The sequence below is a fragment of the Ideonella sp. A 288 genome (genome assembly GCF_002198735.1).
In the GTDB taxonomy this organism is placed as follows: domain Bacteria; phylum Pseudomonadota; class Gammaproteobacteria; order Burkholderiales; family Burkholderiaceae_C; genus Pseudaquabacterium.
Genome location: NZ_MWLO01000063.1, coordinates 1 through 50,597, shown reverse-complemented (window position 1 = coordinate 50,597; position 50,597 = coordinate 1). Strand labels below are relative to the sequence as shown.

At 71.2% G+C, this 50,597-nt stretch carries 53 protein-coding genes; 14 read left to right on the top strand and 39 right to left on the bottom strand.

Translation table 11 applies throughout. The annotated features are described in order from the left end of the window. Positions 1-57 precede the first annotated feature (57 nt). Positions 58-1,272, top strand: a complete 1,215-nt coding sequence (locus EOINJALH_RS03820; RefSeq protein ID WP_088278985.1) for an ABC transporter permease — start codon at positions 58-60, stop codon at positions 1,270-1,272. After that, positions 1,265-1,882 (top strand): hypothetical protein, encoded by a 618-nt coding sequence (locus EOINJALH_RS03815; protein ID WP_144289846.1) that lies wholly within the window; start codon positions 1,265-1,267, stop codon positions 1,880-1,882. The genes EOINJALH_RS03820 and EOINJALH_RS03815 overlap by 8 nt, the downstream gene beginning before the upstream one ends. A 76-nt stretch (positions 1,883-1,958) precedes the next feature. Here EOINJALH_RS03815 and EOINJALH_RS03810 read toward each other — a convergent pair whose 3' ends face one another. From EOINJALH_RS03810 to EOINJALH_RS03800, 4 genes are all read right to left on the bottom strand, one after another. Next, positions 1,959-2,273: a BON domain-containing protein gene (locus EOINJALH_RS03810; RefSeq protein ID WP_088278983.1), complete on the bottom strand. Its 315-nt coding sequence runs from the start codon at positions 2,271-2,273 to the stop codon at positions 1,959-1,961. A 198-nt stretch (positions 2,274-2,471) separates the two neighbouring features. Then, positions 2,472-2,618, bottom strand: a complete 147-nt coding sequence (locus tag EOINJALH_RS31580) for a hypothetical protein (protein WP_158219639.1) — start codon at positions 2,616-2,618, stop codon at positions 2,472-2,474. Further along, positions 2,615-2,953, bottom strand: a complete 339-nt coding sequence (locus EOINJALH_RS03805) for a hypothetical protein (RefSeq protein ID WP_088278982.1) — start codon at positions 2,951-2,953, stop codon at positions 2,615-2,617. The genes EOINJALH_RS31580 and EOINJALH_RS03805 overlap by 4 nt, the downstream gene beginning before the upstream one ends. 348 nt (positions 2,954-3,301) lie before the next feature. Beyond that, entirely contained in the window at positions 3,302-5,029 is a 1,728-nt protein-coding gene (locus EOINJALH_RS03800; protein WP_088278981.1) for an AMP-binding protein, read from the bottom strand. 282 nt (positions 5,030-5,311) lie between these two features. Between EOINJALH_RS03800 and EOINJALH_RS03795 the strand changes: the two genes are divergently transcribed. From EOINJALH_RS03795 to EOINJALH_RS03775, 5 genes are all read left to right on the top strand, one after another. Further along, positions 5,312-5,596, top strand: a complete 285-nt coding sequence (locus EOINJALH_RS03795; protein WP_088278980.1) for a hypothetical protein — start codon at positions 5,312-5,314, stop codon at positions 5,594-5,596. Between the two features lie 127 nt (positions 5,597-5,723). Further along, entirely contained in the window at positions 5,724-8,087 is a 2,364-nt protein-coding gene (locus EOINJALH_RS03790; RefSeq protein ID WP_088278979.1) for a phosphoketolase, read from the top strand. Between the two features lie 146 nt (positions 8,088-8,233). Next, positions 8,234-8,530 (top strand): collagen-like protein, encoded by a 297-nt coding sequence (locus tag EOINJALH_RS33275; RefSeq protein ID WP_144289845.1) that lies wholly within the window; start codon positions 8,234-8,236, stop codon positions 8,528-8,530. Between the two features lie 30 nt (positions 8,531-8,560). Then, positions 8,561-8,719 carry a DUF3309 family protein gene (locus tag EOINJALH_RS03780; RefSeq protein ID WP_088278977.1) on the top strand — a complete coding sequence of 53 codons (159 nt, stop codon included), beginning with the start codon at positions 8,561-8,563 and terminating at the stop codon, positions 8,717-8,719. 86 nt (positions 8,720-8,805) lie between these two features. Then, positions 8,806-9,174: a hypothetical protein gene (locus tag EOINJALH_RS03775; protein WP_088278976.1), complete on the top strand. Its 369-nt coding sequence runs from the start codon at positions 8,806-8,808 to the stop codon at positions 9,172-9,174. Here EOINJALH_RS03775 and EOINJALH_RS03770 read toward each other — a convergent pair. From EOINJALH_RS03770 to EOINJALH_RS03760, 3 genes are all read right to left on the bottom strand, one after another. Beyond that, positions 9,115-9,507 carry a hypothetical protein gene (locus EOINJALH_RS03770; protein WP_088278975.1) on the bottom strand — a complete coding sequence of 131 codons (393 nt, stop codon included), beginning with the start codon at positions 9,505-9,507 and terminating at the stop codon, positions 9,115-9,117. The two genes, EOINJALH_RS03775 and EOINJALH_RS03770, sit on opposite strands and share 60 nt — an antisense overlap. Before the next feature lie 136 nt (positions 9,508-9,643). Beyond that, a complete protein-coding gene (locus EOINJALH_RS03765) occupies positions 9,644-10,468 on the bottom strand; it encodes a sensor histidine kinase (protein WP_088278974.1) in 825 nt (274 codons plus the stop codon). Between the two features lie 49 nt (positions 10,469-10,517). After that, positions 10,518-10,916, bottom strand: coding sequence for a response regulator transcription factor (locus EOINJALH_RS03760; protein ID WP_088278973.1), 399 nt, complete (start codon positions 10,914-10,916; stop codon positions 10,518-10,520). Between the two features lie 316 nt (positions 10,917-11,232). On the opposite strand from EOINJALH_RS03760, the gene EOINJALH_RS33270 reads away from it, so the two are divergent. Further along, positions 11,233-12,036, top strand: coding sequence for a beta/gamma crystallin-related protein (locus tag EOINJALH_RS33270; RefSeq protein ID WP_088278972.1), 804 nt, complete (start codon positions 11,233-11,235; stop codon positions 12,034-12,036). 58 nt (positions 12,037-12,094) lie between these two features. After that, positions 12,095-12,424, top strand: a complete 330-nt coding sequence (locus tag EOINJALH_RS03750; protein WP_088278971.1) for a DUF1840 family protein — start codon at positions 12,095-12,097, stop codon at positions 12,422-12,424. Between the two features lies 1 nt (position 12,425). Here the strand turns inward: EOINJALH_RS03750 and EOINJALH_RS03745 are convergent, their stop codons facing one another. Beyond that, complete coding sequence (locus EOINJALH_RS03745; RefSeq protein ID WP_088278970.1) at positions 12,426-13,031, bottom strand: DUF1003 domain-containing protein; 606 nt, start codon at positions 13,029-13,031, stop codon at positions 12,426-12,428. A gap of 114 nt (positions 13,032-13,145) precedes the next feature. On the opposite strand from EOINJALH_RS03745, the gene EOINJALH_RS03740 reads away from it, so the two are divergent. Beyond that, complete coding sequence (locus tag EOINJALH_RS03740; protein WP_234413647.1) at positions 13,146-13,667, top strand: hypothetical protein; 522 nt, start codon at positions 13,146-13,148, stop codon at positions 13,665-13,667. 25 nt (positions 13,668-13,692) lie between these two features. Here the strand turns inward: EOINJALH_RS03740 and EOINJALH_RS03735 are convergent, their stop codons facing one another. The 24 genes from EOINJALH_RS03735 to EOINJALH_RS03620 form a co-directional block, all read right to left on the bottom strand. Further along, positions 13,693-14,907: an ABC transporter substrate-binding protein gene (locus tag EOINJALH_RS03735; RefSeq protein WP_088278969.1), complete on the bottom strand. Its 1,215-nt coding sequence runs from the start codon at positions 14,905-14,907 to the stop codon at positions 13,693-13,695. A gap of 152 nt (positions 14,908-15,059) precedes the next feature. Then, positions 15,060-16,448 carry a sensor histidine kinase gene (locus EOINJALH_RS03730; RefSeq protein WP_088278968.1) on the bottom strand — a complete coding sequence of 463 codons (1,389 nt, stop codon included), beginning with the start codon at positions 16,446-16,448 and terminating at the stop codon, positions 15,060-15,062. A 25-nt stretch (positions 16,449-16,473) separates the two neighbouring features. After that, positions 16,474-17,949 carry a nickel-dependent hydrogenase large subunit gene (locus EOINJALH_RS03725; RefSeq protein ID WP_088278967.1) on the bottom strand — a complete coding sequence of 492 codons (1,476 nt, stop codon included), beginning with the start codon at positions 17,947-17,949 and terminating at the stop codon, positions 16,474-16,476. Next, complete coding sequence (locus EOINJALH_RS03720) at positions 17,946-18,944, bottom strand: HupU protein (protein WP_088278966.1); 999 nt, start codon at positions 18,942-18,944, stop codon at positions 17,946-17,948. Before EOINJALH_RS03720 ends, EOINJALH_RS03725 begins: the two co-directional genes overlap by 4 nt. Then, a complete protein-coding gene (locus EOINJALH_RS03715) occupies positions 18,944-20,461 on the bottom strand; it encodes a sigma-54 dependent transcriptional regulator (RefSeq protein WP_088278965.1) in 1,518 nt (505 codons plus the stop codon). The genes EOINJALH_RS03720 and EOINJALH_RS03715 overlap by 1 nt, the downstream gene beginning before the upstream one ends. A gap of 28 nt (positions 20,462-20,489) precedes the next feature. Further along, positions 20,490-22,229 carry an enoyl-CoA hydratase-related protein gene (locus EOINJALH_RS03710; RefSeq protein WP_088278964.1) on the bottom strand — a complete coding sequence of 580 codons (1,740 nt, stop codon included), beginning with the start codon at positions 22,227-22,229 and terminating at the stop codon, positions 20,490-20,492. Between the two features lie 15 nt (positions 22,230-22,244). Continuing rightward, entirely contained in the window at positions 22,245-22,838 is a 594-nt protein-coding gene (locus EOINJALH_RS03705) for a hypothetical protein (protein WP_088278963.1), read from the bottom strand. Between the two features lie 18 nt (positions 22,839-22,856). Beyond that, positions 22,857-23,915, bottom strand: a complete 1,059-nt coding sequence (gene hypE, locus EOINJALH_RS03700; protein WP_088278962.1) for a hydrogenase expression/formation protein HypE — start codon at positions 23,913-23,915, stop codon at positions 22,857-22,859. A gap of 70 nt (positions 23,916-23,985) precedes the next feature. Further along, positions 23,986-25,161: a hydrogenase formation protein HypD gene (hypD, locus tag EOINJALH_RS03695; protein ID WP_088278961.1), complete on the bottom strand. Its 1,176-nt coding sequence runs from the start codon at positions 25,159-25,161 to the stop codon at positions 23,986-23,988. Then, complete coding sequence (locus tag EOINJALH_RS03690) at positions 25,158-25,394, bottom strand: HypC/HybG/HupF family hydrogenase formation chaperone (RefSeq protein WP_088278960.1); 237 nt, start codon at positions 25,392-25,394, stop codon at positions 25,158-25,160. Before EOINJALH_RS03690 ends, hypD begins: the two co-directional genes overlap by 4 nt. Before the next feature lie 3 nt (positions 25,395-25,397). Further along, positions 25,398-26,591, bottom strand: coding sequence for a carbamoyltransferase HypF (locus tag EOINJALH_RS03685; protein WP_158219638.1), 1,194 nt, complete (start codon positions 26,589-26,591; stop codon positions 25,398-25,400). Between the two features lie 11 nt (positions 26,592-26,602). Beyond that, positions 26,603-27,721 (bottom strand): hydrogenase nickel incorporation protein HypB, encoded by a 1,119-nt coding sequence (gene hypB, locus EOINJALH_RS03680; RefSeq protein WP_234413646.1) that lies wholly within the window; start codon positions 27,719-27,721, stop codon positions 26,603-26,605. Between the two features lie 13 nt (positions 27,722-27,734). Next, a complete protein-coding gene (hypA, locus tag EOINJALH_RS03675; protein ID WP_088278959.1) occupies positions 27,735-28,082 on the bottom strand; it encodes a hydrogenase maturation nickel metallochaperone HypA in 348 nt (115 codons plus the stop codon). Beyond that, the gene (locus EOINJALH_RS03670) at positions 28,070-29,206 is read right to left on the bottom strand and encodes a hydrogenase formation protein (protein ID WP_088278958.1); all 1,137 of its coding nucleotides are present in this window, start codon (positions 29,204-29,206) and stop codon (positions 28,070-28,072) included. Before EOINJALH_RS03670 ends, hypA begins: the two co-directional genes overlap by 13 nt. Next, positions 29,203-29,718 carry a [NiFe]-hydrogenase assembly chaperone HybE gene (hybE, locus tag EOINJALH_RS03665; RefSeq protein ID WP_088278957.1) on the bottom strand — a complete coding sequence of 172 codons (516 nt, stop codon included), beginning with the start codon at positions 29,716-29,718 and terminating at the stop codon, positions 29,203-29,205. Before hybE ends, EOINJALH_RS03670 begins: the two co-directional genes overlap by 4 nt. A gap of 13 nt (positions 29,719-29,731) precedes the next feature. Next, complete coding sequence (locus EOINJALH_RS03660) at positions 29,732-29,944, bottom strand: rubredoxin (RefSeq protein WP_088278956.1); 213 nt, start codon at positions 29,942-29,944, stop codon at positions 29,732-29,734. 14 nt (positions 29,945-29,958) lie between these two features. Continuing rightward, entirely contained in the window at positions 29,959-30,864 is a 906-nt protein-coding gene (locus EOINJALH_RS03655) for a hydrogenase expression/formation protein (protein WP_088278955.1), read from the bottom strand. 12 nt (positions 30,865-30,876) lie between these two features. Next, a complete protein-coding gene (locus tag EOINJALH_RS03650) occupies positions 30,877-31,335 on the bottom strand; it encodes a hydrogenase (RefSeq protein WP_088278954.1) in 459 nt (152 codons plus the stop codon). Further along, positions 31,332-31,676: a HypC/HybG/HupF family hydrogenase formation chaperone gene (locus tag EOINJALH_RS03645; protein ID WP_088278953.1), complete on the bottom strand. Its 345-nt coding sequence runs from the start codon at positions 31,674-31,676 to the stop codon at positions 31,332-31,334. The genes EOINJALH_RS03650 and EOINJALH_RS03645 overlap by 4 nt, the downstream gene beginning before the upstream one ends. Then, positions 31,655-32,419, bottom strand: a complete 765-nt coding sequence (locus EOINJALH_RS03640) for a HyaD/HybD family hydrogenase maturation endopeptidase (protein WP_088278952.1) — start codon at positions 32,417-32,419, stop codon at positions 31,655-31,657. Before EOINJALH_RS03640 ends, EOINJALH_RS03645 begins: the two co-directional genes overlap by 22 nt. 1 nt (position 32,420) lies before the next feature. After that, positions 32,421-33,146, bottom strand: coding sequence for a Ni/Fe-hydrogenase, b-type cytochrome subunit (gene cybH / locus EOINJALH_RS03635; RefSeq protein ID WP_088278951.1), 726 nt, complete (start codon positions 33,144-33,146; stop codon positions 32,421-32,423). A gap of 47 nt (positions 33,147-33,193) precedes the next feature. Continuing rightward, positions 33,194-33,763 carry a HupE/UreJ family protein gene (locus EOINJALH_RS03630; RefSeq protein WP_088278950.1) on the bottom strand — a complete coding sequence of 190 codons (570 nt, stop codon included), beginning with the start codon at positions 33,761-33,763 and terminating at the stop codon, positions 33,194-33,196. 27 nt (positions 33,764-33,790) lie between these two features. Further along, positions 33,791-35,647: a nickel-dependent hydrogenase large subunit gene (locus tag EOINJALH_RS03625; RefSeq protein ID WP_088278949.1), complete on the bottom strand. Its 1,857-nt coding sequence runs from the start codon at positions 35,645-35,647 to the stop codon at positions 33,791-33,793. Between the two features lie 32 nt (positions 35,648-35,679). Beyond that, positions 35,680-36,759 (bottom strand): hydrogenase small subunit, encoded by a 1,080-nt coding sequence (locus EOINJALH_RS03620; protein ID WP_088278948.1) that lies wholly within the window; start codon positions 36,757-36,759, stop codon positions 35,680-35,682. Between the two features lie 383 nt (positions 36,760-37,142). Between EOINJALH_RS03620 and EOINJALH_RS03615 the strand changes: the two genes are divergently transcribed. Both EOINJALH_RS03615 and EOINJALH_RS03610 read left to right on the top strand, forming a co-directional pair. Beyond that, positions 37,143-38,204 carry an ABC transporter substrate-binding protein gene (locus EOINJALH_RS03615; protein WP_199873140.1) on the top strand — a complete coding sequence of 354 codons (1,062 nt, stop codon included), beginning with the start codon at positions 37,143-37,145 and terminating at the stop codon, positions 38,202-38,204. Next, positions 38,201-40,687, top strand: a complete 2,487-nt coding sequence (locus EOINJALH_RS03610) for an EAL domain-containing protein (protein ID WP_088278947.1) — start codon at positions 38,201-38,203, stop codon at positions 40,685-40,687. The genes EOINJALH_RS03615 and EOINJALH_RS03610 overlap by 4 nt, the downstream gene beginning before the upstream one ends. A 7-nt stretch (positions 40,688-40,694) precedes the next feature. Here EOINJALH_RS03610 and EOINJALH_RS03605 read toward each other — a convergent pair whose 3' ends face one another. From EOINJALH_RS03605 to EOINJALH_RS03585, 5 genes are read right to left on the bottom strand one after another with little or no spacing between them, the layout of a single operon-like run. Next, a complete protein-coding gene (locus EOINJALH_RS03605) occupies positions 40,695-41,324 on the bottom strand; it encodes a DUF938 domain-containing protein (protein WP_234413645.1) in 630 nt (209 codons plus the stop codon). Continuing rightward, complete coding sequence (locus EOINJALH_RS03600) at positions 41,321-41,677, bottom strand: hypothetical protein (RefSeq protein ID WP_088278945.1); 357 nt, start codon at positions 41,675-41,677, stop codon at positions 41,321-41,323. The genes EOINJALH_RS03605 and EOINJALH_RS03600 overlap by 4 nt, the downstream gene beginning before the upstream one ends. A gap of 8 nt (positions 41,678-41,685) precedes the next feature. Beyond that, positions 41,686-42,585, bottom strand: a complete 900-nt coding sequence (locus EOINJALH_RS03595; protein WP_088278987.1) for an LD-carboxypeptidase — start codon at positions 42,583-42,585, stop codon at positions 41,686-41,688. Positions 42,586-42,590: 5 nt separating this feature from the next. Beyond that, complete coding sequence (tadA, locus tag EOINJALH_RS03590; RefSeq protein ID WP_088278944.1) at positions 42,591-43,193, bottom strand: tRNA adenosine(34) deaminase TadA; 603 nt, start codon at positions 43,191-43,193, stop codon at positions 42,591-42,593. Next, positions 43,190-43,624, bottom strand: a complete 435-nt coding sequence (locus EOINJALH_RS03585; RefSeq protein WP_088278943.1) for a DUF2087 domain-containing protein — start codon at positions 43,622-43,624, stop codon at positions 43,190-43,192. The genes tadA and EOINJALH_RS03585 overlap by 4 nt, the downstream gene beginning before the upstream one ends. Before the next feature lie 354 nt (positions 43,625-43,978). On the opposite strand from EOINJALH_RS03585, the gene EOINJALH_RS03580 reads away from it, so the two are divergent. Both EOINJALH_RS03580 and EOINJALH_RS03575 read left to right on the top strand, forming a co-directional pair. Then, entirely contained in the window at positions 43,979-44,674 is a 696-nt protein-coding gene (locus EOINJALH_RS03580) for an RNA polymerase sigma factor (protein ID WP_158219637.1), read from the top strand. A gap of 138 nt (positions 44,675-44,812) precedes the next feature. Beyond that, positions 44,813-46,174, top strand: a complete 1,362-nt coding sequence (locus EOINJALH_RS03575; RefSeq protein WP_088278941.1) for a TrpB-like pyridoxal phosphate-dependent enzyme — start codon at positions 44,813-44,815, stop codon at positions 46,172-46,174. 70 nt (positions 46,175-46,244) lie between these two features. On the opposite strand, the gene EOINJALH_RS03570 is transcribed toward EOINJALH_RS03575, so the two are convergent. Then, positions 46,245-46,505, bottom strand: a complete 261-nt coding sequence (locus EOINJALH_RS03570) for a GlsB/YeaQ/YmgE family stress response membrane protein (protein WP_088278940.1) — start codon at positions 46,503-46,505, stop codon at positions 46,245-46,247. 128 nt (positions 46,506-46,633) lie between these two features. Continuing rightward, positions 46,634-50,590: an ATP-dependent RNA helicase HrpA gene (gene hrpA / locus EOINJALH_RS03565; RefSeq protein WP_088278986.1), complete on the bottom strand. Its 3,957-nt coding sequence runs from the start codon at positions 50,588-50,590 to the stop codon at positions 46,634-46,636. Between the last annotated feature and the right edge of the window lie 7 nt (positions 50,591-50,597).

Below are 50,597 nucleotides of genomic sequence, written 5' to 3'. Positions count from 1 at the left end.
GGCCGTGGCCGCCGCCGCGCCGGCCACGGCCCCGGCCGCCACCCCAGGGGGTGCGTGATGCTGTTCAGCGTCTTCATGCTCGCGCTGCGGTCGATCCGCCGCAACCTGCTGCGCTCGTTCCTCACCATCCTGGGCATCGTCATCGGCGTCAGCGCGGTGATCACGATGGTCACGCTGGGCAATGGCGCCACGCAGGCCATCAAGTCGCAGATCACCAGCCTGGGCACCAACCTGCTGATGGTGAGGCCGGGCCAGCGCCAGGGCTTCGGCGGCGGTGGCGGCGGCGTGGCGCAGTTCACCCAGGCCGATGCCGAGGCCATCGCCGCACAGATCGGCGGTGTGGCCGCCGTGGCCCCGGAAAGCCGGGCCAGCGTCACCGTGGTGGCCAATGGCCGCAACTGGGCCACCAGCGTCACCGGCAGCACCAACGAGTGGTTCGAGACCGGCAACTGGAAGCTCGCCAGCGGCCGCGCCTTCGAGCCCGACGAGCAGCGCGCCGGCGCCGCCGTGTGCCTGATCGGCGAGACCGTGCGGCGCGAGATCTACGGCGGCACGGCGGGGCAGACCGGGCTGGGCGAGCAATTGCGCGTCAAGCAGTTCTCGTGCAACGTGATCGGCATCCTGGCCGCCAAGGGCCAGGGCGGCATGGGCGACCAGGACGACAGCGTGCTGGTGCCCTTGCGCACGCTGCAGCGCCGGGTCACCGGCAATCAGAAGGTGAGCACGCTGTCGGTGTCGATGGAAGAAGGCAGCGACAGCGCGCCGCTGAAGGCCAGCCTGCGCCAACTGCTGCGCGAGCGCCGCAAGCTGGCCGAGGGCGACGACGACAACTTCAACATCTTCGACACGCAGCAGCTGGCCGAGACGCTGTCCAGCACGACGCAGGTGCTGACCACCCTGCTCGGCGCAGTGGCCGCGGTGAGCCTGCTGGTGGGCGGCATCGGCATCATGAACATCATGCTGGTGAGCGTGACCGAGCGCACCCGCGAGATCGGCCTGCGCCTGGCCGTGGGCGCGCTGGAGAGCGAGGTGCTGCTGCAGTTCCTGATCGAGGCGGTGGTGCTGTCGGCCCTGGGCGGCGTGGTGGGCATCGTCATCGCCACCGCGGCCTCGTGGGGGCTGGCGCTGGCCATGGGCGTGCCCTATGCCTTCGACCCCTCGATCAACCTGCTGTCGCTCGCCTTCTCGGCCGCGATCGGCGTGCTGTTCGGCTACTTCCCGGCGCGGCGTGCCGCGCAGATGGACCCCATCGAGGCCTTGCGCCATGAATGACACATCCACCCTCCAGGCGACGCGTCGACCGCGGTCGCCGACGGCGCTGGCGACGGCCGCGTTGCTGGTCTGCGCACAGCTCAGTGGCTGCGGCAGCCTGCTGCCGCGCAGCAGCGTCGAGGCCCGATCGCCCTTCGACAGCTACGAGGCCGCCCAACGGGCGCTGGAGCGGATCGAGCCGTACAAGACGCCCGCCAGCGACCTGGTGGCGCTGGGCTTCGACCTGGCCGATGCGCGCAACGTGCGCATCATTCCCTACCCCGACCTGGTGGCCCGTCTGGCCCCGCATGCGGGCGTGGCCCTGGCCGACATCGACCCCGGCCTGCGCGACTGCATCCTGGCGCGCCTGGGCTGCCAGGCCTTCGAGTTCAAGCTGACGCGCGAGACGCGCACGCGCGAGGGCAACTTCCTGCTCGACTTCCTGAACTTCCAGCGGCACACCGCCGTGAGCGGCTGGCGCTTCGAGGCCCTGGTGGTGGTGCGCGACGGAATCGTGCTGTTCCGCAGTGCTGGCGGCGAGCCGCGCATCGACCAGCTCGAGCAGGTGCGCAACCCGCTGGGGCCGCTGCAGTCGATCGGCGAGTCGGCGGCCGCGCGCATCAAGCGCTGAACGGACGAGAGGCCGTCCCCTGCCAAGGCATGGGACGGCCTCTCGGGCGCTGAGCCGCCAAGGGCGGCCCGGCGCATCACGGACGGATGGCGATCTCGTTGCGCACCGACTTCACGCCATTGACGCCACGCGCGATGGTCTCGGCGGTGGCGCGCTCGGCGCTGTTCTTGGCAAAGCCGGACAGCATCACCGTGCCATTGAGCGTCTCGACGCTGATGGCCGCGGCGTCGACCTGCTTGTTGTCGATGAAGCGGCCCTTGATCTGCGTCGTGATCGTGCTGTCGTCGATGTAGGCGCCCACGGTTTCCTGACCGCGCGTGACGGCACATCCCGACACGGTGAGCAGGGACAACGCGATGGCGGCGGCGACGAGGGGGGTGCGGTAGTTCATGGAGCTTCTCCGGAGGTTGGGGGACACCGGATGGACGTTAGGCCCAAGTGCCCGCCGCATCTGTGCGCCACCGAACATGGGGCGCCGTGCGCGCTCGGCCGTGGCGTGGGCCCGACAGTCCGACGGGGGGCCACGACGACATCCGGTCGCCGCGGCAGGGGAACGTCCGTGCTCCGGGGGCGCGGACCCGGCACGCCGTCAGTTGGCGCGCAGGATGAGCGGAATGGCCAGCGCAATGAAGGCCAACAGCACCATCGTGACAACGGTCAAGGCAACCTTCCAGCCATACCTGGAGTTGCGCCTCGCCAGGCGCCTTCGCTTCGACTGATAGTAGGTATCGTTCACGCGGCGATCCTGAGGCCGTCCGGGACGGGTGTCATCACCTCACGGTGGGACAGTGGTGCCGGCGCGACGTCCTGTCGACCGCCCGGCCCGCGCGACGCCTCGGTGAACCGTGCCACGCAGGCCGCAGCGGCCGCCGCCTCGCGGCCAGCGAAGCTGCCTGTGGTGTCGACATGGCCGAGCACTTCGACAGGCGTGACATGCCCGTCGCGGAACAGCGATCCACGCACGTGCATCGACTCGCGGCCCTGGGTGTCGGTGACCACCTGACAGGTGACGCGGTACGTGCCCTCGACGGCATCGCCGAAGGCACCGATCGACCCATCGATCTTCAGCACTGGGGCCAATCGTGGGGACGGGGAGGAGTCGTGTCGTTTCAAGGTGTTTTCATCGTTGACGAGGCCTGGAACGGCGCCCCTGGGCACAGGCTAGGCGTTGACAAGGCCGGCGTCGGTGCGGCAGTGCACATGGCACGAACTTCGCGTGCAGCGCGCCACGAGGCATCCGGTCGTCGGGCGCGGGCCACAGCGTCCCACCATCCCGACACCGCACATTGCGGATGATCAATGCGACTCCACGGCGCCGCGGAAGTTCCACCGCGGGTCCGACATCCACCCATCGATCGATCTGGTGCGCCTGCTTCATGCATTCCTGACCATATCAAATGTTATGCCAGAGACCGCGTGTCAGGCGGCCCGCAGCCCGGCCGCCGGCGCCGGCAGGGTGGCCACGCCAGGCCGGGCGGCCTGGGCGTCGCGCAACTGGCGGCGCAGCACCTTGCCGAGGTTCGTGCGGGGCAAGGGCTCGGTGCGGAACTCGATGTCGCGCGGCCGCTTGTAACCGGTCAGGTGCTGCCGGCAGTGGTCGCGCAGGTCCTGCTCGGTCAGCCCCGGGTCGCGGCGCACGACGACGATCTTGACGGCCTCGCCGGACCGCACGTCGGCCACCCCGAAGGCGCCCACCTCGGCCACCCCCGGGTGCAAGGCCACCATGTCCTCCACTTGCGACGGGAACACCTTGAAGCCGGACACCACGATCATGTCCTTCTTGCGGTCGGTGATCGTGAAGGCCCCCTGCCCGTCCATGAAGCCCATGTCGCCGGTGCGCAGGAACCCGGTCGCGGTGAAGGCCCGCGCGGTCTCCTCGGGCCGCCGCCAGTAGCCGGCCATGACCTGCGGGCCCCGCACGCACAGTTCGCCGACCTCGCCCGCCGGTACCTCGGTGTCCAGCGCGTCCAGCACCACCACCTCGGTCGACGGCAGCGGCTGGCCGATGCTGCCGTTCCATTGGGCGATGCCCAGCGGGTTGGAGCAGACGCCGGGCGAGGCCTCGGTGAGGCCGTAGGACTCCACCAGCGGCCTGCCGGTGGCGCGCTTCCACCGTTCCGCCACCGAGCGTTGCACGGCCATGCCGCCGGCATGGGCCAGCTTCAGCGCGCCCCAGTCCACCTCGGCGAAGCCGGGCGCGTCGAGCAGCGACCGGTACAGCGTGTTGACACCGATCAAGGCGGTGACCCGGTGCGCCTTGAGCACCTCGACCAGGTCGGGCAGGTCCCGCGGGTTGGCCACCAGCACCGTGTGGGCGCCGATCGCCAGGAAGACCAGGCTCGAACTGAGCGCGTAGACGTGGTACAGCGGCAGCGGGCAGACGAACACTTCCTGCCCGTCGCACAGGTCGCGGCCGATCCAGGCCGACAGCTGCAGCAGGTTGGCCACCATGTTGCCGTGGGTCAGCACGGCGCCCTTGGCCACGCCGGTGGTGCCGCCGGTGTACTGCAGGAATGCGATGTCGGCGTGGCCGAGCGGCACCTCCTCGAGCGTCAACGCATGCCCGGCCCGCAGCGCGGCATTGAAGCCGGTGGCGCCGGGCAGCGTCCAGTCGGGCACCAGGCGCTTGACGTAGCGCACGGCCAGGTTGGTGATCCAGCCGCGGACCGACGAGAACAGGTCTCCCACCTCCGTGGTGACGACGGCCAGCGTCGCGCCCGGGCGGCTGGCCAGTGCGGCCTGCACCGTGTGGGCAAAGTTCTCCAGCACGACGATGGCCACGGCGCCCGAGTCCTCGAGCGCCTGCGACACCTCGGTGGCGGTGTAGAGCGGGTTGACGTTGACCACCACCCCGCCTGCGCGCAGCACGCCGAAGGTGGCCACCGGCATCTGCAGCAGGTTGGGCATCATCAGCGCCACACGGTCGCCGCGGCGCAGGCCCAGCGTGGCCTGCAGCCACGCCGCAAACGCCCGGCTCTGGCGGTCGAGTTCGTCGAAGCTCATCGACGTGCCCATGTGGCTGTACGCGGTGTGGCTGCCGAAGCGTCGGCAACTGCGGTCCAGCACCTCGGGCAGCGAATCGACCGTGTCGGTGTCGATCTGTGCCGGCACGCCGGGCGGGTAGTGCTGCAACCAGAGACCTGCCATGCCATCCCTCGCGTGGCCGGTGCATCCCGGCGTGGGTGTCGATCGGCGCCAATGCCGCTGGGCGCTCCGCGCCGATGGGCTGGAACGTGCTCGACCGTAGGCCGCGACGGCCCGCCGGTCTGTGCGCTGCCACGCAGACCTGGGTGGGCTGAAAGCGCCCATGCGGTGCCGCGCAGCGCGTACGGCACCGCACAGACCTGGCCCGGCACACAGGGCCAGAGTGGTGTCGATGCGGACCGCAACGGTCCGTCCCCTCCCACCCCCAAACTCAAAGGATCCGTCATGTCGAAACGCGACGAATATGTCAGCAAGATGAAGCTCCAGCTCGACGAGCTGAACACCAAGATGGACGAGCTCTCGGCCAAGGCGCGCGACGCCCGTGCCGAGGCCCGCGAGTCCTACAAGGCCGAGATGGACAAGCTGCGCGACCAGTCGAAGCTCGCGGTTGCCAAGCTCGACGAGATGCGCACGGCCGGCGAGGACACCTGGGAAAACATGGTCACCGAGATGGAAAAGGTGCGCGACGCCTTCAAGCATTCGTTCAGCTACTTCAAGTCGCAGCTTTGACGCCGAGCCGCGCCGGCCCGGGCGTCGCGCACGCCCGGCCGGCGCGGCGACACGCACCGGCATCGGCCGCGGCGTCGCCGCAGTGGCCTGTTATGCCCGGCCCCTGCGGCGACCCCCCGGAAATTCGATGCCCGATCCCCTGTCACCCGAGTTGCTCGACCGCATGCACGCCTGGTGGCGTGCCGCGAACTACCTGTCGGTGGGCCAGATCTACCTGCAGGACAACCCACTGCTCGAGGTGCCGCTGGAGTTGGCCCACGTCAAGCCGCGGCTGCTGGGCCACTGGGGCACCACACCGGGCCTGAACCTGCTGGTCGTCCACCTCAACCGGGTGATCCGCGAGCAGGACCTCGACATGCTGCTGGTCGTCGGCCCCGGCCACGGCGGCCCGGGCATCGTGGCCTGCAGCTGGCTCGAAGGCACCTACACCGAGCGCTACCCGGCCATCGAACGCAACCGCAGCGGCATGCGGCGCTTGTTTCGCCAGTTCTCGTGGCCCGGCGGCGTGCCCAGCCACGTGGCGCCCGAAACCCCGGGCTCGATCCACGAAGGCGGCGAGCTGGGCTATTCGCTGGCGCATGCCTATGGCGCCGCCTTCGACAACCCGGGCCTGGTGGTGGCCTGCATCGTCGGCGACGGCGAGGCCGAGACCGGCCCGCTGGCCGCGAGCTGGCATTCCAACAAGTTTCTCAACCCGGCCCACGATGGTGCGGTGCTGCCGATCCTGCACCTCAACGGCTACAAGATCGCCAACCCGACGGTGCTGGCGCGCATCGACCGCGCAGAGCTCACCGAACTGCTGCACGGCTACGGCCACGAGCCGCACTTCGTCGACGGCGACGACCCGCCGCTGGTGCACCAGGCGCTGGCCGCCGCACTGGACACGGTGCTGGCCCGCATCCGGCAGATCCAGCACGAGGCGCGCGCCGCCGCACCCGGCAGCGCGCCGCCGCGCCCGCGCTGGCCAATGATCGTGCTGTGCACACCCAAGGGCTGGACCGGCCCGAAGGAGGTGAACGGCCTGCCGGTCGAAGGCACGTGGCGCTCGCACCAGGTGCCGATCGCCCACCCCGAGGCGCCCGGCGCGCTGGCGCAGCTGGAAGCCTGGCTGCGCAGCTACCGTGCGCACGAGCTGTTCGACCCCGACGGTGCCCTGCGCGCCGACCTGGCCGCGCTGGCCCCCACCGGGCAGCGGCGCCTGGGTGCCAATCCGCACGCGAACGGCGGCACGCTGCTGCGCCCGCTGGCGCTGCCGTCGACCGCCGACCATGCCGTGGCCGTGCCGTCGCCCGGCGCGGTGCAGGCCGAGGCCACCCGGGTGCTCGGCGGGTGGCTGCGCGAACTGATGCGGCTCGACCTCGACCATCGCTGCTTCCGCCTCTTCGGGCCCGACGAGACGGCGTCGAACCGGCTCGACGCCGTCTACGCCGTCAGCGGCAAGGCCTGGATGGCCGAGCGCCTGGACGGCGACACCGACCTGTCTGCCGACGGCCGGGTGATGGAGGTGCTGAGCGAGCACCTGTGCCAGGGCTGGCTCGAAGGCTACCTGCTCACCGGCCGGCATGGTCTGTTTTCGTGCTACGAGGCCTTCATCCAGATCATCGACTCGATGCTCAACCAGCACGCCAAGTGGCTGGCCACGAGCCGCCGCATCCCGTGGCGGGCACCGATCGCGTCGCTCAACATCCTGCTCACCTCGCACGTCTGGCGGCAGGACCACAACGGCCTGTCGCACCAGGACCCGGCCTTCATCGACCACGTCGCCAACAAGCCCGCCGAGGTGGCGCGCATCTACCTGCCGCCCGACGCCAACTGCCTGCTGTGGGTGGCCGATCATTGCCTGCGCAGCCGTCACCGCGTCAACGTCATCGTTGCCGGCAAGCAGCCGCAGTGGCAGTGGCTGGACGCCTCCGCGGCCGCGCTGCATTGCCAGGCCGGGGCCGGCCGCTGGCACTGGGCCGGCACCGACGTCGCCGACCCCGACGTGGTGATGGCCTGCGCGGGTGACGTGCCCACGCTGGAGACACTGGCCGCGGTGATGCTGCTGCGAGCCGAGGTGCCCGACATCCGGGTGCGCGTGGTCAACGTCGTCGACCTGATGTGCCTGTGCCCCGCGACGGCGCACCCCCACGGCCTGGACCCGCACACGTACGAGGCGCTGTTCACGGCCGATCGGCCGGTGGTCTTCGCCTTCCATGGCCACCCGGCGCTCATCCACCAGCTCACCCATGGCCGCCACGACCACGATCGCCTGCACGTGCACGGCTTCCAGGAACGTGGCACCACCACCACCCCGTTCGACATGGTCGTGATGAACGGCCTGGACCGCTGGCGCCTGGCGCTGGACGCGGTGCGCTGCATCCCGCGCCTGGCCGACCAGGTGCAGGCGGCCACCGCGCGCTACTGGACGTCGATCGAGCGCCACCAGCGCCACATCGCCGAGCACGGCGACGACCTGCCGGAAATCCGGCAGTGGCGCTGGGAGAGCTGATCGGCCGTCGTCGGCGCCTGGCCCTGGGTGTTCGGCAGCGCACTGAAAACGCAGCGCCACAGGCCTACGCTGCAAAGGTGCCCAGGGCCGGTCCATCGTGGACCGGCCCAGAGGTCCCAACCACTACCACCACCTGAGGTATCCCCATGGACCGTTCGATGACGATGGCCGCCCTGTGCGCCGCCCTGCTGGGCCTGGCCGCCTGCGAGAAATCCACCGTGGTGACGCCGGCACCCGCACCGGTGATGGTCCCGGTGCCCGGCCCCGCCGGACCGACCGGGGCCACCGGCAGCACCGGCAGCACGGGCAGCACCGGAGCCACGGGCGCCGAAGGCGGCCAGGGCAGCACCGGCCGCACCGGAGCCACCGGCAGCACGGGCGATTCCGGCAGCGGGACGACCGTGATCGTCGTCCCACCCGCCGCCTCGGCGCCAACGAACTGACCTCTCCAACCCTGACCTGGGAGTACCGTCATGAGCATCGGAACCATCCTTCTGATCGTCCTGATCCTGCTGCTGGTGGGGGCGATGCCCACCTGGCCGCACAGCCGCTCCTGGGGCTACGGCCCGAGCGGCGGACTGGGCCTCGTGGTCATCGTGCTGCTGGTGCTGGTGTTGATGGGCAAGCTGTGAGCCTTTACGGCACTGCAGCTCACCGCGGGCAGGGCGCCGCGGTGGGCCGCATTCACCGCCTCGCCATGCCCCCGGAGCCCGCCGCCATGTCGCGCCAGTCGCCCCCGTTGCCCACCGGATTTCGGGCGGACATCCCCGCCGAAGACTGGGAACTGCTGTTCGGCGCGGTGCTGGTTCGCCTGCAACTCACGGTCGACGACGATCCGGGCCGCCTGCTCTCCGGCAGCCACCCGGCGCCCCATTGCCGCATTCAGTCGACGGTGGTGGAGTGCATCGCCGCCCTCGAGCAACTGCACTCGGCGCTGTCGCGCGAGGCGCGGCGCCGGGCGCAACTGGAGCAGTCGCTGCAAGAGGTCACCGACGCGCTGGCGCGGGCCCTTTCGAGCCCGCTGGGCTCAGCGCCGATCGCGGGACCGGGTGACCCAGCCCATCAGCACCATCAGCGCCGCCCCTGAGGCAGCCGCGATCAGCATCGCCTTCACCGGCTCGTCCCGGATGTAGCGCGCGGTGCTGTCGGACGCGTGGCGCGCCTGGTCTTGCAGCCGATGCGTCCCGTCCTTCACGGCATTCAGCCCGCGCTGGGCCAACGCGCTGGCGTTGTCGACCGCATGCGTCAGCACCGGAGCGGCGTCGCGGCGCACCTGCTGCACACCGTCGCCGAAGCCTTCCAGCGCATCGTGCGCCGCGCGCTGCGTGGCGTGCAGCGCCTGCTCTGCCGACTGCACCGCCTGGTCGATCGACGAGGTGGCGTGCTGGTTCGTGTGGTCAGAGGAGTTCCTGGAGAACATGTCGTGTCCTTGGTGGGTGGATGGATCGACCCAGTGTGGGCGCGCAGCCGGGCGCCGGACATCGGCCAGTCGGCCGGAGCCGCGTCGGGCAGACCCGGGCAGGCTCGTAGGACGGCGCCGACAGCGGCCGTCGGCTTCAGGCCGGTGGGGCCACCATCCAGGACACCGGCAAGCTCGCCACCACCCGGGTGCCGCCCGGACCGGACTCGACGGCCAGCGCGCCACCTTCGGCCTCGACCCGGAAGCGCATGCCCTCCAGGCCGAACGACCGCCCCGGAAGGTGCTGTGGGTCGAAGCCGATGCCATCGTCGCGCACGCTCACCTCCACCCGGCCGTCGCGCTGCGACAGGCCCAGCCACACCTGGTGCGCCCGGGCGTGCTTGGCCAGGTTGTTCACCGCCTCCTGCACCACGCGGTAGACCACCAGTTCGGCGGCCGGCGACAGCGCCACCGGTTCCAGCGCGCAGTGCACGTCCAGGCCCGAGCGCTCGCCGAACTCGCCGGCCAGGATCTCCAGTGTGGCCACCAGGCCCAGGTGCCCCAGCGCCGAGGGGCGCAGGTCTTCGGTGATGCGGCGCTTGATGCCGATGACGCTGTCCAGCGTGGCGACCAGGTGCGTCAGCCGTTCCAGCGCCTCGGGCGCGGTGCCGGCCAAGCGCGAGCGGATGCGCGCGGCGTCGAGCTTGGCCGAGGTGAGGAAGGCGCCGAGCTCGTCATGCAGGTCGCGGGCCAGCCGGCTGCGCTCTTCCTCGCGGGCATCCTGCAGGTGCCGCGCCAGGTCGGTCAGGCGGGCCGTGCGCTGGGCCACCTCACGCTCGAGCCGCTCATCTTCCGCCTGCAGCCATTGCCGCTGGCGCCGCTGCTGGGCCCGCAACTCCCGCGCCTGCCACAGCAGCAGGCCGACAGCCACTGCACCGACGAGCACCAGCGCCGCCACGCCACCGGGGCCGAGCGTCACCATCGCAACGCCCCTCCGGCCACGGGCCGCGGGGCGCGGTGACGCAGTCCGGTCAAGCGGGCGCCGACACCGAAGCGCCGCGGGACAGCTCGGTGCAGCATTCGATCAGGGCGTCGATCTCGTTCGACTTGTCGAACACGCGGAAGGCCCCCAGCGCCAGGCACTTCATGCGCATGTCGCGGGTGGCGAAGTTGGTCAGCACCAGGCGAGTGCTGTTGGGCAACAGGCGCGCCGCCTCGCGCAGAACGCCCAGGCCGGAGCCGCCCTTCAGGAAGATGTCGACGATGAGCATGTCGACCTGCCGGCCGGGCTGCGACATCCAGGCCACGGCCGTGGCCTCGTCCTCGGCCATGCCGACGACCTCGACCGGCGCCAGCTCTTCGAGCGTGCCGATCAGGTTCTCCCGGATGACCGGGCTGTCTTCGACGAGGTAGATCGTGAGCCGGGACATGGGACTGCGGTGCTTCCTTGGCGGATGGCGGAGTATCGGCGGAGCCCGCGGTGGCGTCGACTGGTGCCCGCGACGCCGCAGGGTGCACCGGAACGGCCGCCACCGCCATCGGCCGGTGTTGCGGCCCCGTGTAGGACAGCGCTGACACGGCGCCGTCCTCCGGCCTTGCCCCGCCGCACCTTGTAGGACACCACCTGCACCCACGGGCGGCGCTGTCCGCTGTCGGCCCGCGACCCCGCAGCCCAGACTGAAGCCAGTCCCGGACCGCCGTGCCCCAACGCCGCGGAATGGGCCCCAACACACACCGGAGCACCTCATGAACACACTGATGCGAAGCGCCGTGGCCGCCGCCACGCTGGCCCTGGCCGCCCAAGCCGGCGCTCAGGTCACCTTCTACGAGAACGACGACTTCTCGGGCCGATCGTTCACCACCCAGCGGCAGGTGGCCAACTTCAACAACTTCGGCTTCAACGACCGGGCGTCGTCGGTCGACGTGACGCGCAACCGCTGGGAAGTCTGCGACGACGTCCGCTTCAGCGGTCGCTGCGTCGTGCTGCGGCCGGGCCGCTACCCGTCGCTGTCGGCGATGGGGCTGAACGACCGCGTGTCGTCGGTGCGCATCCTGGCGGCGAGTGCGGTGGTGGACGACGACCGCTACGCCCCGGTGGCGGCGCCCGACTTCGGCCGCCGCGGCAACGAGCGGCTGTTCGAGGCCCCGGTGACCTCGGTGCGTGCCGTGCTGGGCACGCCGGAGCGCCGCTGCTGGGTCGAGCGCGAGCAGGTCAGCCAGGGCCGCGAATCGAACAATGTTCCGGGCGCCATCGCCGGCGCCCTGCTCGGCGGCATCCTCGGCCACCAGGTCGGGGGCGGCACCGGGCGGGACGTGGCGACCGTGGGCGGCGTGGTCGCCGGCGCGGCCGTGGGCTCGAGAGCCGGGCGCGACGGCGGCGGCGGCACGGTGACGCAGAACGTGCAGCGCTGCGAGAACGTGAGCAGCAACGATCGGCCCGACTACTGGGACGTCTCGTACACCTTCCGGGGCCAGCCGCACCGGGTTCAGATGAGCCGCCCGCCGGGCAGCACGGTGACGGTGAACCGCCAGGGCGAGCCGCGCGGATGAGCCTGGGCCCGCGCCCCTTCGTCCACCCGCCGTGCAACGCAGTACCCCGGAGAAGTCCATGAAATACCGCTTCAAGTCCAGCGCCAGCGGCGACGTGATCATGATGTCGGCGCGTGGCGACGAGGTGCTGCAGGCCCTGGGCCGCGAACCGGCGGACGAGGGCATCATCGAGGTGGCCGCCCTGCCGACCGCGATGGCCGCACTCGACGCGGCCATCGCGCGCGACGAATTGATCCCCCGGATGGCCCAGGCCGGCGACGACACCGCCGACGACGACGGCCAACCGGCGCACACCGATATCGTCTCGCTGCGCCAGCGCGCCTGGCCGCTGATGGAGATGTTGCGGCATTCGCTGGCCGAAGGCGTGCCGATCGTCTGGAGCCTGTGATTCATGCGGTGGCGCCCGGCGGCGCCACCGGTGCGTCACCCGGTGCATCACCCGGCGCTGGGCGGGTACCGGCGGCCAAGGCGGCCAGCAGTTCGAGCTGGCGCGTCTGCAGCGCCATCAACTCCGTCCACTGCGTGTGCCGCAGCGCGTCGATCTTGTCGTGCAGCAGCATGATCTCGAGCTCGGCCTTCAGGTTGACTTCGTAGTCGTGTGCTGCGCTGAGCCGATCCTTCTTGGACTGGCGGTTCTGCGACATCAGGATCACCGGCGCCTGGATCGCCGCCAGCATCGACAGGAACAGGTTCAGCAGGATGTACGGGTACGGGTCGAAGGTGCTGCCGCGCAGCGACAGCAGCGCTCCGTTGGCCACCACCCAGACCAGCATGACGCTGGCGAACAGCGCGACAAAGGGCCACGAGCCGCCGAACGACGCCACCGCGTCGGCGGCCCGCTCGCCACGGCTGGGCGGTGAATCGCCCTCCAGCGCCAGGTTGCGCGCGATGTGGCGCCGCGCGGCAATGTGCCGCGCCACCTTGCGCGCCGACGCGTCCATCTGGTCGAAGGGCACGCCCAGGAGCCGGGCGGCAGCATCATCGGAGCGGGGCATGGGCAACGTCCTGTTCGCCCTGGACGGGCGGCCCATCGTGCGCCGTCGAGGCCGGCGGGGTCTGTCCGGCATCGCACCGACCGGTGCCGATCCGGCCGGTGGTAAATTGGTTCGATGAACCTCTCCAAGTCACTCACCATGTGGTGTTGCGCGGCACTGTTGTCGGCCTGCGCCAGCAGCCCCGACAAGCCCGGCAACGGCAGCGTTGCCGGCGCGGTGACGGCCCCGCTGGGCGACCTCAACCTGGTGAAAGCCGACATCCCGGCCCCGCTGCAGGCCGCGCTGAAGGCCCCCTATGCCCCGCCGGCGGCCACGGGCTGCGCGGCGCTGGCGGCCGAGGTGCAGGCACTGGACGCGGTGCTCGGCGCCGACCTCGACACCCCGCCCGCGGCCGACGACCCGGGCCTCGTCGACCGCACCGGCGGCCAGGTGGGCAACGCCGCGGTTGGCGCGCTGCGCGGCGCGGCCGAGGGCGTGGTGCCCTTCCGCGGCTGGGTGCGCAAGCTCTCGGGCGCCGAACGCTACTCGCGCGAGGTGGCCGCCTCCATCGCCGCGGGCGCGGTGCGCCGCGCTTACCTGAAGGGCCTGGGCCAGTCGCAATCCTGCGCGGCCCCGGCCGCGCCGCGCCGCGGGTAGGCCCGGGGCCGGAGGCGGTGGTGCCTCAGGGCTCGTTCTTGCGCCGCATCACCGACGACAGCCGGGCGTCGCTGGCGTGGTGGTATTCGATGCTGCCGTTGCGCCACTCGCCCAGCCAGATCATGCGGTCGGAGAAGGCCTCGTGGTCGTCGCGCGTGAAGGGCTTGTCGAAAGTGGTCACCACGCCGCGATAGGGCTCGCGCAAGTCTTCGAGCGCGGTCTTCAGGGCCGGGCCCGAGGTGTCGCCCTTGCTCTGGAACAGCGCGCGCAACATCAGGTGCACCGCATCGTAGGTCTGCGCGGCGGACATCAGCGAGCCGATCGGCCGGTCGTTGCTGTGCTTGAAGTAGCGCGCCAGGAACGACGCCCGGCGCTCGTTGGCGTTGTCCTGGATGATGGTCTGCGCCATCAGCGCGCCTTCGATCGCCGCGGGCCCGGCGTTCTGCAGCACGCTGCGGAACGACAGCGGCCAGGCCGCCAGGTAGGGCACGCGCCAGCCCATCGCCGCGCGGGCCTTCAGCGCCACCGCATGCTCGGGCCCGACGGTGTAGTTCACCACCACGTCGGCCCCGGCCGCACGGGCGGCCTGCAACTCGTCGCGCAGCGACTGCACCCCCAGGTCGAAACGCAGCACCACCAGGGGTTGCAGGCCGCGCCTGGCCAGTTCGGCCCCCAGGTCGCGCACGCCGCCATCGCCATAGCCGGTGCGGTCGGCCAGGATCGCCACCTTGCCCAACTTGCGGCGGTCGACGATCTCGCGGGCCAGGAAGCGCGCGGTCATGTCGTCGGGCGGTGCCACACGGAAGACATGGCTCTGCGCCGCCGGGGTCTTGTGGGTCACCGCCGTGCCGGTGGAGCACGGCACCATCAGCAGGTGCTTGTGGCTCTCGAACACGTCCAGCGCGGCCAGTGCGACGCCGGTGTTGCAGAAGCCGACGGTGTAGTCCACCCGCTCCTTGGCGACCAGGTCGACCGCCGCCGCCCGGCCGACGTCGGGCGTGCCCTTGTCGTCGCGCACCACCAACTGCAGCGGACGACCGAGGAAGCCACCCACCGCGTTGATCTCGGCCACCGCCATCTCGGCGCCGTGTCGCGCGCTGGTGCCGAAATCGGACGATCCGCCCGACAGCGGCAGGATCAGGCCGATGCGCACCGGCGGCGCGGGGGCAGGCTGGGCCTGTGCCAGCGGCAGCCAGGCCGCCACCCACAGGCCGGCGAGGATCGAGCGGGTCGACATCATGGCGGCAGTCTCCGGTGGGCGCCGAACGGCGTTCCGCACGGCCTGCGCATTCTGGCCCGGCACCCCCGGCCGGCACAACCGGGCGGCACGGCCGGCAGCGCCCGCGCCCGCGCATTGCGGCACACGGCGCGGTGTGCGGCGCTCGGCCAGCTTCAAGCGGCGCGCGGCAACTGAAGGTGGAACTGCGCGCCACCCGATGGGGCGTTTTCCACCGTGAGCTGGCCGCCGTGCTGCTCGACGATGCCGTAGCTGATCGACAGGCCCAGGCCGGTGCCGGTGCCCACCGGCTTGGTGGTGAAGAAGGGGTCGAAGATGCGCGAGAGGTGCTCTGGCGCGATGCCGGGACCGTTGTCGCGCAGGTGCAGGGTGACCTGGTGCTCGCCGGCAGTGAGGTCGATCCACAGCGCCGGCCGCTCGGCCTTCACAGCCGACCGATCGCCCGCCTTGTCGCCCACCGCCGCGTCGTAGGCGTTCTGGATCAGGTTCATCAACACCTGCAGCAACTGCCCTGCACTGCCGAGCACCGTGCACGGCGGGCCGGCCTGCCAGTGCACGTCGAAGCGTGGCGCCGTGCCCTTGCTCACCCAGTGGATGGCGCGCTCGACGACGGCGTTCAGGTCGACCCGTTCGCGCTCCTCGCGGTCGATGGCCGAGAAGCGCTTCAGGCCCTGCACGATGTCGGCGGTGCGCTGCGCGCCTTCCAGCGTGCCTTCCATCAACGACGGCAGGTCGGCCAGCAGGTGGTCGATGCGCAGCTTCGCGCGCAGCCGCGCCTGCTCGGGCGCCGGCAGCGCGGCGTGCACGCCGTCGAGGTAGCTGCGCAGGCGCTCGGTGTAGCGCTGCAGCGCATGCACGTTGCCCAGCACGAAGCTGATCGGGTTGTTCAGCTCGTGGGCCACGCCGGCCACCAGCCGGCCCAGCGAGGCCATCTTCTCGGAATGCAGCAGCTGCTGCTGGGTGCGCTTGAGCGCCTCGTGGGCCTCGCGCAACTGGTGGTAGGCGCGCTTGATCTCGCCCATCGGCCGGCCGACGAAGACATGGCCCACCCGCTGGCCGCCGCTGTTCAGCCGCGGCGTGCAGTTGAAATCCACCGGCACCGGCTGCCCCTGGGCGTCGCGCAGGTCGGCCTCGATGACGGCACCGCGCCGGGCGGCCACGGTCTCCATCACGCTCTTCAGCCGCTCCACGCCGATGTCGTCGGCCATCAGCGACGCCACCGGCATGCCGCGCAGCTGGGCGTCGCTGCGGCCCACCAGCTCGCACAGCGCGGCGTTGGTCTCCTCGATCAGGCCCTGCTCGTTGCAGGCCACCAGCACGTCGCTCATCGCGGTGAGCAGGCTGAAGATGAACTGCTGCTGCTGCTCGAGCTCGGCGTTCTTTTCCTCCAGCGCCACCTCGTCGGCGACGAGCTGCGAGTACACCTCGTCCATCTTGTGAATCACGTCGAGCCAGGTGGATTCGTCCACCCCCTCCAGCCGGGCCGCACCAGCCGCGGCCTCGCCGAGTCCGGACGCTGACGATGGGCGTTGGGCAGAGGTCATCGCGGCAGGCGGCGGCGCAGGGGCCTCAGTGCACCGTGCACACCATGCACGGGTCGAACGAGCGCACGATGTGCTGCACCGCCACCGGCGCGCTGCCGTCGGGCGCCAGCGGCAGGCCTGCCAGCGCGGCCTCCAGCGCGCCGGGCGTGCCGTCGGCGTCGCGGGGGGAGAAGTTCCAGCCTGTCGGCGCGACGATCTGGTGGTTGGCGATGCGGCCGTCGCGCACGGTGAGCCAGTGGCCCAGGGCGCCGCGCGCAGCCTCGGCGAGGCCCATGCCATGGCCGTCGGCGGGCAGCGTCACGGGGGTGTGGAAGGCCTCGCCGGGGCGGATGGCCCCGAGCCAGTGCTCCATCCAGGGCAGCACCCGGGCCAGCTCGATCAGCCGGCCCAGCACCCGCGTGTGCACGCTGGTGCCCTGCGCCGCCACCAGTTCGGCCAGCAGCGGCTGGCCGTCCACCAGCTGCCGCGCCAGCGCGCCGGTCTCGACCACCTGTCCGCCCAGGCGCGGCGCCTTGTTCCAGGTGTAGCCGCCGGGCTTGTCGGCCTGCGGCTCGGTGACCCCCTGGCGCGGGTGGCGCGGGCCGCCGCCATCATCCAGCCAGGCGTGGGTGGCGTCCTCGGTGATGCGGTCGGTGTCGACAGCTTCCAGCCGCGCGCCCTGCGCATGCCACACACCCGGCGCCATCGCGTGCGCGCCATCGGCATCGCGGTAGGCGCCGTAGCTGAGGCAGCGGCCGGGGCCGGGGCCGAGCGACGGCAGGCCCAGGTCGGCGCTGATGGCCAGGAACAGCCGCAGGTCGCCGCGCCCCGGCTCGCGGTCGCACCAGGCCGCGAGCGCGGCGGCCGTGTCGAGCGCGGCCACTTGCTCGAGCGGGGCGCCGAACAGCGTGTCCTCGAGAAAGGCGCGGAACTCGCGCAGCTTGGCCAGCAGGCGGATGCGTTCGGACGCATCGATGGCGCGCGAGCTGCCGCCCGGCTGCACGCTCTGCGTGTGCGGCCATTTGCCGCCCAGCGTGCCCAGCAGGGTGAACCAGCGCTGCCGCGCCGCCACCGCCGCGCGCGCGTGCACGCCGGCCAGCGGTGCGAAGCGCCGCACCGCCTCGGCATGCCAGGGCCGCCCAGCGTACTCGGCGCGGGTGAAGTCGGGCATGAAGAAGAGGTAGAAGTGCGTCAGGTGATCGGCCAGGTTCTCGCAGGCCAGCATCAGGTTGATCGTCAGCGCGCCGTTGGGCGGTGGCCCCGCGCCGGCCAGATCGGCCAGCGCGCGCGCGGCGGCCACCGACTGTGACACCGAGCAGATGCCGCACAAGCGCGGCACGATCACCAGCAGGTCGAGCGGGGCGCGGCCCACCAGCATCTGCTCGAAGCCGCGGTACATCGGCGCGTTGACATGGGCCTGCGCCACGTGCCCGTCGGACACCGTGAGCCGCACTTCCAGGTCGCCCTCGACGCGGTTGAAGGGGCCGACGACCAGGCGCCCGCCCGACGCCGGCGCGGTCATTTCAGCCTCGTGCGGCGGATGGCCGGCGTGACGACCAGGTGGTCGGCGGTGGCGTTCTGCTTCACCCGGCGCGGCGTGGCGCTCTTGGACAGCGAGGCCAGGGCCACGAACCAGGCCTTGGGCATGTCGGTGGGCAGGCCGATCGGGATGCCAGCCAGTTTGGGTGTCAGGTGGAAGGGGTGGCCGGGGTCCTGGAAGCCGGGCTCGGTGCAGCTGATGCAGGCGTAGCCGCCGCGGGTGCACGAGCCTTCGCCGTTCCACAGCCGCGTGTTGCAGTCGGCGTGGGCCTGCGTGCCCTTGCAGCCCATGTGCTCCATCATGCAGCCCAGGTCGGACGGCTTCTCGGCGCTGGCCTTGAACTCGTAGAACTCGTTGCGCGCGCAGCCGTGGTGCACCAGCTGGTCGGCGTAGAAGCGCGGGCGCTGCAGCGCGTCGAGCGCGGTGGCGTCGAAGCCGCCGGAGGCCAGCGCCATCAGCGTGTCGGTGACCCAGCCCGGGTGCGTGGGGCAACCCGCCACGTTGACCACCGGCAGCCCGCCGCGGGCCACGAAGCCGGCGCCGAGCAGGCCGCCGGGGCGGTCGCCCTCGAACTGCAGTCCGCAGGCGTCGGTGGGGTTGGGACCGGTGGCGGTGATGCCGCCCCAGGCGGCGCAGCTGCCCACCGCCACCACGTGCGTGGCCACCGCGGCCAGGCGGCGCACCCAGTCGACCATCGGCGTGTCGGTGCCGGCCAGCACGTGGAAGCGGCCGGTGCCGTGCGGGCCGCGCAGCAGCGCGCCTTCGATGCACAGCGCATCCACCTGCCGGCGGCCCTGCAGCACGTCGCCCAGCAAGGCCAGCAGTTCGGCGCCGCTTTCGAGCGACAACGATGGGTGCCACAGCAGCTCGATGCCGGCGTGGCGCCACATCGCCGCAAAGTCGGCGGTGTCGGCGCACAGCAGCGACATGCTGCAGCCGCCACAGCCGCCCGATTGCAGCCACAGCACCTTGAACATCAGCCCCGGCCCTCCGCCTTGCCAGGCGCTTTGTCTTCCAGCCCGAAGCGCAGCAGCTTGGCGCGCAGGCCCACGCGCGACAGGCCCAGCTCTTGCGCGGCGCGAGTCTTGTTCCAGCGCTGGCGCAGCATCACCTCGCGCAGCAGCATGGCCTCGATGGCGTCGAGCCGCTCCTGCAGCGTGCCACTGGCCGGCAACGCGGCCGCGCCCGCGGCCACCGGCGCCAGCCCGGTGCGGCCCTGCAGCAGGCGCGACGAGAAACCCGTGGCCCCCACCACGCCGCCGTCGCCCAGCGCCACCGCGCGGGCGATCTCGTTGCGCAACTCGCGCACGTTGCCCGGCCACGGGTAGCCCAGCAGCACCGCGCGGGCGTCGTCGTCGAAGCGCGCCGGCAGCACGCCCAGTTCGCGGCAGACGTCGGCCAGCACATGCTCGGCGATCGGCAGCACGTCGCCTGGGCGCTCGCGCAGCGGCGGCATCACCAGGGACACGCCGGCCAGGCGGTAGTACAGGTCTTCGCGGAAGCGGCCGGCGCGCACGTCCGCTTCCAGGTCGCGGTGCGTGGCCGACAGCACGCGCACATCCACCGGCACCGGGCGCGCCGCGCCCACCGGCCGCAGTTCGCCCTCCTGCAGCACGCGCAGCAGCTTGACCTGGAACGACGGCGAGGTCTCGCCGATCTCGTCGAGGAACACCGTGCCGCCGTCGGCGCGCTGGAACAGCCCGATGTGGTCTTCCACCGCGCCGGTGAAGGCGCCGCGCTTGTGGCCGAAGAGCTCGCTCTCGAGCAGCGTGTCGGGGATGGCGGCGCAGTTCTCGACGACGAAGGGCCCGGCCAGCCGCGGCGACGCGTAGTGGATGGCGCGGGCCATCAGTTCCTTGCCGGTGCCCGATTCGCCGAGGATCAGCACCGACAGGTCGTGCCGCGCCACGCGCTCGGCCACCGCGCACACCTCGTCGAGCGGGCTGCCGGCCGAGCGCACGATGCGCTCGAAGCCGAACACGCTGCGCACCACGCGCAGCTTCTCGGACTTGCGCGCGCGCAGCGCCGAGGTGCCGGCGCGCAGGTCGATCTCCAGGCGGTGCAGGCCCTGCTGCAGCATGCTGGCCTCCACCGCGCTGCGCACGGTGCCCAGCAGGTGGTCGGGCACCCAGGGCTTGAGCACGTACTGGTAGATGCCGGCCTCGTTGACGCCGGCGATGATGTCCTCGCTGTCGGCGTAGCCGGAGATGACGATGCGCACCACCTCGGGCCAGCGCTCACGCACGTCCTTGAGGAAGTCGACGCCGCTCTGGCCCGGCATGCGCTGGTCGCACAGGATCACGGCCACCGGGTGGCGCTCGAGCAGCGCGCGGGCCGAGGCGCTGTCGCTGGCGGTGAGGATGCGGAAGTCCTCGTCCAGCGTGCGGCGCATGGCCTCTTGCGAGCGCACCTCGTCGTCGACCACCAGCACGATCGGCAGGTCGTCGGAGGATGGCAGATCGCCGGGGCCGGGCAGCGCGTCGGGGGCGTTCATCGGGACGGCCTGCAAACTTGCGGGGTGCTCATCGATGCAAGGCGAGGTGGCGTGGCGTCCACGCGTGGGGCTTGCGGTGCACGAAGTGGTGCCTCGCCACATGGTAGCTGGGATCGAAGCCGTAGAAGTTTCGGCGCATCTGCGCCAGTTCCTCCGCACGGTACGCGGCCAGCGGCTTGGCCGCCTCGTCGTCGGCGCGGCGAGCCGCCTTGGCGGCGACGGCGTCGGCCCAGCCCGCGTCGGCAGCCAGCGCCAGCGCGCGTTGCAAGGCCTGTGGCTCGAAGGCCGCCACTCCGTCGGCAAAGGTGGCGTCGATCAGGCCGGTGGCCGCGGCCTCGCGCGCGCCCTGCGGCAGGCGCTGGCGCATGATGGCCTTCGCCCCCTCTGCGCCGACGCGGCGCGGCAGCAGGTAGGTCCAGTACTCGCTGCCGTACAGGTTGCCCATGTTCTTGTAGTGCGGGTTCAGCAGCACGCCGTCGTGGGCCCACACCTGGTCGGCGGCCAGCGCCAGGAAGCAGCCGCCCGCGCCGGCATTGCCGCGCATCGCGGCCACGGTGAGCCGGTCGGTGGTCTGCAGGATCTCCAGCGCCACGTCGTCGATGGCGTTGATGTGCCGCCACGAGGCGTCGGCGGCGCTGTCGCCGGCCACGAACGAGGCCGCCTCAATGGCATGCAGGTGGATGCCGTTGCTGAAGAAGTCGCGCCCGCCGGCCAGCACCAGCACCCGGGTGTCGCGGGCCCGTGCCTGGCGCAAGGCGTCGACCAGGCGGGCGGCCTGCCGCTCGCTGAGCGCGCCGTTGTGGAAATCGAACTCCAACCAGCCCACGCGCGCGCCCACCGGGCCGTGCTCGCGGTAGCGCAACTCGTCCCACTCGGCTTCGTCGCGTTGCAGCGGCACGGCCAGTTCCGGCAGCGCCGCCGCCTGGGCGGCAAAGGCCTGCGTGGCGGCCAGCTTCAGCGCCAGCGGCTGGCCCTGGGCGGCGGCGCGCCGCACATGGCCGATCCACACTGCGCCGTCGACCGTGCGCAGCAGCAGCGCCGGGCCCCGCGTGGCCACGGCCGTGCCGGGCGGGCCCGTCGGCGCCCGTGCCAGGGTGTCGGCCGTGGCGGCATGGGCATCGTGCAGCCGGCAGGTCTCGCCGTACAGCGGCGCCTGCACGCCGGGCGAGCCGTCGGCGCTGCGCACGCGGCGCAGCACCTCGTCGCTGGGGCAGGTGGTCCAGTCGACCGCGCGCTGCGCCGCGGTGACCAGCGGCTGCCAGGTCCCCGGCGTCGCCGGCAACGCGGGCACGCTGCGGGGCACCGACGAGCCCGGCACCACGCGGTCCAGCGCGTCGAGCACCGCCTCGGCCGCCGCCTGGCTCACCTCGTGGCGATAGAGGCTGGCCTTGCTGGCCCCGGGCCGCACGGCGAAGGCGCGCCAGGCCCACACCGGGCCGGCGTCGAACTCGGCCGCGGCCTGCAGCACGGTGACGCCCCAGTCGCGCTCGCCGCGCCACACCGTCCAGTCCAGCGCCGACGGCCCACGGTCACCCGGCGGCCCCGGGTGCACCACCAGGCACAGGCAACGCGACCACACCGATTCGGGGATGCGCCGCTTGAGGAACGGCGCCAGCACCAGGTCGGGCGCGAAGCGCGCCACGGCCTCCTCGGTGACGGTGTCCGAGATGTCGAGTTCCACCGACACCGTATGGCCACGCGAACGCAGGTCGACGAACAGGCGTTGCGCCAGGCCGTTGAAGGCCTGCGTCAGCAGCAGGATGCGCATGCGCCTGCGGGCCGATCAACCGAGTTCGATGCGCCGCACCAGCTCGGCCGCCGACTTGCGGCCGCGGTAGATGGCCAGGGTGTCGCGCAGTTCATCGAGCGCCTGCCGCAGGTCGGCCGCACTGCCTGCGCGATGGATGGGCGCCATGCGCTCGGCGGTGCCCGGGCCGAACAAGGGCTCCAGCAGCTGCCAGCCACGTCGGACGATGTCCGGCAATGCCTCGGGCACGCCGCCAGCCGTCATCGGGGTGGCGACCGCCGCAGGTGTCGCAGTCGCCGACTTCGGCGCCACCCTCTGCCGCAACGGTGCGGTCATGCGCAGCAGCGTGGCGATCGGCGCCGCCGTCAGCGCTGGCCGCGGTGGTGGTGCAGCGATCGACGGCCGCACCGCCGGCTTCGCAGCCGTGGGTGCAGGCTCCAGAAGGCCGCGCGCGACCAGGTCCTGCAGCAGCCCGGTCACCGGGCCGCGCAGCTGATCTTCCAATGCGGCCTCGTCCAGTTGGCCGTTGCACAGGATCAGCAGCGAGCGCGAGCGGCTGTCCAGCCCGGCCCGCCGTTCGCGCACCTCGGTGCGTCCGGCGTCGGTCTTGCGATACAGCGGAGCAGTCACTGCCGGGCGCCATCGCGATCAACAGATGCGTGGCAGCGGCTCGCCGGAGAGCCAGTCCACCACGCGCCGGCCGCCGAAGCGGGTGGCCATCTGCACGAAGCGGTGCGGGTCGTCGGTGACGCTGCCGATCCGCGCGGCGCCGGCGCCCAAGGGGTGCGCGCGCAGCGCAGCCAGGGCCGCATCGGCCGATTCGGGTGCGATGATGGCCACCAGCTTGCCCTCGTTGGCGATGTACAGGGGGTCGAGCCCCAGCAACTCGCAGGCCGCCTCGACCTGCGGCCGGATCGGGATCGACGCCTCGTCCAGCAGCATGCCGGCCGATGACTGCCGGGCGATCTCGTTCAGCGTGGTGGCCAGCCCGCCCCGGGTGGGGTCGCGCAGCGTGTGCACCGCGCCCTCGGGCAGCGCGGCCAGCAACTGCGCGACCAGGCCGTGCAGTGCCGCGGTGTCGCTGACGATGGCGGTCTCGAACTCGAGCGACTCGCGCAGCGACATCACCGCCACGCCGTGGTCGCCGATCGGGCCCGACACCAGGATCGCGTCGCCCGGTCGCGCCAGGGCGCCGCCGATGCGCCGGCCGAAGGGCACCACGCCGAGGCCGGTGGTGGCGATGAACACGCCGTCGCCCTTGCCCTGCTCCACCACCTTGGTGTCGCCGGTGACCACCGGCACACCGGCCTCACGCGAGGCCGCGGCCATCGAATCGACGATGCGCTTCAGGTCGGCCAGCGGAAAGCCTTCCTCCAGGATGAAGCTGGCGGCCAGGTACAGCGGCTTCGCACCCAGCATCGCCACGTCGTTGACGGTGCCGTGCACCGCCAGGCAGCCGATGTCGCCACCGGGAAAGAACAACGGCGAAATGACGTGGCCATCGGTGGCCATCACCAGCCGGTGCTCTGGCGGGATGTCCAGCAGCGCGCCGTCGTCGCCCTGGCGCAGGAACTCATTGTCGAAGGCGCGGGCGAAGACCTCGTCGATCAACTGCAGGCCGGCGCGGCCGCCGGCGCCGTGGTTCATGTCGACACGGCCGTGCTTCAGGTCGAGCGGACGAACGTAGTCGGGCTTTCCTTTGCTCATCAGGGCACCCTTGGGCCTTCGGCCCGTCCCGCCAGGCGGGAATGAGCCCCTTCGGGCGGCCGGGCGGGGCTCATCCCGCCACCACCGGGATGTCGCGGAAGCGCCCGTACGAGTAATGCGCCGCGCAGGCGCCTTCGGACGAGACCATGCAGGAGCCCATCGGGCTCTCGGGCGTGCAGACGTTGCCGAACAGCTTGCAGTCGGTGGGCCGCTTCACGCCGCGCAGGATGGCGCCGCATTCGCACTGCTTGTGGTCGGGCACCGGCTGGTAGTTCAGTTCGAAGCGGCGCTCGGCATCGAATCGGGCATAGGCCGGGCGGATCTTCAGCGCGCTGTAGGGCACCTCGCCCAGGCCGCGCCACTCGAAGCGCTCGCGCAACTCGAACACCTCGCCCACCACCGCCTGTGCGGCAAGGTTGCCTTCGCGGGTGACGGCGCGGGTGAACTCGTTCTCGACCTCACAGCGGCCGTCGTTGACCTGGCGCACCAACATCAGGATGGCCTGCATCACGTCGAGCGGCTCGAAGCCGGCAATGACCACCGGCTTGCGGTATTCCTCGGCAAAGTGCTCGTAGGGCTGCGAGCCGATGACGATGCTGACGTGCGCCGGGCCGACGAAGCCGTCGATCGGCACCGTGCCGTAGTCGCGCACCTCGGCCGACTCGAGGATGTGGGTGATGGCGCTGGGCGTGAGCACGTGGCAGCACAGCACGCTGAAGTTGGCCAGGTCCTCCTTGGCGGCCTGGCGGATGGCCAGCGCGGTGGGCGGCGTGGTGGTCTCGAAGCCGATCGCGAAGAACACCACCTCGCGGTCTGGGTGGGCGCGGGCGATCTTCAGCGCATCGGTGGCCGAATAGACCATGCGGATGTCGCCGCCGCGGGCCTTGGCCTTCATCAGAGACAGACTCTCCGGCGAGGGCCGCCCGCCGCCCGGCGCGGCAGCGGCCGAGGCCGGCACGCGCATGGTGTCGCCGTAGGTGCAGACGATGGCGCCGCGGCCGAGTGCCAGGCCGATGGCCTGGTCGATGCGGCCGATCGGCAGCACGCACACCGGGCAGCCCGGGCCGTGGATCATGCGCAGGTTGGGCGGCAGCAGTTCGGCGATGCCATAACGCGCGATGGCATGGGTGTGGCCGCCGCAGAATTCCATGAAGCTGTAGCGGCGCGAGGGGTCTGCCTCGGCAGCGATCTTCTCGCCGATGCGACGGGCCAGGTCGCCGTCGCGGAACTCGTCGATGTACTTCACCGCGCCGCCTCGCCCTGCGTGGCCTGCAGCTCGGCGAACAGCGCCAGCGTGGCCTGGGCCTCGACCGGGTCGATCAGGCCGATGGCGTGGCCGACGTGGACGATGACGTAGTCGCCCTCGCGGGCCTGCGGCACCAAGGCGATGGACACCGTCTTGCGCACGCCGCCGAGGTCGACCACGGCTTCCTCGTCGGATTTGAGCGCCACCACCAGCGCGGGCAAGGCCAGGCACATGGCTCAGCTCTCCGGGTTCAGGGTTGAAGGGTCGGGCGATGCCGCCGTGGCCGCGGCCCGCGTGGCCCCGTCGCCCGTCGTCGCATCGAGTTGCAGCGCGGCAGCCCAGGCCTGGCCCAGCGCCAGGCCGGCATCGCCACAGCTCACCCGCTGCGGCCGATGCGCGCGCAGGCCCGCGGCCTCGAGCCCGGCCTGCACCAGCGACGACAGCAGGCGGTTGAAGAAGCAGCCGCCGCCCAGCGCGACCAGCGCCGTGCCGCTGCGCTGCGCGGCGCGTCGCGCCTCGGCCACGAGACCGGCGGCCAGCGCGACGTGGAATCGCGCGGCGGCTTCGCCGCGCGCGTGATCGTCGTGGGCGGTGTCGAACAGCAGGTCGAGCACGGGCAGCAGGTCGAGCGTGGTCTGCGTCAGTTCCGGCGCCGGATGGCGGGCCAGCCATTCGGTGGCGCAGGCCTCCAGCGCGATGGCCGCCTCGGCCTCCTGCGACTGCCGCACCGACAGCCCCAGCGCCCCGGCGGCGGCGTCGAACCAGCGGCCGGCGCCACTGGACAGGGGGCAGTTCAAGCGGCGCGACAGCATGATCTGCACACCACGCGACCGCGGCTCGCCCACCGACGCGGTGAAGCGCGGCACGATCTCGTCGCCGCGGCCCAGCGCGTGCAGCGCCGACGCGGCCATGCGCCAGGGCTCGCGCGCCGCCACGTCGCCGCCGGGCATGGCCAGCGCCGGCAGGTGGCCGGTGCGCTCGACCTGTCCGCCGCGCACGGCCAGCACCTCGCCACCCCAGGCCGTGCCGTCGGTGCCCAGGCCGACGCCGTCGAGTGCGAGGCCGACCACCGGCTCGCCGGTCCAGCCCTGCTCGGCCTGCACTGCGGCGATGTGGGCGTGGTGGTGCTGCACCGCGATCGCGGGCACGCCGAGCGCGGCCGCCGTGCGCACGGCCACGCGGCTGCTGTGAAAGTCGGGGTGCAGGTCGTGCGCCACCGCGTCGATGCGGCCGTTGGCCTGTGCCAGCAGCGCGTCGATCGAGCGCTCCAGCGCGGCGCAGGCCGAGGGGTCGGACAGGTCGTCGTGCAGCGGCGACAGCCACAACTGGTCGTCGATCAGCAGGCCGGCGGTGTTCTTCAGGAATGCGCCGCAGGCCAGCACCCGCGCCGGAGCGCGGCGCGGCAGGCCGATGGCGGCGAGCGCGGGCATGCAGTGCGGCGTCAGGCCTGCAGGCCGACGGCGGCCAGGCGGGCCTCGAGCGCGGCGATGCGATGGCGCAGCACGTCTGCTTCGCTTTCGGCCTGGTTTTCGGCCTGACTTTCGGCCGAGTGGGCCGCCTGGGCCGCGGGCACCGCCGCGCCGGCCGGCACTTCGAGCAGCCAGTCGAGCCAGGCGTCCATGCCCTGCCCGGTGCGGGCCGAGACCTGCAGCACCTCGATGCCCGGGTTCACGCGGCGGGCGAACGCGATGCAGCGCTGCACGTCGAAGTCCAGGTGCGGCAGCAGGTCGGTCTTGTTCAGCACCATCACATGGGCCGCGGCAAACATGTCGGGGTACTTGAGCGGCTTGTCCTCGCCCTCGGTGACGGAAAGGATGGCCACCTTGGCACGCTCGCCCAGGTCCCACATCGCCGGGCAGACCAGGTTGCCGACGTTCTCGATGAACAGCAAGGCGCCAGGCCCGGCGCCGTTGGCCACCTGGCCATGGTGCGCATCGCCGTGCAGCGGCAGCCGCTCGAAGGCCTCGGCCACCATCGGCGCATCGAGGTGGCAGCCCTTGCCGGTGTTCACCTGGATGGCCGGTGCGCCGGTGGCGCGGATGCGGTCGGCGTCGTGGCTGGTCTGCTGGTCGCCCTCGATCACCGCCACGGGCAGCGCCGGCGCGCGGCGGCGCAGCGCCTCGATGGTGGCGCACAGCAGCGTGGTCTTGCCCGAGCCGGGGCTGGACACCAGGTTGTAGGCGGCGATGCCGTGGCTGTCGAAGTGCAGCCGGTTGCGACGCGCGATGCGGTCGTTGGCGCCCAGCACGTCGGCTTCGAGCTTGATCGCCCGCTCGGCGCTCATGCCCGGCACCGAGACGCGGGCGCTGCCGGCGCCGAAGTGCAGGTCGCCGTTGGCGGCGACCACTGCGACGCCATCGCCGTGGGGGTGATGGTGACCGCAGCCCGGCCCATGGACATGGCCGTGCCCGTGGTCATGCACGTGGTCATGCACGTGGTCATGCACGTGGTCATGCACATGGTCGTGGGCATGGTCGTGGGCATGGTCGTGGGCATGGTCGTGCCCGTGATCGCCCTCCATCGCCGCCGCTGTGTTCGCGCAACCGCAGACCACGCACATGGGTTCGTCTCCTTCAATCGTCGTGCACGATCAGCTCGCGCACTTTCAGCTCGGTGCCACCGGTGGGCTGCAGCCGGTGGCCGCCGCATTTCGGGCAATCGTCGGTGCGCGAGCGGATGGGCACGCTCTCGCTGCAGGCCATGCACCAGGCGGTGCCGGGGGGTTCGTCGATGTCGACCTGGGCGCCTTCGAGGCAGGTGCCGTGCGCCATCGACTCTAGGGCGAAGCGCAGTGCCCGTACCTCGACGCCCGACAGCGCGCCGGCCTCGATCGCCAGGCGCTTGACGCGGGTGAAATGCTCTCGGGCAGCGGCCTCTTCCACCACGCGCATGATACCGCCGGCCAGGCTCATCTCGTGCATGCTTCACCCTCACCGTGCGGCACCATCGGCGGGTGCACGACGAACTCCACACAGGGATCGAAGGCCGTGGCCAGGTGTCGTGCGCCGGTCGCGGCGGCCTCGCCGTGCAGGCCCGACAGGGCTTCGGCCAGCACGCCGCGCGGATGGAAGTTCCACTCCGTGGGTGCGAGCACTCGGCAGCCGACAACACGGTCACCGGAGCTGCCGCGCTCCAGCCTCACCCAGTGCACCAGCAGGCCGCGCGCCATCTCGACCCAGGCCACTCCCTCGCCCGGCGCCAGCGGCAGCGCGCCCTGGGCCAGCCACTGGTCGCCGCCCGCGGTGGCCAGGCGCAGGACGTCGACGACACGCGCCACCAGGCGCGGCCAGGCGCTGGTGGCGGGCAGGCGGTGGGGATCGTGGTGGCGCGTCCAGGGGCCGGTGTCGGCGGGGCTGCCGGCCCAGTCGGGCCGGGCACAGAAGTCGGCATCGCCGGCCATGCGGCGGGCCAGCTCGGGCAGGTGACGCGGTGCGTCGTCCAGCAGGCGCAGCGGGCGCGAGGGCGTGTGCAGGGCCATCGCGGCCTCGCGGCGGGCTCGCAGCGCGGCCGCGACAGTGCCCTGCCCGGCCTCGCACCAGCGCGCGGCCCAGCCCGCGGGGTCGGCGTCGTGGCCGGCCAGCCAGGCCTCGGGCGCCATGCCGAGCCAATGGGCGCCGATCCAGCCGGGCAGCGAGGCCACCTGCGCCGCGGGGTCGAGCGACGCGTCGAAGAGCGGGCAACTGCGCAGCAGCGCCGCGGCGGCGGCTTCGGCCTGCGCGGCCACCGGGTGCAGTGCCCACAGGCGCGGCCAGTCGTGGGTGATGCGCAGCACCTGTTCGCGCGCCTGGGTGGCGCGCAGCCGCTGTGCGTCGGCGATCGACGACTCGAGGGCCGCGCCCTGCGCCGCCGCCACGGCCCGTCGCGCCGCGATCTGGTGCGCCGCCGAGCACAGCGTGAACACGGCGCCCAGGCGCTGCGGCAGCGCATCGGCCGCCACCCCCAGGGCCACGCGTTCGGCCAGCTGGGGCCGGCTGCTCGAGACGGTCGGCAGGGGCCGACCCGGCATCAACTGCACCTGGCCGGCGATCGAGCCCAGGCCGCTCACCGGCGGTCCCCGGCGGCCGCGCGGCCGAAGAGGAAGCCGCGGCGCGACGGCACCGGCGCTGCCGCGGTGGGCGCAGGCGCCGCGACCGCGTCCACCGGCCGCAGCAGCGCCAGCACCTCGCGCGCCGTGGCCACCGCGGCAGCCTGGTCGGCGAACTCGGCCATCGGCGAGAACAGCGAGGCCATCTCGAAGGCGCCGAAGGCCGGCACCTGTGCGCCGATGAACTCGAAGCGGTGCGTGCCACCATCGCGCTCGGCCTTGACGCCGACCGGCAACACCGCCTGGGTGGCCGCCTCGTCCAGCGGCAGGCGCAGCAGGTTCATGAACCAGGGCGTCACCAGCACGCCGAGGGCCACGCCCGGCTCCGTCGGCACCGGTTCGAAGCCGATCGCCAGCACCGACAGGCCCGGGTGCAACACCGGCAGGCCGCGCATCGACGTGGCGGCGATGTCGCGGTAGACGGCTTCGAGCCGCTGCACGTGTTGCGCCAGCGGGGGGACGGAGGAGGTCACGGGCAGTGGCGCATCAGTCGTCGTTCAAGACCATGAACTGGTCGGCGTCGCCGTCGCACTGCGGGCAGCGCCAGCGTTCGGGCAGTTCGGCGAACGGCGTGCCGGCCGGGATCTGCCACACCTCGTCGCCCAGCCCCGGATCGTAGACCCACCAGCAGATCTTGCATTCGAGCCGCGCCCCCGCCGGCAGGCGCGAGCGGTCACCCAGGTAGCTGCCCTCGAACATGGTCGATCGAACCCTCAGCCCTGCTCGACCCAAGCCAGCACCTCGGCCAGGCGCTCGTGCGAATCGATCAGGTCTTCCAGCGCAGCGCAGGCCACCTCAGGCATGGCGGTGACTTCGACGCTGTTGAGGATCACCGTGTCCTGCGAGTTGTAGTAGACGACGCGCCAGGTGTTCGGCACCTGGGTGTCGGTGATGCGGCAGTTGCCGTAGCCGCGCGACAGGATCAACACGCGGCCGGTGCCCAGCACATGGTCGAGGTAGCCGATGTCGGCCGGGGCCAGCGGCAGCAGCGTCAGGTTGACGACGTGCGTGGCATCACCCGGCTGCCAGCGGGCGCGCTGGTCTTCCAGTTCGGCCAGGATCGACGGCACGTTGACCATGCCGGGCGGCGGTGCCAGCACCGCGGCGCGTGGCGCGGCGGCGTCGTCGCGCGCGGCCTGGCGCAGCAGCGCGGGCACGTCGCCCACCTCGATGCGATCGTGCACCTGGCCGTCGGGCCGCACCTCGACGACGCGCCAGACGCCGGCGAACACCGACTCCTGAACCTGGGCATGGCCCTGCGCCTGAGCCGCGTGCTGGCCTCCATCTGGAGCGGCCAGCACCTGCGCACTCACCTCGCCCTCGCCCAGCACCTGGTTGACCAGGGCCAGGTCGTCGGGCGACAGGCCGGCCAGCGACACCGCGGCGGCGGGTTCGCCGCGCGTGGCCTTGTCGAGCTGCGCCAGGGCCTCGCGCAGCACCCGCACCGCGCCGGCATGGCCTGCCAGTTCCTCGGGCTCGGGCAGCGGCGGCGCGCGGTAGGTGTCCATGCCGCTGGGCATCGGCAGGTAGTCGAGGCCATCGTCCTCATGCGCCAGTTCGGGCACGTAGGCGGCGACCACGGGAATCGGGAAGGGCTTGGCGGAGGCAAAGGCGGTCATGGCGGTCTCGATTCAATGGCAGGACGGCGCGGCGTCGGCCGAGACCACGGCGATGCCGATGGTCGGCGCGCGCGTGGCGGGCAGGTCCAGCGCCTCGGCGACGCGGGCCACGTAGTCGGTCCAGTCGAGCATGCCGGCGATGGCCGTGACATAGCGGCCATCGCGCAGGAACACCAGCGACGGCCAGCGCTGCATGCCGTAGCGGCGGGCCACGGCATCTTCGTCGGTCGGCACCACCACGCCGACGGCGAAGCGCCCCGGAAAGGCGGCCTGCAGTTCGGGCAGCACCACCGCCACGTCCAGGCATTCGGGAAAGCGCACCGGGTCGCCGCTGAAAAACAGCACCAGATCGCCGGGCTCGGCGGTGACGGCGGCCACGTTGGCCGCGTCGACCCAGCGGGCGCCGTGGCGCTCGACCAGGCGGGCCACCAGGGGCGGGGCCTGCACGTCGCAGGGGATGTCGAGGCTCATGTGGGGGACTCCAGGGAAATGGGGGGCGAAGTTGGAACGGGCTGGCCGGCCAGGGCGGCCAATTGTTCGGGGCTCATCGCCGACGGCAAGGCGAATCCGGGTTCGTCGCCGACGGGGGCACCCGCCATCGCAGCGGCCACCATGTCGAGCACGGCATCGACCTCGGCGGCCCGCGCGGCGTCGATGCGCTCGCGCGCGGCATCGATGAACACCAGCAGCCAGTCGCCGGACCGCACCTCGCCAACCAGCGCGGTGTCGACCTCGCGCTCCTCGCCGCGGCCACGGACGAGCGCGAAGCCCGGCCGCGTGCGCAGCACGGTCATCGGGATACCGATGCACATGGCGTGGCTCCGCTGGTGTCGGTAACGGCCGCGGCGGCGCGCGGCGGCATGAAGCGCTCGTCGCCGATGCGACAGGCCTGGTCTTCGGCGGGCCGGCCGGCCTCGTAGGCGCCCAGCGACAGCGTCGGCACAGTGACAGCCTCGTCGCCCACCGGTGCGGCCAGACGCGGACTCGGCTCGGCGCCCCAGCGGCGCAGTGCGTCGACGCCGAGCGCCAGGGCGTCCTCGAGCGCCAGCTTGATGCGCGGCCGCAGGCTGCCGCCGTAGTCTTCCAGCTCTTCGGGTTGGCAGCCGATCAGCAGCACTTTCTCGGGGAAGGATTCGGTGAGCTGCGCCAGCGCCAGCACCTCCTGGAAGCCGGTCTGGTGCAGGCTCATCTTCTTGGCGCCCATGAAGCGCGGCACCTCGTCGTCCTCGATGAGCTTGAGCGTGCCGGGCTCCAGGCCGTAATCGATGGCGTCGAAGATCAGCAGTTGCCGCGCCGCCTGCACATGGTGGATCAGGTACAGGCCCTGCGTACCGCCGTCGATCAGCTGCACGTGCGGCGCGAAGCTGAAGCGCTGGTCCAGCGCCTCGACGCAGCGCACGCCGAAGCCCTCGTCGGCCCACAGCACGTTGCCGATGCCGAGCACGACGATGCTGTCATCCTTGTCGTCGAGCGAGGCCCGGTCGCCGCCGGGCCGCCCCAAGGCGGCCGGCGCCCCCTCGGGGGGCAGCGAACAAAGTGAGCGTGGGGGTTCCATGTCAGTCTTTGAAGGTGCGTTGACCCGACACCATGGTGCTGATGACGCTCTGGCGGCCCATGATGTCCTCGCGGATCGCGGCATAGACGTGCAGCACCACGAAGATCACCATCGCCCACAGGCCCAGGTGGTGCCAGGTGTGCACGTCCTGGCTCTGGCCGAACAGCGGGATCACCCAGCCGAACATCCGGTCGGCCCAGCTGCCGGCCTGCGTGCCCTCGCCATACAGCGCAAAGCCGGTGGCGATCATGAACAACACAACCAGGAAGTAGCCGACGAACATGCCCAGGCGGGCCAGCGGGTTGTGCCCGACGTAGCGGCTGGGCTGCGGGATCAGGAAGCTGTACCACTTGAGCATGATGCCCACCTCGTGCCAGTAGGCCCGCTGGGTGATCGGCAGCGTGAACAGCTCGCGGGCGTGGTAGTTGCCCACCACCGCCCAGTAGATGCGCCCGATCAGGCCGATGGCCAGCACATAGCCAGCCGCGAAGTGCGCGAAGCGGATGTAGCCCATCAGGTAATTGGCGCTGGCCTCGCCCGGCTGCGTGGGCAGCGGCGAGCCGATGAAGTAGCCGGTGATGGCCAGCACGGTGATGGCCAGCGCGTTGATCCAGTGCCACACGCGCACGGGCGCTTCGTAGACATAGACCGACTTGATGCTCTGGCCCTTGGCGATGGCGCCGGGGTCCAGGCCGGTGGCCAGTTCCTGGCCGGATGCTGGGGACATGCGCGTCTCCTTGTCGTGGGTGGCGTGGGGGGCGTGAGGGCCGTGGATCAGAGGCGCGCCAGCAGCGTCAGCCCGGCCAGGCCGAGCGCGCCGCCAACGATCTGCCAGACCCGCAGCGTCAGCCCCTGCAGGCGCGTGGCCAAGCCCAGACCGGCGCCATGGAGCAGTGCGCTGGTGGCCAGGAAGCCTGCGGCATAGCCTGCAAAGGACGCGCCAGCCGGCAGCTCGGCACCGTGCGCCAGGCCGTGCAGCACCGCGGCGACGGCCACCGCCACCAGGCCCGCGCCGGCGGGCAGCAGGCGGCCCGCCATCAGCATGGCGCCAAACAGCCCCACCGACAGGGCGATGCCCTGTTCGACCAGCGGAAGCCCGACACCCAGCGCGCCGAGCGCTGCGCCGGCGGCCATCGCCGCCAGGAAGGTGGCCGGGCCGGCCAGGCGACGGCCCGCCGGCAGCGCCAGCGCCGACCACAGGCCCACGGCCACCATCGCCAGCAGGTGGTCCATGGCCAGCGGATGGGCCAGGCCCTCCAACAGCCCATGCGTGCCATGGCCGGTGTGGGCCGAGGCGGCGGTGGCGGCGCCCAGCAGCGCCGCGAGGGAAAGGGTGCGTTTCATCTCAGCGTTCTCCGAAGGGATGGGCATTCAGCGGACGGTGACGGTGGTGAGCTCGCGGCCGTCCTCGCTCATCACGTGTGTCGAGCAGGCCAGGCAGGGGTCGAAGCTGTGCAGCGTGCGCAGGATCTCGAGCGGCTGCTCGGGGTTGACCATCGGCGTGTTCATCAGGCTGGCCTCGAAGGCGCCGATCTGGCCCTTGTGGTCGCGCGGGCTGCCGTTCCAGGTGGTGGGCACCACGCACTGGTAGTTGTCGATCTTGCCGTCCTTGATGCGGATCCAGTGCGCCAGCGCGCCGCGCGGCGCAGCGCAGGTGCCCACGCCCTTGGCCTCCTTGGGCCAGGTGGACGGGTCCCACTTCTCGACGTTGGCGGTGGCGGTGTCGCCGGCCTTGATGTTGGCGACGAGCTCGTTGAAGTCGTCGACCATCATCTCGGCGCAGTACTGCCCCTCCAGGCAGCGCGCCAGCGTGCGGCCGATGGTGGTGGGCAGCAACTGCTTGGCGCTGAACTGCGTCTCGGGCAGGCCCAGGGCCTTGGGGATGCCGCTGTTGATCATCATGGCCGAGAAGTCGACCTGCTCCTGCACGCGCTTGGCGAAGGTGTTGCCCTTCTTCGCATGCGCATAGGCCAGGATGTAGCGCGACAGCGGGCCCACCTCCACCGCGTGGCCGCGCCAGCGCGGCGCCTTGATCCACGAGTACTTGGCGCTCTCGTCGATCTGCTCGATGTTGGTCTTGGTGCCCTTGGTCTTGGCGCCGAGCGCGTAGTTGGGCTCGGTGACGCCGTCCCAGGGGTGCAGACCCTTGGTGTCGTCGCCGTACTTGTACCAGCTGTGGGTGACGAACTCCTGCACCTGCTCGGGGTCGCGCGGGTCGACCGGCAGGATCTCGTCCCAGTTGCCGCCCAGGATCACGCCGCCGGGCAGCTGATCGGTCTTCTTGTCGTAGTTGACCTTCGGGAACTCGCCGTAGTCCATCACGTTGGTGGCCGACAGGCCGCCGCCGTGCAGCCAGCCGGCGTGCTTGTAGAGCGTGCCGATGGCCAGCACGTCGGGCAGGTAGACGTTCTTGACGAACTCGTTCATCTCGTCGATGCGCGCCTTGATGAAGTTGAGCCGCTCCATGTTGATCGGCGCGCCCGCGGCCCCGTCCTTGTCCAGGTTGATGGCGCAGGGCATGCCGCCGACCAGGAAGTTGGGGTGCGGGTTCTTGCCGCCGATGATGGTGTGCACCTTGACCCAGTCCTTCTGCAGGTCCAGCGCCTCGAGGTAATGCGTCACCGCCATCAGGTTGGCCTCGGCCGGCAGCACATAGGCCTTGCTGCCCCAGTAGCCGTTCATGAAGGGGCCCAGCTGGCCGCTCTCGACGAACTTCTTCAGCCGGTTCTGGATGTCGCGGAAGTAGCCCGGCGAGGACATCGGGTGCGAGGGCGACACCAGTTGCTGCAGCTCGGAGGTCTTCTTCGGGTCGGCCTTCAGGGCCGACACCACGTCGACCCAGTCGAGCGCGTGCAGGTGGTAGAAGTGGACGACGTGGTCGTGCACCTGCAGCGTCTTGTCGAACAGCTCGCGCAGCAGGTGCGCGTTCTTCGGGATCTTGATGCCCAGCGCATCTTCCACCGCCCGCACCGAGGTCAGCGCGTGGGTGCCGGTGCAGACACCGCAGATGCGCTCGACGAAGGCCCAGGCGTCGCGCGGGTCGCGGCCCTTCAGGATGACCTCGAGGCCGCGCCACATCGTGCCGGTGGAGACGGCATTGCGGATGATGTTGTTGCTGTCGACGTTCACCTCGCAGCGCATGTGGCCCTCGATGCGCGTGACGGGGTCGACGACGATGCGCTTGCCGCTGTCATCGAGCTTGAAGCCTTGGGTTTCGTAAGCGCCCATGGGAGTCCTCTTATGGGTTGGGGTGACGGCGGTCAGGTCGAAGGGGTGTTGTCGGTCTTGGCGGTGGCCACGCGCTTGATCACGCTGACCGCCGCGTGCGCGGCCACGGCCGCGCCGACGATGCCGGCCGCCGCGCCGCCCACCTGGTCGGCATTGGCCTCGATGCCGAACTGGTGGATGTTGGTCAGGCGGTCATAGAACGAGCCCTTGTCCCAGAAGCCGTCCTCGCTGCAACCGATGCAGCCGTGACCGGCCTTGATCGGGAAGCTGGTGCCCTCGTTCCACATCACCGTGGAGCAGGCGTTGTAGGTGGTCGGGCCCTTGCAGCCCACCTTGTAGAGGCAGTAGCCGCGGCGGGCGCTCTCGTCGTCGAAGGCCTCGACGAACTGGCCGGCATCGAAGTGCGGGCGGCGGTAGCACTTGTCGTGGATGCGCTGGCTGTAGAACATCTTCGGCCGGCCCTGGCGGTCGAGCTCGGGAATGCGGTCGAAGGTGAGCATGTAGGTGATGACGCCGGTCATCACCTCGGCGATCGGCGGGCAGCCGGGCACCTTGATGATGGGCTTGTCGGTGATCACCTTGTGGATCGGCGTGGCCTGCGTCGGGTTGGGCTTGGCGGCCTGCACGCAGCCCCAAGAGGCGCACGAGCCCCAGGCGATGACGGCCTTGGCGTCCTTGGCCACGCGCTTCAACTTCTCGATGAAGGGCTTGCCCGACTGGATGCAGAACATGCCGTCCTCGTTGAGCGGCGGGTTGCCCTCGACGGCCAGGATGTACTGGCCCTTGTACTTCTTCATGATCTCGTCGAGGATGGCCTCGGCCTGGTGGCCGGCGGCGGCCATCAGCGTGTCGTCGTAGTCGAGCGAGATCATCGACAGCACCACGTCCTTGGCCAGCGGGTGCGCGCTGCGGATGAAGCTCTCGCTGCAGCAGGTGCACTCCAGCCCGTGCAGCCACAGCACCGGCGTGCGCGGCTTGGTCTCCATCGCGTGCACGATCTGCGGCACGAAGGCCGGCGACAGGCCCAGCGAGGTGGCCGTCAGCGAGCAGTACTTCATCAGGCTGCGGCGCGAGATGCCCTGGCGGCGCATGACGTCGTAGAAGGTTTCCATGGTGCGTGTCTCCGTGGGCACTTTCGCAAGCCCCCTCGGCCCGCGCTGCCTTGCCATGTCTCAAGTTGCGTACCCAATCCGGGCCTTCGCGGGAAAACACCGAGCCGCGGCGCCAAGTGCTTGAAATCGCACGGAAAAATTCACGCGCCGTGGCGCCTCTCGGGGACGTCGCGCGCATGCCTGCAAGCCGGCCTTCCAGGCTGGGCGGCCCACTGCAAGCCACGCTTCCAGGCCGGCGGTGCCGGTGGCGGCCTGCCCGACGAGCGAACCGGCGGACCTGCCAAGACGTGGCCACCGCCGAGCCAGCGCCTCAAGTTCGTGCGCCCGTCGCCGAAGACGAGGCCACACGGCCGTCGTGCCTCCATCGCCCCCAGGAACCCCCCATGTCCCACGAAACAGCGGCCCGCCCGACCCGTCGAACGCTGTGCGCCGCCACCTTGTCCTGGGGACTGCTCGGATCGGCCGCCGTGGCGGCCGCCACCGCCAAGGGGCAGCCTGCCGACCGGCCGCTAAAGATCGTCCACGTGATGAGCTACCACTCGCCCTGGCGCTGGACGGACGGGCAGTTGCAGGGGTTCAAGGACGCGTTGGCCGTGCCGTCGGCCGAGGTGCGGGTGTTCCAGATGGACGCCAAGAAGTTCAGCACCCCCGAACAGAAGGCGGCCAAGGGCGAGGAGGCCCGCGCGCTGATCGACCGCTGGCAACCCGACCTGCTTTACACCAGCGACGACGAGGCCCAGGAACTCGTGGCCAGCCGGTACGTCAACCAGTCGCTGCCCATCGTCTTCAGTGGCGTCAACAAGGCACCGCAGACCTATGGCTTCGAAGGCAGCAGCAACGTCGCTGGCGTGCTGGAGCACGAGCACTCGGTCGAATCCGTCAAGCTGCTGCAGGCGCTGGCGCCCGGCGCCCGGCGCTTCGTCGCCGTGTTCGACGAGGCCGCGCTGTGGCCGTCGGTGCAGGCACGGATGAAGGAGCGGCTGGCCGGCATGCCGGGCGTGGAGTTCGTCGCCTGGGACACGATCCGCACCTTCGACGACTACAAGCGCAAGCTGCAGCACTACCAGACCAGCGCCGATGCGATGGCGCTGATCGGCGTCTTCAACTTCAAGGACGACCAGGGCCGGAACGTGCCCTACCAGCAGGTGATGCGGTGGACGGCCGAGCACAGCAAGCTGCCCGACTTCGGCTTCTGGGTCGACCGCGTGCACCACGGCTCGCTGGCGGCCGTCACCGTGTCCGAGCGCGAACAGGGCCTGGCCGCCGGGCGCATCGCCCGGGGCATCCTGGTCGAGGGCCGCGCGCCGTCGTCGTTCAAGATGGAACCCACCCGCAAGGGCGCGCCGGTGATCAGCCTGGCGCGCGCGCAGAAGCTCGGCTTGACGGTGAAGACGGGGCTGCTCCTGTCGGCGGAGGTGGTGCCGAAGTTCGAGTGGGACCAGTGAACCTCAACCTCAAGGGCCGCATCCTCGTCATCGCCACGGTGGTGATGCTGTGCGCCATCGGCGCGGTCATCACCAGCACCACGCGCGAGTTCACGCAGGCCTACGAATCGGCGTTGCAGTCGCGCGCGCTGGCCATCGGCAAGGGGCTGCAGACGCAGCTCGAGCGGCTGCTGCAGTTCGGCATCGCGATCGACGACCTGAGCGGCTTCGACGAGCAGTGCCAGCAAGTCATCGACACCTACCCTGGCATCGAGTCGGCCATGGTGGTGGTGCGCGACGGCCGGGTGCTCTTCCACAGCCGCCGTGCGCCGCTGGACAGCGTGGGCGACCCCGCACTGGTGGCAGCCGTGGCGGCCGGCCAGGAACGGGTGGTCACCACCCGCGCCGCCGATGCCATGCGCCACTTCGCCACCGTGCCGGTGCGCGACGGGCAATCCGAGCGGCAAGGCAGCGTCGTCGTCACCATCGACGGGGGCGAGATCGCCACCAAGCTGTTGCTGATGCTGCGCTCGGCGCTGGGCATGGGCCTGCTGGTGCTGACCGGCGGCGTGCTGCTGCTGTACGCCACGCTGACGGCCTTCGTCACCCGGCCGCTGGCCGGGCTGATCGGCACCATCGTCGACCTGCGCCAGTCGCCCACCGACCTGGGGCGTCGTGCGCCGGTGACCACGCACGACGAACTGGGGCAACTGGGCCACGCCTTCAACGAACTGATGCACGACCTGCAGCAGACCACCGTGTCGAGGAGCGAGTTGCAGGGGGCCATGGCGCAGCTGCGGACCACGTCCGACGCGCTGTTCGAGCAGAAGGAACGCGCCGAGGTCACGCTCAACTCGATCGCCGATGCGGTGATCACCACCGACGCGCTCGACCGTGTGCGCTACCTGAACCCGGTCGCCGAACAGCTCACCGGCTGGTGCCTCGACGAGGCCGCCGGGCAGCCCGTGACCGAGGTGCTGAAGCTCGTCGATGCAGCCACCGACAAGCCGCAGGCGGTGGGCCTGGGCACCCCCGCAGGCGACGCCCACGCGCCGAGCGCCGACCTCGACTTGATCCGCCGCGACGGCCAGCGCATCGGCGTGGACCACCGGGCCGCCCCGATGCACGACCCCGAGGGCGGCCTGTCGGGCATCGTGCTGACCTTCCGCGACGTGAGCGCCGCCCGCGACGATGCGCAGCGCCGGTCGTGGGAGGCCTCGCACGACGTGCTCACCGGCCTGGCCAACCGTCGCGAGTTCAACCGCCGGCTGGAGGCGGCCCTCGGCAACTCCCGACACAGCGACACGATGCACACCGTGTGCTTCATGGACCTGGACCGCTTCAAGCTGATCAACGACACCTGCGGACACGCCGCCGGCGACGAACTGCTGAAGGGCCTGACGGCGCTGCTGCGCGACAAGGTGCGCCAGACCGACACCCTGGCCCGGCTGGGCGGTGACGAGTTCGCGCTGCTGCTGGACGGATGCAGCCTCGACCGCGCCAAGCTCATCGCGGCCGACCTGCTGGCCGCCGTGCGCGACTACCGCTTCGAACACAAGGGCAGGACGCACAGCGTGGGCATCAGCATCGGCCTGGCGGTCCTGCATGCGCAGTCGAATCCCGCCGAGGTGCTCAGCAAGGCCGACACGGCCTGCTACTGGGCCAAGGAACAGGGCCGCGACCGCGCCTGTGTGTTCAACGACGGCGACGGCGACATGGCGGCGCGGCGGCGCGAGACGGGCTGGGTCACGCGCATCGAATCGGCGCTGGCCGACGACCGCTTCGTGCTGTACCACCAGAGCTACCGTGCGCTGAAACCGTCGCTGGGCAGCCGCACGCACATCGAGGTGCTGCTGCGCATGGTGGACGAGGAAGGCGGGCTGGTGCAGCCCGGCAGTTTCCTGCCGGCGGCCGAGCGCTACAACCTGATGCCCACCATCGACCGCTGGGTCATCCGCAAGGTGTTCGCCGGATACCGCGAACTGGTCGAACAGCACGGCGGCGACGGGCTCACCTGCGCCATCAACCTGTCGGGCACCTCGCTCAACGCGGACGGGCTGATCGACTTCATCCGCGAGCAGGCCCAGGCCAACGCGCTGCCACCCCAGGCCATCTGCTTCGAGCTGACCGAGACGGCAGCCATCCACAACCTGAAGGCGGCGGCAGCGTTCATCCGGCAGTGCAAGGCGATGGGCTTCCAGTTCGCGCTGGACGACTTCGGCACCGGCACCAGTTCGTTCGGCTACCTGAAGAGCCTGCCGGTGGACTACCTGAAGATCGACGGCGGCTTCGTGAAGAACATCGAGCACGACCGCATCGACCGCGCGATGACCGAGACCATCAACCATGTCGGCCACATCCTGGGCATCCGCACGGTGGCCGAGTACGCCGAGAACGAGGCCATCATCGGCCACCTGTGCCGCATCGGCGTCGACTATGCGCAGGGCTACGGCGTGAACCGGCCCAGCCCGCTGTTCGTGAGCCGGGCGGTCGAGGCCGCCTGAGGCCGGTTCACCGCGGTGCCGAGGCGTCGCGGCGAAACACCAGCACCAGGTTGTTGGCGGGCATGGCGATGCGCTGCTCGAAACCCAGGCCGGCGTCGGAGGCCGCCTCGACCACCGCCGCCAAGGATCGCAGGCCCCACCGCGCGTCGCGCGAGCGCAGGTCTGCATCGAACGCCAGGTTGCCCGGCGCCAGTGGCTCGCCGTCCACCCGGTACGGACCGTACAGCACCAGGGCGCCGCCGGCCACGAGATGCCGCGCCGCGCCCTGCATCAGGGCCGCACAGGTGGGCCAGGGCGAGATGTGCAGCAGGTTGGCACAGTAGATCGCATCGTACGCGTCCTCTGGCAGCGGCCACGACGGCCCCATCACGTCCAGCAACACCGGGGCCAGCACCCGTGGCCACGGGCTGCATCGCGCGGCGATGGCGGGCAGGGCCTCGGCTTGCGCATCGGTGGGCTGCCAGGTCCAGCCGGGGCATTCGCCCGCAAAGTGGGCTGCATGCTGCCCGGTGCCACTGGCGATCTCGAGCACCTGGGCCTGGGCCGGGATCACCTGGCGCAGCACCGCCAGGATCGGGTCCTTGTTGCGGTCGGCCGCGGGGCTGAACGGCAGGTCGGCGGGGGACAAGGGACTCACGCCTCCTCGGCTTCGATCAGCAGGCGCACGCGGGCGGCGACACCCACCTGCGTCACCGCACGCACCCGCAGCGCCTGCCCCACCGGCACCTCGCGGCGGCAGTGGTAATCCAGCGAATCGGTCTGCCCCGGCCCGTGGGCGTCGTGGCGCCGCTGCCACTGGCGCACGCCGTTCAGCTCGACGGCCAGGGCGAACCAGGCACCCTCGCCGGCCTGCGGCGCTCGTACGACGAAGCGCACGTCGATCTCGAAGACGCGGGCGCTGCGCGCGCTGGCCGGGATGTCGAGCGTGGCGATGTCGGCGGCCCCTGCATCCACCTGCCACCGCTCGGGGCGGTCGGACATGGCCGTCATGGCAGCGCCTACCACCCGATCAGTACGTCGCGGCCCGCCACCACCAGCTGCACGCGCCGGCCGATCGGCAGGCTCACCTTGGTGGGCACGTGGCCGAAGGGCAACCCGGTGAGGATGGGCGTGTCGCACACGCTGCGCACGTGCGCGATGGCGGTCTTCAGCGTGTAGCCGCGGTCCAGCGGCGACGCGCGCCAGTCGCTGACGGCCCCCAGCACCACGGCCTTCTGCGCCGACAGCACGCCGGCCTGGTGCAACTGCAGCAGCGCCCGCTCGACACGGTAGGGGTGCTCGTTCACCTCCTCGAGCACCAGGATGCCGCCCTTCACCCTGGGCCAGTGCGGCGTGCCGATCAGCGACTGCACCATCGCCAGGTTGCCGCCCCACAGGCGTCCGCGCGCCTCGAGGCCGTCGAAGCCGGCCTCGGTGCGGAAGCCCACCGCTTCGAGCTCGCCGCCCATCGCCTCGACGAAGCAGTCGCGGGTGATCTCGTCGACGCCGCCCTGCTCGTCGCTGCGGCCGAAGTCGTCACAGGCCATCGGCCCCATCCAGCTCTCGGCGCCGGTGTGGGCGAGCATGCCGAGCTGCAGCGCCGTCAGGTCGCTGAAGCCGACCCAGCGCGTGCCGCGCTCGACGCTGCGCGCCAGGCGCGGCCAGTCGATGCGGTCGAGCAGGCGCGTCATGCCATAACCGCCGCGGCTGGCCATGGCGACGGACGGCGCCGCATCGGCCACCCGGTGCAGGGCCTCCAGCCGCTGGTCGTCGGTGCCGGCGAAGCGCTGGTGGCGGGCCCGCACGCTGGGGTCCAGCGTCACCGCGAAGCCCATCGCCCCGAGGCGCTTGCGCGCCAGCGTCACGGCCGCGGAGCGAAGTTCGACGCCGGCGGGCGACAGGATGTGCAGCAGTGTCATGGAGCTCATTCGGGATCGAGGAGAGGAAGTTCGGTGGCGTCACCGGTGGGAATGGGCTCTGAGCTTTCGGGCGAGGGATCGCCGAGATCCGCGGCCGACAGCGACAACGCGGCTCGCTCCAGCCGCTGCTGCGCCCGCCGGTCGGCAAAGAACTGGCGCAGCAGACGCGACGAGGCCTCGGCCAGCACGCCGCCGCGCAAGGCGGTGTGGTGGTTGAGCCGGGCCTCGGCGAAGAGGTCGAGCACCGAGCCGGCCGCGCCGGTCTTGGGGTCGGTGGCAGCGAACACCACCCGCTTGAAGCGGGCGTGCATCAGCGCCATCGCGCACATTGCGCAGGGCTCCAGCGTCACGTACAGCTCGCACTCGGGCAGGCGGTAGTTGCCGAGCAGTTGCGCCGCGTGGCGCAGGGCAACGATCTCGGCGTGCGCGGTGGGGTCGTGCGTGGTGATGGGGCGGTTGTAGCCGGTGGCGATGACCTGGCCATCGCGCACGATCACCGCGCCCACCGGCACCTCGCCGGCCAGTTGCGCGTTCAGGGCCTGGTCCAGCGCCAGGCGCATGGCCTGTTCGTCGGCGGCCTCGGCCTGCGGGTCGGCCCCGTCCGTCATGCCGGCCCCCCTTGGCGGGCCTGCCAGGCCGCACGGCGCGCCAGGCGTTCGGCCTCTCGCGCCTGGCGCTGAGAGGCCGCCCACGCGCCGACATCGATGGCGGCCAGCGCCTGGGCCAGGGATCGGTCGGCCTCGGGCACGCCGCCCGGGTCGACCCGCCGGTACTCGCGCCCGAAGCCGTCGCGCCACAGCCAGCCGGCGTCCACCAGCCAACGGCGCAGTTCGACGTGGTCGGTGTCGATGAACGAGGCGGCACCGGCGAGCAGGTGCTTCAGCGCCACGTTGACGGCGCGCTCGTCCATCACCGTGGGTGGCATACCCGCCCACACCAGGGCCAGCGCCTTGCCTCGCAGCGCGGGGGTCAGGCCGCCCAGCCCCACCCCATCCTTGACGACGAGGTCGGCCAGCGGCTGCAGGGGATCGTTGCTCATGGGTCGTGCCAGGATCGCTTCGAGGGACACCCAGCCGCGACGGCACACGAGCTTACCAGCGCGGCGACACCATCAGGCTCCTGGCCGGGGGCCCGCGCGGGTGGCCCGGCGGCAGAACTGCGGCATTGGCGACATGTCCCCCCCGACCTCAGGTGGATGCGCCGACCGGTTGATTAATGATAATTGCTGAATGTTACAGACCCTCGTCCCACCACGCGCCGTCCGCTGGATCGTCTTGGTGGACCTGACCGTGATGTCGAGCGCCCTGGCGATCTCGGCTCACACGCCCGGTCACCGACACGGCGAGCGGGCCGACCCGACATCGGCTCAGTCCAGGGCCCCACCGGCGTTGAATTGAGCTTGTCATGGGCCCGACGCTCGCCGCCGCCCGGCCGCGTCGGCAAGCCTTGCATCACCTTCCAACGTTCTGGTAGTACCGATGAACATCGTTCAGCTCGGCCAGGCCGCGCCATGGGTCGCTTCGACCGACAGGCCGCCTCGGTGAGCAGCCACCGTCACGATCGCAGCGCACTGGCGAGCATCGCCGCCGAGGAGTCGATTGCCGATTTGCTGGCCCGCCATTCAAGCGCCTTGAAGCGCTCTCTGGCAGCGAGGCGGGCTGCCGACGACGCCGAAGACCTGGTGCAGGATTCGTTCGTGCAGTTGCTGGAAGCCGGCCGCTGGCAGGACATCGACAACCCGCAGGCCTGGCTGCATCAGGCCGGCGTGCGTCTGGTCGCCGACTCGACCGATCGGCAGCGCGAGCGCGACGAGGTCGACGCGCCGGATGCCCGCACCGATTCGGTGGCCGACCGACATGCCGATCCGGCGCTGATCCTCGACGCGCAGCAGCAGGCCGAGCGCCTGTCCGAGGCCTTGCAGGCGCTGCCCAGTGCGTGCCGGCAGGTGTTCCTGCTCAACCGGCTGGAGGGCGTGAGCCGCCGCGTCATCGCCATGCGCCTGGGCATGACCGAACGGACGGTCGATCGGCACATGCTGCGCGCGCTGGCGGTCTGTCGCGACGCCATGCGCCCGACCGGCAAGCGCTGACGCCCGCACGGCGGCGCTGCCTGGGGCGCGAGCCGGTGCCCTGCGGCGCCGCAGGCCGATCCTCGGGCAAGTCCGATAGTGGTGGCTCGCGGGCAGCACTTAGGATGCTCGATCCCCCTGCTGCCCGGAGCGCATTGCATGAGCCAGACGAAGTTCCTGCTCGACGAGAGCAAGATGCCCACCCATTGGTACAACATTGCCGCCGACCTGCCGGTGGCGCTGCCGGCGGTGCTGCACCCCGGCACGATGCAACCGGTGGGGCCCGACGACCTGGCGCCGCTGTTCCCGATGGAGCTGATCCTGCAGGAGGTGTCCACCGAGCGCGAGATCCCGATCCCCGAGCCGGTGCGCGAGGTCTTCAAGCTGTGGCGTCCGGCGCCGCTGTTCCGCGCCCACCGCCTCGAGAAGGCGCTGGGCACGCCAGCCAAGATCTACTACAAGTACGAGGGCGTCTCGCCCGCGGGCAGCCACAAGCCCAACACCGCCATCCCGCAGGCCTGGTACAACGCCCAGGCCGGCATCAAGAAGCTCACCACCGAGACCGGCGCCGGCCAGTGGGGCTCGTCGCTGTCGTTCGCCGGCTCGCTGTTCGACATCAGCGTGCAGGTGTTCCAGGTGCGGGTGTCCTACGACCAGAAGCCCTACCGCCGCGCGCTGATGGAAACCTACGGCGCCACCTGCGTGGCCTCGCCGTCGAACCTCACCAACTCCGGCCGCGCGATCCTGGCCAAGGACCCCCACCACCCCGGCTCGCTGGGCATCGCCATCAGCGAGGCGGTGGAGATCGCCGCCACCCACGACGACACCAAGTACGCGCTCGGCTCGGTGCTGAACCACGTGCTGCTGCACCAGACCATCGTCGGCCAGGAGGCCATGCTGCAGATGGAGATGGCTGGTGACGACCCCGATGTGATCGTCGGCTGCACCGGCGGCGGCAGCAATTTCGCCGGCATCGCCTTCCCCTTCCTGGGCCAGCAATTGCGCGGCGGCAAGAAGCGCCGCATCGTCGCCGTCGAGCCGGCCGCCTGCCCCAGCCTGACGCGCGGCAAGTACGCCTACGACTTCGGTGACACCGCCCACCTGACGCCGCTGACCAAGATGCACACGCTGGGCAGCACCTTCACGCCGCCGGGCTTCCATGCCGGCGGCCTGCGGTACCACGGCATGGCCCCGCTGGTGAGCCACCTGAAGGAGCTGGACCTGATCGAGGCCACCGCCTACCACCAGAACACCTGCTTCGAGGCCGGTGTGCTGTTCGCACGCGCCGAGGGCATCGTGCCGGCCCCCGAGGCCAACCACGCGGTGCGCGGTGCCATCAACGAGGCCCTGCGCTGCAAGGCCGAGGGCAAGAGCGAGGTGATCCTGTTCAACCTCTGCGGCCACGGCCACTTCGACATGACGGCCTACCAGGCCTACTTCGCCGGCAAGCTCACCGACCAGCAGTACGACGAGGCCGAGCTGGCAATGGCGCTGTCGGGCCTGCCCTCCGTGCCGGCCTGACGCCACCGCCTCGCAGGCACAAGAAAGGGGCCCACGGGCCCCTTTTTTGGTTTGGCGCGAGGGGCCGGCCTCAGCCGCCCTCGCCCTTGCCGGCCATGACCTTGCTGTAGACGAACAGTACCAGCATCGCCCCGACCACGGAGCCGATGAAGCCCGCGCCCTGCCCGGCGTGGTACCAGCCGACCGCCTGGCCGATGAAGCCGGCCACGAACGACCCGGCAATGCCCAGCACCGCCGTCAGGATGAGGCCGATGCTCTGGGTGCCGGGCAGGATCGCACGCGCGATCAACCCGACGACGAAGCCCACCAGGGCCATCCACACGTATTGCATGCGTTCCACTCCATCGTGCCGGCCGCACGATGCGGCCGATCGGCCCGGACTTTACCGGCGCCGCCATGGTCGCGCCCCCGTCCGCGGTCTGGTTCCCCCCGATCGCGGGGCGACGGGGCCAAGGGACGTCAGCTCGACAGTTGCTGCCAGGCCTTGTCCAGCCGCTTGACGCTCACCGGCTGCGGCGTGCGCAGCTCTTGCGCAAAGAAGCTGACGCGCAGTTCCTCGATCAGCCAGCGGTACTCGTCGAGCCGCGCGTCGCCGCTGCCCTTCAGGTCGGCCAGGCGGCGCAGGTAGCGCTGCTCCAGCGGGCGCAACTCGGCCAGTCGCTGGGTATCGCGGGCTGGGTCGGCGCGCAGCTTGTCCAGGCGCAGCGTGATGGCCTTCAGATAACGCGCGAAGTGTTGCAGCTGCGGATAGGGCGTGGTGGCCATGAAGCGCTTGGGCAGCAGCCGCTGCAGCTGGCCGGCGACATCGTCGGCCACCTCCTTCGACGGACGGCTGTCCTTGAGCTTGCGCGCGGCCACGGCGTACTCGGCCAGCACCACGCCGGCCAGGCGAGCCACCTCCTGCGCGATCAGGTTCAGGCGCGCCCGGCCCTCGTCGACACGGGCCTTGAAGGCGGCCGCATCGGCGGGCAGCGGGTCGGCCAGGAAGGCGCGGTCGAGCGCCACGTCGACGATCTGCTGGCGCAACTCGTCGGCGCTGCCCAGCGGCATGTAGGCGGCGGCCATCTTGACCAGATCGGGGATGTTCTTCTCGAGGTACTTCAGCGGCTCCTTGATGGTCAGCGCCACCAGCCGGCGCAGGCCGGCGCGGTGCCGTGCGGCGGCCACCTCGGGTTCGTCGAAGACCTCGATCTCGACGTGCGTGGCCTTGTCGACCAGGGCCGGAAAGCCCACCAGCGTCTGCCCGGCCTTGCGGATCTCCATCAGCTCGGGCAGTTCGCCGAAGGTCCAGGCGGTGTAGGTGGCCGCGGCCACCGGTACGGCGGGCTCGTCGGCCGCGCGCTCGGGCCGCGCAACGCTCGCAGCACGCGCACCAGCGGACCCCGACGCGGGCGCGGCAACGGTCGCCGGGCCCGGCGCCGTCACCGTCTCCGCCAGCTTCAACGCCGCCAGCGCCTGGAAGGCCGAGCGCGCCTGCCCGCCGAGCTCGGCCTTCAGCGTCGGCAGGTGGCGGCCCATGCCGAGCTGCCGGCCGTGCTCGTCGACGACGCGGAAGTTCATGAACAGGTGCGGCTGCAGCATGTCCAGCTTGAAGTCGTTGCGCTGCACCGCCAGCTGGGTGCGGTCGCGCACGGCCTTCAGCAGCACGTCCATCAATGCACCCTGCGCAAAAGGTGTCAGCTCGACGAATTCGGCCACGTACTCGGGCAAGGGCACCAGCCGCGAGCGAGGGCGCTGGTGCAGGCTCTTCAGCAGCGCGGTCACCTTGCCTGGCAGCATGCCCGGCACCAGCCATTCGCAGCGCTCCTCGCTGACCTGGTTCAGCGCGTAGATCGGCACGGTGACGGTGACGCCGTCTTTCGGGTCGCCGGGGTCGTGCAGGTAGCTGGCCGGGCAGTCGACACCGCCCAGGCGAAGGGTCTTGGGGTAGGCCGCGGTGGTGATGCCGGCGGCCTCGTGGCGCATCAGCTCGTCGCGGGTGAGCTGCAGCGCCTTGGGGTTTCGGCGCACCTCGTCGCGGTACCAGCGTTCGAGGCTGGCACCCGAGTGCACGTCGACCGGCAGGTGCTGGTCGTAGAAGGCGAAGATGAGCTCGTCGTCGACCAGCACGTCCTGCCGGCGCGACTTGTGCTCGAGCTCTTCCACCTGCGCCAGCAGCCTGTGGTTGTGCGCGACGAAGGGCAGCTTGGTCTCCCAGTCGCCCTCGACCAGCGCGCTGCGGATGAAGATCTCGCGCGCGGCCTTCGGGTCGACCTTGCCGAAGTTCACGCGGCGGTTGGCGTACAGCACGATGCCGTACAGCGTGGCGCGCTGCAGCGCCACCACCTCGGCGGCCTTCTTCTCCCAGTGCGGGTCGAGCAGCTGGGTCTTGAGCAGGTGGCCGGCGATGCCGGGGATCCAGGTGGGCTCGATGTTGGCCAGGCCGCGGCCGAACAGGCGCGTGGTCTCGACCAGTTCGGCGGCGATCAGCCAGCGGCCGGGCTTCTTGCTGAGGTGCGCGCCCGGGTGGCGCCAGAACTTGATGCCGCGGGCGCCGAGATACCAGTCTTCATCATCGCTCTTGCAGCCGATGTTGCCCAGCAGGCCGGCCAGCATGGCCAGGTGGATCTGCTCGTAGGTGGCCGGGCTGCCGTTCAGGCGCCAGCCGTGCTCGGCGACCACGGTGTGCAGCTGGGTGTGGATGTCGCGCCATTCGCGCACGCGGCGCGGGTTGACGAAGCTCTCGCGCAGGCGCTGCTCCTGCTGGCGATTGCTGAGCTTGTGGACAGCATGACGGGGCGGTGCACCTTCACCACCACGGCCCGGCTCGCAGGCCGGGCCGGCTGCGCGGGTCCGGCTGTCCGCAGGGACAGCCGGCTCCTTTCCGCTCCGCCCTTCTTCGATCCACGACCACAGCTTGAGGTAGCCCATGAACTCGGACTTCTCGTCGTCGAACTTGCGGTGCTTCTCGTCGGCGGCCTGCTGGTGCTCGAGCGGGCGGTCGCGCACGTCCTGCACCGTCAGCGCCGAGGCGATGATCAGCACCTCGTGCAGCGCCTGGCGGTCGCGCGCCTCCAGGATCATGCGGCCGACGCGCGGGTCGAGCGGCAGGCGCGACAGCTCCACACCGATCGGCGTGAGCTCGTTGTCGTCGTCCACCGCGTTGAGCTCGCCCAGCAGCGCGTAGCCGTCGGCGATGGCCTTGGCACGCGGCGGCTCGAGGAACGGGAACTCGTCCACCGGCCCGAGCCGCAGGCTCTTCATGCGAAGGATCACCCCGGCCAGCGACGAGCGCAGGATCTCGGGGTCGGTGAAGCGCGGCCGGCCGGCGAAATCCTTCTCGTCGTATAGGCGGATGCAGATGCCGTTGGCCACGCGGCCGCAACGGCCGGCGCGCTGGTTGGCCGCCGCCTGGCTGATCGGCTCGACCTGCAGCTGCTCCACCTTCGTGCGGTAGCTGTAGCGCTTGACACGCGCCAGGCCACTGTCGATGACGTAGCGGATGCCGGGCACGGTGAGTGAGGTCTCGGCCACGTTCGTGGCCAGCACGATGCGGTGGCCGTTGCCGGGCTCGAACACGCGGTCCTGCTCGGCCTGCGACAGGCGCGCGAAGAGGGGCAGGATCTCGGGCTGTGGCCCGCCGCGGTGCTGTTGGGCGAGGTGCTTGCGCAGGTGGTCGGCCGCGTCGCGGATCTCGCGCTCGCCGGGCAGGAAGACGAGGATGTCTCCGCGGCCGGCGCCGCGCCACAGTTCGTCGACGGCGTCGGCGATGGCGGTGTCCAGATCGATCTCGCGCGATTCCTCGAACGGCCGCCAACGCTGCTCCACCGGGAACAGCCGGCCGGAAACCTGGATCACCGGCGCCGGGCCAGCCTTCGATTCGAAGTGCCTCGCAAACCGGTCGGCATCGATGGTGGCCGAGGTGACGATCACCTTCAGGTCGGGCCGGCGCGGCAGCAACTGCCGCAGGTAGCCGAGCAGGAAGTCGATGTTGAGGCTGCGCTCGTGGGCCTCGTCGATGATCAGCGTGTCGTAGGCGCGCAGGTCGTGGTCGCCCTGCGTTTCGGCCAGCAGGATGCCGTCGGTCATCAGCTTGACGCTGGCACCGGGCTGCAGGCGATCCTGGAAGCGCACCTTGTAGCCCACGACCTCGCCCAGCGGCGACTGCAGTTCGTCGGCGATGCGCTTGGCCACGCTGCTGGCCGCGATGCGCCGCGGCTGCGTGTGGCCGATGAGCCCGCGGCCGCCGGCCCCCAGGCCTCGGCCCAGCTCGAGCGCGATCTTGGGCAACTGCGTGGTCTTGCCCGACCCGGTCTCGCCACAGACGATGATCACCTGGTGGTCGCGCATCGCGCGCGCGATCTCGTCGCGCCGGCCAGAGACCGGCAGCGACTCGGGGTAGGTGATGGGCGGGATCGGGTTCGCCGGGCGCGGCACCCGGGGG

Excerpts from the sequence above, each read along its gene's own strand:
- EOINJALH_RS03820 (WP_088278985.1), top strand. The coding sequence starts at position 58 with ATGCTGTTCAGCGTCTTCATGCTCGCGCTGCGGTCGATCCGCCGCAAC.
- EOINJALH_RS03815 (WP_144289846.1), top strand. The coding sequence starts at position 1,265 with ATGAATGACACATCCACCCTCCAGGCGACGCGTCGACCGCGGTCGCCG.
- EOINJALH_RS03810 (WP_088278983.1), bottom strand. The coding sequence starts at position 2,273 with ATGAACTACCGCACCCCCCTCGTCGCCGCCGCCATCGCGTTGTCCCTG.
- EOINJALH_RS03800 (WP_088278981.1), bottom strand. The coding sequence starts at position 5,029 with ATGGCAGGTCTCTGGTTGCAGCACTACCCGCCCGGCGTGCCGGCACAG.
- EOINJALH_RS03795 (WP_088278980.1), top strand. The coding sequence starts at position 5,312 with ATGTCGAAACGCGACGAATATGTCAGCAAGATGAAGCTCCAGCTCGAC.
- EOINJALH_RS03790 (WP_088278979.1), top strand. The coding sequence starts at position 5,724 with ATGCCCGATCCCCTGTCACCCGAGTTGCTCGACCGCATGCACGCCTGG.
- EOINJALH_RS33275 (WP_144289845.1), top strand. The coding sequence starts at position 8,234 with ATGGACCGTTCGATGACGATGGCCGCCCTGTGCGCCGCCCTGCTGGGC.
- EOINJALH_RS03780 (WP_088278977.1), top strand. The coding sequence starts at position 8,561 with ATGAGCATCGGAACCATCCTTCTGATCGTCCTGATCCTGCTGCTGGTG.
- EOINJALH_RS03775 (WP_088278976.1), top strand. The coding sequence starts at position 8,806 with ATGTCGCGCCAGTCGCCCCCGTTGCCCACCGGATTTCGGGCGGACATC.
- EOINJALH_RS03770 (WP_088278975.1), bottom strand. The coding sequence starts at position 9,507 with ATGTTCTCCAGGAACTCCTCTGACCACACGAACCAGCACGCCACCTCG.
- EOINJALH_RS03765 (WP_088278974.1), bottom strand. The coding sequence starts at position 10,468 with ATGGTGACGCTCGGCCCCGGTGGCGTGGCGGCGCTGGTGCTCGTCGGT.
- EOINJALH_RS03760 (WP_088278973.1), bottom strand. The coding sequence starts at position 10,916 with ATGTCCCGGCTCACGATCTACCTCGTCGAAGACAGCCCGGTCATCCGG.
- EOINJALH_RS33270 (WP_088278972.1), top strand. The coding sequence starts at position 11,233 with ATGAACACACTGATGCGAAGCGCCGTGGCCGCCGCCACGCTGGCCCTG.
- EOINJALH_RS03750 (WP_088278971.1), top strand. The coding sequence starts at position 12,095 with ATGAAATACCGCTTCAAGTCCAGCGCCAGCGGCGACGTGATCATGATG.
- EOINJALH_RS03745 (WP_088278970.1), bottom strand. The coding sequence starts at position 13,031 with ATGCCCCGCTCCGATGATGCTGCCGCCCGGCTCCTGGGCGTGCCCTTC.
- EOINJALH_RS03740 (WP_234413647.1), top strand. The coding sequence starts at position 13,146 with ATGAACCTCTCCAAGTCACTCACCATGTGGTGTTGCGCGGCACTGTTG.
- EOINJALH_RS03735 (WP_088278969.1), bottom strand. The coding sequence starts at position 14,907 with ATGATGTCGACCCGCTCGATCCTCGCCGGCCTGTGGGTGGCGGCCTGG.
- EOINJALH_RS03730 (WP_088278968.1), bottom strand. The coding sequence starts at position 16,448 with ATGACCTCTGCCCAACGCCCATCGTCAGCGTCCGGACTCGGCGAGGCC.
- EOINJALH_RS03725 (WP_088278967.1), bottom strand. The coding sequence starts at position 17,949 with ATGACCGCGCCGGCGTCGGGCGGGCGCCTGGTCGTCGGCCCCTTCAAC.
- EOINJALH_RS03720 (WP_088278966.1), bottom strand. The coding sequence starts at position 18,944 with ATGTTCAAGGTGCTGTGGCTGCAATCGGGCGGCTGTGGCGGCTGCAGC.
- EOINJALH_RS03715 (WP_088278965.1), bottom strand. The coding sequence starts at position 20,461 with ATGAACGCCCCCGACGCGCTGCCCGGCCCCGGCGATCTGCCATCCTCC.
- EOINJALH_RS03710 (WP_088278964.1), bottom strand. The coding sequence starts at position 22,229 with ATGCGCATCCTGCTGCTGACGCAGGCCTTCAACGGCCTGGCGCAACGC.
- hypE (WP_088278962.1), bottom strand. The coding sequence starts at position 23,915 with ATGAGCAAAGGAAAGCCCGACTACGTTCGTCCGCTCGACCTGAAGCAC.
- EOINJALH_RS03690 (WP_088278960.1), bottom strand. The coding sequence starts at position 25,394 with ATGTGCCTGGCCTTGCCCGCGCTGGTGGTGGCGCTCAAATCCGACGAG.
- EOINJALH_RS03685 (WP_158219638.1), bottom strand. The coding sequence starts at position 26,591 with ATGCCCGCGCTCGCCGCCATCGGCCTGCCGCGCCGCGCTCCGGCGCGG.
- hypB (WP_234413646.1), bottom strand. The coding sequence starts at position 27,721 with ATGTGCGTGGTCTGCGGTTGCGCGAACACAGCGGCGGCGATGGAGGGC.
- hypA (WP_088278959.1), bottom strand. The coding sequence starts at position 28,082 with ATGCACGAGATGAGCCTGGCCGGCGGTATCATGCGCGTGGTGGAAGAG.
- EOINJALH_RS03660 (WP_088278956.1), bottom strand. The coding sequence starts at position 29,944 with ATGTTCGAGGGCAGCTACCTGGGTGACCGCTCGCGCCTGCCGGCGGGG.
- EOINJALH_RS03655 (WP_088278955.1), bottom strand. The coding sequence starts at position 30,864 with ATGACCGCCTTTGCCTCCGCCAAGCCCTTCCCGATTCCCGTGGTCGCC.
- EOINJALH_RS03650 (WP_088278954.1), bottom strand. The coding sequence starts at position 31,335 with ATGAGCCTCGACATCCCCTGCGACGTGCAGGCCCCGCCCCTGGTGGCC.
- EOINJALH_RS03645 (WP_088278953.1), bottom strand. The coding sequence starts at position 31,676 with ATGTGCATCGGTATCCCGATGACCGTGCTGCGCACGCGGCCGGGCTTC.
- EOINJALH_RS03640 (WP_088278952.1), bottom strand. The coding sequence starts at position 32,419 with ATGGAACCCCCACGCTCACTTTGTTCGCTGCCCCCCGAGGGGGCGCCG.
- cybH (WP_088278951.1), bottom strand. The coding sequence starts at position 33,146 with ATGTCCCCAGCATCCGGCCAGGAACTGGCCACCGGCCTGGACCCCGGC.
- EOINJALH_RS03630 (WP_088278950.1), bottom strand. The coding sequence starts at position 33,763 with ATGAAACGCACCCTTTCCCTCGCGGCGCTGCTGGGCGCCGCCACCGCC.
- EOINJALH_RS03625 (WP_088278949.1), bottom strand. The coding sequence starts at position 35,647 with ATGGGCGCTTACGAAACCCAAGGCTTCAAGCTCGATGACAGCGGCAAG.
- EOINJALH_RS03620 (WP_088278948.1), bottom strand. The coding sequence starts at position 36,759 with ATGGAAACCTTCTACGACGTCATGCGCCGCCAGGGCATCTCGCGCCGC.
- EOINJALH_RS03615 (WP_199873140.1), top strand. The coding sequence starts at position 37,143 with ATGTCCCACGAAACAGCGGCCCGCCCGACCCGTCGAACGCTGTGCGCC.
- EOINJALH_RS03600 (WP_088278945.1), bottom strand. The coding sequence starts at position 41,677 with ATGACGGCCATGTCCGACCGCCCCGAGCGGTGGCAGGTGGATGCAGGG.
- EOINJALH_RS03595 (WP_088278987.1), bottom strand. The coding sequence starts at position 42,585 with ATGACACTGCTGCACATCCTGTCGCCCGCCGGCGTCGAACTTCGCTCC.
- tadA (WP_088278944.1), bottom strand. The coding sequence starts at position 43,193 with ATGACGGACGGGGCCGACCCGCAGGCCGAGGCCGCCGACGAACAGGCC.
- EOINJALH_RS03585 (WP_088278943.1), bottom strand. The coding sequence starts at position 43,624 with ATGAGCAACGATCCCCTGCAGCCGCTGGCCGACCTCGTCGTCAAGGAT.
- EOINJALH_RS03575 (WP_088278941.1), top strand. The coding sequence starts at position 44,813 with ATGAGCCAGACGAAGTTCCTGCTCGACGAGAGCAAGATGCCCACCCAT.
- EOINJALH_RS03570 (WP_088278940.1), bottom strand. The coding sequence starts at position 46,505 with ATGCAATACGTGTGGATGGCCCTGGTGGGCTTCGTCGTCGGGTTGATC.